53 protein-coding genes and 2 pseudogenes (1 of these 55 running past the window's edge) are annotated in these 56,549 nt (G+C 71.8%); 21 read left to right on the top strand and 34 right to left on the bottom strand.

The features are described from left to right. The 3 genes from F6W97_RS30380 to F6W97_RS30370 form a co-directional block, all read left to right on the top strand. Positions 1-1,448, top strand: the 3' portion of a protein-coding gene (locus F6W97_RS30380) for a SigE family RNA polymerase sigma factor (protein ID WP_155374009.1). It extends 298 nt beyond the left edge of the window; the window shows 1,448 of its 1,746 coding nt (coding positions 299-1,746); its start codon lies off the left edge, out of view; it ends in the stop codon at positions 1,446-1,448. A gap of 256 nt (positions 1,449-1,704) precedes the next feature. Then, on the top strand, positions 1,705-3,537 hold the full coding sequence (locus F6W97_RS30375; protein WP_155374254.1) for a 2-oxoacid:acceptor oxidoreductase subunit alpha: 1,833 nt from the start codon (positions 1,705-1,707) through the stop codon (positions 3,535-3,537). After that, a complete protein-coding gene (locus F6W97_RS30370) occupies positions 3,530-4,561 on the top strand; it encodes a 2-oxoacid:ferredoxin oxidoreductase subunit beta (RefSeq protein WP_155374008.1) in 1,032 nt (343 codons plus the stop codon). Before F6W97_RS30375 ends, F6W97_RS30370 begins: the two co-directional genes overlap by 8 nt. Before the next feature lie 69 nt (positions 4,562-4,630). Here the strand turns inward: F6W97_RS30370 and F6W97_RS30365 are convergent, their stop codons facing one another. Then, positions 4,631-5,308: a hypothetical protein gene (locus tag F6W97_RS30365; RefSeq protein WP_155374007.1), complete on the bottom strand. Its 678-nt coding sequence runs from the start codon at positions 5,306-5,308 to the stop codon at positions 4,631-4,633. Between F6W97_RS30365 and F6W97_RS30360 the strand changes: the two genes are divergently transcribed. Both F6W97_RS30360 and F6W97_RS30355 read left to right on the top strand, forming a co-directional pair. Further along, complete coding sequence (locus F6W97_RS30360; RefSeq protein ID WP_155374006.1) at positions 5,276-5,671, top strand: hypothetical protein; 396 nt, start codon at positions 5,276-5,278, stop codon at positions 5,669-5,671. The two genes, F6W97_RS30365 and F6W97_RS30360, sit on opposite strands and share 33 nt — an antisense overlap. Positions 5,672-6,117: 446 nt before the next feature. After that, positions 6,118-7,761 (top strand): glycoside hydrolase family 10-like protein, encoded by a 1,644-nt coding sequence (locus tag F6W97_RS30355; RefSeq protein ID WP_196279399.1) that lies wholly within the window; start codon positions 6,118-6,120, stop codon positions 7,759-7,761. 80 nt (positions 7,762-7,841) lie between these two features. Here the strand turns inward: F6W97_RS30355 and F6W97_RS30350 are convergent, their stop codons facing one another. Beyond that, positions 7,842-8,609: a hypothetical protein gene (locus tag F6W97_RS30350; RefSeq protein ID WP_155374004.1), complete on the bottom strand. Its 768-nt coding sequence runs from the start codon at positions 8,607-8,609 to the stop codon at positions 7,842-7,844. Continuing rightward, complete coding sequence (locus tag F6W97_RS30345; RefSeq protein ID WP_155374003.1) at positions 8,606-9,148, bottom strand: SigE family RNA polymerase sigma factor; 543 nt, start codon at positions 9,146-9,148, stop codon at positions 8,606-8,608. The genes F6W97_RS30350 and F6W97_RS30345 overlap by 4 nt, the downstream gene beginning before the upstream one ends. A gap of 155 nt (positions 9,149-9,303) precedes the next feature. Here F6W97_RS30345 and F6W97_RS30340 point away from each other — a divergent pair, with 155 nt between their 5' ends. Next, positions 9,304-9,837 (top strand): phospholipase, encoded by a 534-nt coding sequence (locus F6W97_RS30340; RefSeq protein ID WP_155374002.1) that lies wholly within the window; start codon positions 9,304-9,306, stop codon positions 9,835-9,837. 78 nt (positions 9,838-9,915) lie between these two features. On the opposite strand, the gene F6W97_RS30335 is transcribed toward F6W97_RS30340, so the two are convergent. Next, positions 9,916-12,606 (bottom strand): ATP-binding protein, encoded by a 2,691-nt coding sequence (locus F6W97_RS30335; protein ID WP_155374001.1) that lies wholly within the window; start codon positions 12,604-12,606, stop codon positions 9,916-9,918. Between the two features lie 272 nt (positions 12,607-12,878). Here F6W97_RS30335 and F6W97_RS30330 point away from each other — a divergent pair, with 272 nt between their 5' ends. From F6W97_RS30330 to F6W97_RS30320, 3 genes are all read left to right on the top strand, one after another. Further along, a complete protein-coding gene (locus F6W97_RS30330; protein WP_155374000.1) occupies positions 12,879-14,042 on the top strand; it encodes a lytic murein transglycosylase in 1,164 nt (387 codons plus the stop codon). A gap of 101 nt (positions 14,043-14,143) precedes the next feature. Then, entirely contained in the window at positions 14,144-15,220 is a 1,077-nt protein-coding gene (locus tag F6W97_RS30325) for a GNAT family N-acetyltransferase (RefSeq protein ID WP_155373999.1), read from the top strand. Between the two features lie 4 nt (positions 15,221-15,224). After that, on the top strand, positions 15,225-15,440 hold the full coding sequence (locus F6W97_RS30320) for an FmdB family zinc ribbon protein (protein ID WP_155373998.1): 216 nt from the start codon (positions 15,225-15,227) through the stop codon (positions 15,438-15,440). A 171-nt stretch (positions 15,441-15,611) separates the two neighbouring features. On the opposite strand, the gene hemB is transcribed toward F6W97_RS30320, so the two are convergent. The 8 genes from hemB to F6W97_RS30280 form a co-directional block, all read right to left on the bottom strand. Next, on the bottom strand, positions 15,612-16,595 hold the full coding sequence (gene hemB / locus F6W97_RS30315) for a porphobilinogen synthase (RefSeq protein ID WP_155373997.1): 984 nt from the start codon (positions 16,593-16,595) through the stop codon (positions 15,612-15,614). An 80-nt stretch (positions 16,596-16,675) separates the two neighbouring features. Further along, positions 16,676-18,256, bottom strand: a complete 1,581-nt coding sequence (locus F6W97_RS30310; protein ID WP_155373996.1) for a bifunctional uroporphyrinogen-III C-methyltransferase/uroporphyrinogen-III synthase — start codon at positions 18,254-18,256, stop codon at positions 16,676-16,678. Continuing rightward, positions 18,253-19,173, bottom strand: coding sequence for a hydroxymethylbilane synthase (gene hemC / locus F6W97_RS30305; RefSeq protein WP_155373995.1), 921 nt, complete (start codon positions 19,171-19,173; stop codon positions 18,253-18,255). The genes F6W97_RS30310 and hemC overlap by 4 nt, the downstream gene beginning before the upstream one ends. Continuing rightward, complete coding sequence (locus tag F6W97_RS30300; RefSeq protein WP_155373994.1) at positions 19,173-20,507, bottom strand: glutamyl-tRNA reductase; 1,335 nt, start codon at positions 20,505-20,507, stop codon at positions 19,173-19,175. The genes hemC and F6W97_RS30300 overlap by 1 nt, the downstream gene beginning before the upstream one ends. Next, on the bottom strand, positions 20,504-21,322 hold the full coding sequence (locus tag F6W97_RS30295; RefSeq protein WP_155373993.1) for a redox-sensing transcriptional repressor Rex: 819 nt from the start codon (positions 21,320-21,322) through the stop codon (positions 20,504-20,506). The genes F6W97_RS30300 and F6W97_RS30295 overlap by 4 nt, the downstream gene beginning before the upstream one ends. Positions 21,323-21,717: 395 nt before the next feature. Continuing rightward, complete coding sequence (locus F6W97_RS30290; protein ID WP_155373992.1) at positions 21,718-22,374, bottom strand: HAD family hydrolase; 657 nt, start codon at positions 22,372-22,374, stop codon at positions 21,718-21,720. 72 nt (positions 22,375-22,446) lie between these two features. Then, positions 22,447-22,677, bottom strand: a complete 231-nt coding sequence (locus tag F6W97_RS30285; RefSeq protein WP_155373991.1) for a glutaredoxin family protein — start codon at positions 22,675-22,677, stop codon at positions 22,447-22,449. A gap of 10 nt (positions 22,678-22,687) precedes the next feature. After that, positions 22,688-24,196: an AMP-binding protein gene (locus F6W97_RS30280; RefSeq protein WP_155373990.1), complete on the bottom strand. Its 1,509-nt coding sequence runs from the start codon at positions 24,194-24,196 to the stop codon at positions 22,688-22,690. Between the two features lie 558 nt (positions 24,197-24,754). Between F6W97_RS30280 and F6W97_RS30275 the strand changes: the two genes are divergently transcribed. The 4 genes and pseudogenes from F6W97_RS30275 (at position 24,755) to F6W97_RS30260 (ending at position 28,958) form a co-directional block, all read left to right on the top strand. Further along, positions 24,755-25,570, top strand: coding sequence for an ECF subfamily RNA polymerase sigma factor, BldN family (locus F6W97_RS30275; protein WP_407924626.1), 816 nt, complete (start codon positions 24,755-24,757; stop codon positions 25,568-25,570). A gap of 133 nt (positions 25,571-25,703) precedes the next feature. Continuing rightward, positions 25,704-26,561: pseudogene (locus F6W97_RS30270) on the top strand (DUF5667 domain-containing protein); the annotation flags it as partial. A 364-nt stretch (positions 26,562-26,925) separates the two neighbouring features. After that, entirely contained in the window at positions 26,926-27,816 is an 891-nt protein-coding gene (locus tag F6W97_RS30265) for an HAD family hydrolase (protein WP_407924621.1), read from the top strand. After that, entirely contained in the window at positions 27,813-28,958 is a 1,146-nt protein-coding gene (locus tag F6W97_RS30260; RefSeq protein WP_155373987.1) for a TolB-like translocation protein, read from the top strand. The genes F6W97_RS30265 and F6W97_RS30260 overlap by 4 nt, the downstream gene beginning before the upstream one ends. Before the next feature lie 117 nt (positions 28,959-29,075). Here the strand turns inward: F6W97_RS30260 and F6W97_RS30255 are convergent, their stop codons facing one another. The 6 genes from F6W97_RS30255 to F6W97_RS30230 form a co-directional block, all read right to left on the bottom strand. Continuing rightward, positions 29,076-29,936, bottom strand: coding sequence for a lysophospholipid acyltransferase family protein (locus F6W97_RS30255; protein ID WP_155373986.1), 861 nt, complete (start codon positions 29,934-29,936; stop codon positions 29,076-29,078). Further along, positions 29,933-31,021, bottom strand: a complete 1,089-nt coding sequence (locus F6W97_RS30250) for an NAD-dependent epimerase/dehydratase family protein (RefSeq protein WP_155373985.1) — start codon at positions 31,019-31,021, stop codon at positions 29,933-29,935. The genes F6W97_RS30255 and F6W97_RS30250 overlap by 4 nt, the downstream gene beginning before the upstream one ends. Before the next feature lie 180 nt (positions 31,022-31,201). Next, positions 31,202-31,303, bottom strand: coding sequence for a 30S ribosomal protein bS22 (locus F6W97_RS30245; protein WP_007465623.1), 102 nt, complete (start codon positions 31,301-31,303; stop codon positions 31,202-31,204). Positions 31,304-31,458: 155 nt separating this feature from the next. Further along, on the bottom strand, positions 31,459-31,668 hold the full coding sequence (locus F6W97_RS30240; RefSeq protein WP_120321539.1) for a helix-turn-helix domain-containing protein: 210 nt from the start codon (positions 31,666-31,668) through the stop codon (positions 31,459-31,461). A 158-nt stretch (positions 31,669-31,826) separates the two neighbouring features. Then, positions 31,827-33,731: a hypothetical protein gene (locus F6W97_RS30235; RefSeq protein ID WP_155373984.1), complete on the bottom strand. Its 1,905-nt coding sequence runs from the start codon at positions 33,729-33,731 to the stop codon at positions 31,827-31,829. Between the two features lie 147 nt (positions 33,732-33,878). After that, positions 33,879-34,832, bottom strand: coding sequence for a proline dehydrogenase family protein (locus tag F6W97_RS30230; protein WP_155373983.1), 954 nt, complete (start codon positions 34,830-34,832; stop codon positions 33,879-33,881). A 120-nt stretch (positions 34,833-34,952) separates the two neighbouring features. Here F6W97_RS30230 and F6W97_RS30225 point away from each other — a divergent pair, with 120 nt between their 5' ends. The 3 genes from F6W97_RS30225 to F6W97_RS30215 are packed head-to-tail and all read left to right on the top strand — an operon-like array spanning position 34,953 to position 36,980. Beyond that, complete coding sequence (locus F6W97_RS30225; RefSeq protein ID WP_230687110.1) at positions 34,953-35,192, top strand: hypothetical protein; 240 nt, start codon at positions 34,953-34,955, stop codon at positions 35,190-35,192. A 6-nt stretch (positions 35,193-35,198) separates the two neighbouring features. Next, complete coding sequence (locus F6W97_RS30220) at positions 35,199-36,365, top strand: glutathionylspermidine synthase family protein (protein ID WP_155373982.1); 1,167 nt, start codon at positions 35,199-35,201, stop codon at positions 36,363-36,365. A gap of 18 nt (positions 36,366-36,383) precedes the next feature. Continuing rightward, positions 36,384-36,980, top strand: coding sequence for a CGNR zinc finger domain-containing protein (locus F6W97_RS30215; protein WP_155373981.1), 597 nt, complete (start codon positions 36,384-36,386; stop codon positions 36,978-36,980). 127 nt (positions 36,981-37,107) lie between these two features. Here F6W97_RS30215 and F6W97_RS30210 read toward each other — a convergent pair whose 3' ends face one another. Both F6W97_RS30210 and F6W97_RS30205 read right to left on the bottom strand, forming a co-directional pair. After that, positions 37,108-37,911, bottom strand: coding sequence for a sugar phosphate isomerase/epimerase family protein (locus F6W97_RS30210; protein WP_230687109.1), 804 nt, complete (start codon positions 37,909-37,911; stop codon positions 37,108-37,110). 20 nt (positions 37,912-37,931) lie between these two features. Further along, positions 37,932-38,858: a Ppx/GppA phosphatase family protein gene (locus F6W97_RS30205; protein ID WP_155373979.1), complete on the bottom strand. Its 927-nt coding sequence runs from the start codon at positions 38,856-38,858 to the stop codon at positions 37,932-37,934. A gap of 43 nt (positions 38,859-38,901) precedes the next feature. Here F6W97_RS30205 and F6W97_RS30200 point away from each other — a divergent pair, with 43 nt between their 5' ends. Genes F6W97_RS30200 through F6W97_RS30190 form a run of 3 tightly spaced genes read left to right on the top strand, consistent with a single transcriptional unit; the run spans position 38,902 to position 40,308 of the window. Further along, positions 38,902-39,732 carry a hypothetical protein gene (locus tag F6W97_RS30200; protein WP_155373978.1) on the top strand — a complete coding sequence of 277 codons (831 nt, stop codon included), beginning with the start codon at positions 38,902-38,904 and terminating at the stop codon, positions 39,730-39,732. 16 nt (positions 39,733-39,748) lie between these two features. After that, positions 39,749-39,928, top strand: a complete 180-nt coding sequence (locus tag F6W97_RS30195; protein WP_155373977.1) for a hypothetical protein — start codon at positions 39,749-39,751, stop codon at positions 39,926-39,928. After that, positions 39,925-40,308 (top strand): type II toxin-antitoxin system death-on-curing family toxin, encoded by a 384-nt coding sequence (locus F6W97_RS30190; RefSeq protein ID WP_155373976.1) that lies wholly within the window; start codon positions 39,925-39,927, stop codon positions 40,306-40,308. Before F6W97_RS30195 ends, F6W97_RS30190 begins: the two co-directional genes overlap by 4 nt. 112 nt (positions 40,309-40,420) lie before the next feature. Here F6W97_RS30190 and F6W97_RS30185 read toward each other — a convergent pair whose 3' ends face one another. The 4 genes and pseudogenes from F6W97_RS30185 to F6W97_RS30170 all read right to left on the bottom strand — a co-directional run. Then, complete coding sequence (locus F6W97_RS30185) at positions 40,421-41,278, bottom strand: hypothetical protein (protein ID WP_155373975.1); 858 nt, start codon at positions 41,276-41,278, stop codon at positions 40,421-40,423. Next, positions 41,275-41,799, bottom strand: a complete 525-nt coding sequence (locus F6W97_RS30180; protein ID WP_230687108.1) for a SigE family RNA polymerase sigma factor — start codon at positions 41,797-41,799, stop codon at positions 41,275-41,277. Before F6W97_RS30180 ends, F6W97_RS30185 begins: the two co-directional genes overlap by 4 nt. Before the next feature lie 150 nt (positions 41,800-41,949). After that, complete coding sequence (locus tag F6W97_RS30175) at positions 41,950-42,633, bottom strand: response regulator transcription factor (protein ID WP_120317276.1); 684 nt, start codon at positions 42,631-42,633, stop codon at positions 41,950-41,952. A 184-nt stretch (positions 42,634-42,817) separates the two neighbouring features. After that, positions 42,818-44,077, bottom strand: a pseudogene (locus F6W97_RS30170) (sensor histidine kinase); the annotation flags it as partial. Positions 44,078-44,304: 227 nt separating this feature from the next. On the opposite strand from F6W97_RS30170, the gene phoU reads away from it, so the two are divergent. Beyond that, positions 44,305-44,943, top strand: a complete 639-nt coding sequence (phoU, locus tag F6W97_RS30165; protein ID WP_155373974.1) for a phosphate signaling complex protein PhoU — start codon at positions 44,305-44,307, stop codon at positions 44,941-44,943. A gap of 148 nt (positions 44,944-45,091) precedes the next feature. On the opposite strand, the gene F6W97_RS41030 is transcribed toward phoU, so the two are convergent. The 9 genes from F6W97_RS41030 to F6W97_RS30125 form a co-directional block, all read right to left on the bottom strand. After that, entirely contained in the window at positions 45,092-45,340 is a 249-nt protein-coding gene (locus F6W97_RS41030; protein WP_269059719.1) for an endonuclease domain-containing protein, read from the bottom strand. Further along, positions 45,333-45,500, bottom strand: a complete 168-nt coding sequence (locus tag F6W97_RS41025) for a hypothetical protein (RefSeq protein WP_230687147.1) — start codon at positions 45,498-45,500, stop codon at positions 45,333-45,335. The genes F6W97_RS41030 and F6W97_RS41025 overlap by 8 nt, the downstream gene beginning before the upstream one ends. A gap of 204 nt (positions 45,501-45,704) precedes the next feature. Beyond that, the gene (locus F6W97_RS30155) at positions 45,705-46,649 is read right to left on the bottom strand and encodes a carbohydrate ABC transporter permease (RefSeq protein WP_155373972.1); all 945 of its coding nucleotides are present in this window, start codon (positions 46,647-46,649) and stop codon (positions 45,705-45,707) included. Between the two features lie 11 nt (positions 46,650-46,660). Further along, complete coding sequence (locus F6W97_RS30150; protein ID WP_155373971.1) at positions 46,661-47,650, bottom strand: carbohydrate ABC transporter permease; 990 nt, start codon at positions 47,648-47,650, stop codon at positions 46,661-46,663. Positions 47,651-47,724: 74 nt separating this feature from the next. Next, positions 47,725-49,146 carry an N-acetylglucosamine/diacetylchitobiose ABC transporter substrate-binding protein gene (gene ngcE / locus F6W97_RS30145; RefSeq protein WP_196279396.1) on the bottom strand — a complete coding sequence of 474 codons (1,422 nt, stop codon included), beginning with the start codon at positions 49,144-49,146 and terminating at the stop codon, positions 47,725-47,727. A gap of 218 nt (positions 49,147-49,364) precedes the next feature. After that, entirely contained in the window at positions 49,365-50,267 is a 903-nt protein-coding gene (locus F6W97_RS30140) for a MurR/RpiR family transcriptional regulator (protein WP_155373969.1), read from the bottom strand. Positions 50,268-50,487: 220 nt separating this feature from the next. Beyond that, positions 50,488-51,825 carry an MFS transporter gene (locus F6W97_RS30135; RefSeq protein ID WP_230687107.1) on the bottom strand — a complete coding sequence of 446 codons (1,338 nt, stop codon included), beginning with the start codon at positions 51,823-51,825 and terminating at the stop codon, positions 50,488-50,490. Between the two features lie 8 nt (positions 51,826-51,833). Continuing rightward, entirely contained in the window at positions 51,834-53,048 is a 1,215-nt protein-coding gene (locus F6W97_RS30130; protein WP_155373967.1) for an MDR family MFS transporter, read from the bottom strand. Positions 53,049-53,187: 139 nt separating this feature from the next. Next, positions 53,188-54,456, bottom strand: coding sequence for an MDR family MFS transporter (locus F6W97_RS30125; RefSeq protein ID WP_155373966.1), 1,269 nt, complete (start codon positions 54,454-54,456; stop codon positions 53,188-53,190). Between the two features lie 136 nt (positions 54,457-54,592). Here F6W97_RS30125 and F6W97_RS30120 point away from each other — a divergent pair, with 136 nt between their 5' ends. Beyond that, on the top strand, positions 54,593-55,348 hold the full coding sequence (locus F6W97_RS30120) for a phosphoglyceromutase (protein ID WP_155373965.1): 756 nt from the start codon (positions 54,593-54,595) through the stop codon (positions 55,346-55,348). A gap of 388 nt (positions 55,349-55,736) precedes the next feature. On the opposite strand, the gene F6W97_RS30115 is transcribed toward F6W97_RS30120, so the two are convergent. Further along, positions 55,737-56,549 (bottom strand): helix-turn-helix transcriptional regulator (locus tag F6W97_RS30115; protein WP_196279395.1); only part of this gene is annotated, 813 nt, incomplete at its 5' end.

Raw genomic sequence — 56,549 nt, 5'->3', positions numbered from 1 at the left:
TGGCTGCGGCGCACCTGGTGCGCCAGCGCCCCGCTGACGTGCCCGCGGCCGGCCCGGAGCACGTGGCGCTGGTGACCGCGCTGCGCGCGCTGCCGATGGACCAGCGCCAGGCGATCGTGCTGCACCATCTCGTCGACCTGCCGGTGAGCGAGGTGGCGCGGGAGATGGGCGTGCCCGCCGGGACGGTCAAGTCCTGGCTGCACCGCGGCCGCACCGAGCTGGCGGCGCTGCTCGGCGAGCACGCCCACGGCGACGGCGGGCGCGTCGCGCCGCAGGACGTGCGCCGGCGGGGCGACCGGCGGCGGCAGCTGCGCCGCGGTGGGCTGGCCGCCGCGACCGCGGCGATCTGCGCGCTGGTGGCCGTGTTCGCGCTGCAGGCGGTCCGGGCGGACCGGACGCCGCCGCCCCCCGCGCAGTCCCCGAGCCCCAGCCCCGCCGCCCTGCCCAGCGCGCCGCCGCCGAGCCCCGCGCCGATCGCCGTCATCTCGGCGGACGACCCGATCCGCGGCGTCGACTGGCGGGGCGCCGTGATCACCGTGCCGCCCGCCCCTGGCTGCCCGGCCGGGCGGCTGACCTTCCGGACGGCCACCGACGAGGGGTCGCCATGGGTCACCAGCGGCAGCGGCTTCCCACAGCTGCGCTTCGACCCCGTCGACGTCACCCACGTCGACCTCACCGGGGACGGCCGGGCCGAGGCGGTGCTGCGGACCGGCTGCATGTCCGACAACGAGACCAGCGGCGACGGAGGGTCGCAACTGCTGGTGGTGACCCGCGAGGCGGACGGCACGCTGCGCGGGCTGGGCTGGGCCGGGGAGCGCGGCGCGTTCTACCCCGCCGTCTGGGCCGGGGACCAGGTCGTCTATCTCGAGATGCAGCCGTGGCACGGCGGCCCGCAGGACTACCGGATCGGCATGGTCTACGGCTACGGCTGGAACGGGCGGGCGATCGTGCCGGTGGACGTGTCGGCCGCGTACCCGCCGGTGGCGCCGACCGTGGAGGGGCGCCGCCTGGACCTGACCGGGCTGGCCGACGAGCTGGCCTGTGCCGGCCTGCCCGCGCCCGCGGGTCCGGTCCGGCCGGTGTTCGACGCCGACGGCGTGGCCGAGGATGGCGACCGCGAGTGGGCGCTGGTCCCGGGCGCTCCGTCGAACGGCCCGCACCTGGCGCGCCTCGACCCGGACCGGCGGCCCTACCTGGTGCTGCTGCTGGCGTGCGCCGCCGACGGCGCGCTCGACTCCACGAACCTGCGGGTCGGCCACAACCTGGTGGTCTTCGACCTGGCGCCGGACGGATGGTTCGCGGTCGCCCGCGTGCCCACGCCCGCGGAGCGCACCATCGGCTCCTGGTACCTGGCGCCCGGCGGGCTCATGGTGGGCACGTTCCCGGCGGGCGGAGGCGAGGGCGGCGACGTGATGTACCGCTGGAATGGCACATCGTTCGCCGAATAGCCGATGGAATGCCACTCTGTGGGACAGACCAGTGATATGCGCGACCCGTCCTCAGAATTGCTGTCGTGTTTATCACGTTACGCATGGTTTCGCTGGGGGGCCGTGTCAACGCTATTCCCTACCGCCGACGTAGGCTGACCTTAATCGAGACGTAACAGCACACCACCCCAGCAGGAGGTCGCGTCCAGTGGCCGAACATCGTGAGGGCGCCGGGCAGGCCGGTCAGCTCAGCGAGCACGGGCATCCCGCCAAGGAGATCCATCAGCTCGACCGGGTGGTGATCCGCTTCGCGGGTGACTCGGGCGACGGCATGCAGCTCACCGGCGACAGATTCACGTCGGAGACCGCCCAGCTCGGCAACGACATCTCGACGTTGCCGAACTTCCCGGCGGAGATCCGTGCTCCCGCAGGCACGCTGCCCGGCGTGTCGAGCTTCCAGGTCGCGTTCGCCGACTACGACATCCTCACGCCCGGCGACGCGCCGAACGTGCTGGTGGCGATGAATCCGGCGGCGCTCAAGGCGAACATCGCCGACCTGCCCAAGGGCGGCACGATCATCGTCAACACCGACGAGTTCACCAAGCGCAACCTGGCCAAGGTCGGCTACGAGGCCAACCCGCTGGAGGACGACTCGCTCGCGGGCTGGGACGTGCACAAGGTCGGGCTGACCAGCATGACCGTGGGTGCGCTGGCGGAGCTCCCGGTGAGCAAGAAGGACGCCGAGCGCGCCAAGAACATGTTCGCGCTGGGCCTGCTGAGCTGGCTCTACTCGCGGCCGCACGAGTCCACCATGGCATTCCTGGAGAAGAAGTTCGCGGCCCGCCCCGAGCTGGTCGCCGCGAACAAGGCCGCCTTCAACGCGGGCTGGAACTTCGGTGAGACCACCGAGGGCTTCGCGGTGCGCTACGAGGTGCCGCCGGCGCAGATGGCCCCGGGCAACTACCGCAACATCACCGGCAACACCGCGCTCGCCCTGGGCCTGGTCGCCGCCGGTGTGAAGGCGCAGCTGCCGGTGCTGCTGGGCGCGTACCCGATCACCCCGGCGTCGGACATCCTGCACGAGCTGAGCAAGCACAAGAAGCTCGGCGTGACCACGGTGCAGGCCGAGGACGAGATCGCCGCGATCGGCGTGGCGCTGGGCGCGGCGTACGGCGGCGCGCTGGGCATCACCACCACCAGCGGCCCCGGTGTCGCGCTCAAGGGCGAGACCATCTCGCTCGCGGTCGCGCTGGAGCTGCCCCTGGTGATCGTCGACGTGCAGCGGGCCGGGCCGTCGACGGGCCTGCCGACCAAGACCGAGCAGGCCGACCTGAACATGGCGCTGTTCGGCCGGCACGGCGAGGCGCCCGTCGCGGTGGTGGCGGCCCAGTCCCCGGTGGACTGCTTCCACGCCGCGATCGAGGCCTGCCGGATCGCGCTGAAGTACCGCACCCCGGTCATCCTGCTGTCGGACGGCTACGTCGCCAACGGCTCCGAGCCGTGGCTGCTGCCGGAGATCAGCGAGCTGCCCGACCTGCGGGTCGAGTATGCGACCGGTCCGAACGGCGACGACGGCAAGTTCTACCCGTACCTGCGCGACCCGGAGACGATGGCGCGGCCGTGGGCCGTGCCGGGCACGCCGGGGCTGGAGCACCGCATCGGCGGCCTGGAGAAGGCCGACAAGACCGGTGACATCTCCTACGACCCGGCCAACCACGACTTCATGGTGCGCACCCGGGCCGCCCGCATCGAGGCGATCGACGTGCCGGACATCGCGGTCGAGGACCCGTCGGGCGAGGCGAAGGTGCTGGTGCTGGGCTGGGGCTCGACGTACGGCCCGATCGGGGCGGCGTCGCGGGCGCTGCGCCAGCGCGGGGTGAACGTGGCGCAGGCTCACCTGCGGCACCTGAGCCCGCTGCCGAAGAACCTGGGCGAGGTGCTGGCGTCGTACGACAAGGTGGTCATCCCCGAGATGAACCTGGGCCAGCTGGCCCACGTGATCCGGGCGCGCTTCCTGATCGACGTCGTCGGCTACAACCAGGTGCGTGGGCTTCCCTTCACCTCCACCCAGCTGGAGACCATGCTCGAGGAAGTGATCAAGAATGTCTAACGCGCTGCCGGTCCAGCTGTCGGCGAAGGACTTCAAGTCCGACCAGGAGGTGCGCTGGTGCCCGGGTTGCGGTGACTACGCGATCCTGGCCGCGATGCAGACCTTCCTGCCCGAGCTGGGCATCCCTCGCGAGCGCACGGTCTTCGTCTCGGGCATCGGCTGCTCCTCGCGCTTCCCGTACTACCTGAACACGTACGGCATGCACTCGATCCACGGCCGGGCCCCGGCGATCGCCACCGGCCTGTCGGTGTCGCGCCCGGACCTGACCGTGTGGGTGGTGACCGGTGACGGCGACGCGCTGTCCATCGGCGGCAACCACCTGATCCACGCGCTGCGCCGCAACGTGAACATCAAGATCCTGCTGTTCAACAACAAGATCTACGGTCTGACCAAGGGCCAGTACTCGCCCACCAGCGAGATCGGCAAGGTCACCAAGTCCACGCCGACCGGCTCGTCGGACGCGCCGTTCAACCCGATCTCGCTGGCGCTGGGCGCGGAAGCCTCCTTCGTCGCCCGCACCATCGACTCCGACCGCAAGCACCTGCAGTCGGTGCTGCGCCAGGCGGCCGAGCACCAGGGTTCGGCGTTCGTGGAGATCTACCAGAACTGCAACATCTTCAACGACGGCGCGTTCGAGGTGCTCAAGGACCCGGAGACGCGCGACGCCTACCTGATCCGGCTGGAGCACGGGCAGCCGATCACGTTCGGCAAGGACGGCTCGCACGTGGTCACCCACCCGGCGGGCAGTTTCGGGCTGGCCGTGAGCGAGGCCGACCAGGTCGACGCGGGCGAGGTGCTCACGCACGACGCCCACGCCGAGGACCCGGCGTACGCGTTCGCGCTGTCCCGGCTGGCCGGGCCGGACCTCCGGCACACCCCGGTGGGCGTGTTCCGCTCGGTGCGCCGCCCGTCCTACGACGAGCTGGTGCGCAACCAGCTCGACGCGGCGAAGGCGAAGGCCGGCGAGCCCGAGGCGGATCTGGCCGCGCTGCTCAACTCCGGCGACACCTGGACGATCCTGTAGCCGTCGGCTGACACAGGAAAGCGCCGCCCGTGACCAGCCGGTCGCGGGCGGCGCTGCATGTGCCGGGGGTCAGGCCTTCGGCTCGGTCTTGGTCTCCAGTTGGCCGCGCTCGCCGGCGAACTTCGCCTTCACGTCGGCGACCTTCTTGTCGAAGTACATGATCGAACCGACGCTGCCGGCGTCGATCCACACGCAGACGGCCATCGGCGTGTTGTCCGACGTCATCCCGGCGCACTTGGCCAGGCCGCCGAGCGGCCCGGCGGGCACGTCCACCCACGGCTCGGTCACCTTGGAGTCGCCGACCACCGCCTTGGTGAACCCGTCCATCTCCTTCTCCTGGTTCAGCACCGGCACCGCCGCGGCGAACGCCATGACCATGTTCTTGGTCTTCACGTCCCCGTAGAAGGCCGAGACGGTGGCGGTCACCCCGAGCTCGTCGCTGGTCATCTGGGTGCCCAGCTCCTTGGCGGCTTTCACCAGATCGGGCGAGGTGTTCTTCAACCGCCCGCCGAGCTGGGTCGGCTCCTTCACCGTGATCGTCGCGGCGGTCTCGACCGTCTTCTCGACGTCGTCGACGACTCCGCTGAGGAAGTAGTACGCCCCGCCGGCGCCGCCGCCGCACAGCACCAGCAGCACCACCAGCGTGATCCACAGGCCCTTGCGGGACTTCTTGTACGGCGGGTCCGGGTCGTGGCGGCGCTTGCTGCGCGGTTCGTGCCCGGCGAACGGGTCGTCGTCGACGCTCACGTCGCCCAGGAAGCCGCCCTGCTGCGGGTAGCCGCCCTGGTAACCGCCCTGGCCGGCGGGCTGGCCGTACGCCGCGGGCTGGCCGTAGGCCTGCTGGGGGTACCCGCCCTGCTGCTGGCCGCCGTAGCCGCCCTGGGCGTGGCCGCCTTGCGAGCCGTAGCCGCCCTGGCCGGGCTGTGCACCGTACCCACCCTGCTGTGGATATCCGCCCTGGCCGTATCCACCCTGCTGTGGGTAACCATCACCATGCTGTGGGTAACCGCCGTCCTGGCGACCATGGCCACCCTGCTGTGGATAACCACCCTGAGCACCCGGCGCGTCCTGCTGCGAATAGCCCCCTGCCTGCGGATATCCACCCTGTGAGGGGTATCCGGCGCGTCCTTGCTGGGGGTGTCCGCCCGAGTTTCCACCGGGCCCGCCGTATCCGCCGTCCTGTGGATAACCTCCCGCCGGTGGATAACCCGGCTGCTGTGGATAACCACTGTTCTGCTGGGGATAGCCGTATTGCTGGGGATAAGTTCCATTGGCGCCGGAGGTCGGCGCAGCCGGCTGTCGGCCGCGCCCGTCGTCCTCCACCGGCCGCCGCCACGGTTCCGTCGGGTGGTCCTCCGGCTCGTCGCGGCGCGAACCGTAGTCGGAGTAGGACATTGTCAGCTCCCCACCTGTGGCCGGCGACACCGTGCCACCGTCCGCCAGATGGTAGCGGCAGATGAGAAGTGCTCGGGAACCGTACCTATAGAGACTCTTGCGTTCTTGGCTGGATGGTGAAAGTTTTCTTCGGACTGCACATTGCCAATGGAGGAATTCTCATGCGCATGAGACTGATCGCGGCCGCGGCCGCGACAGCGCTGCTCGGCGCGCTGCTGGTGCCCGGCGGCGCGCAGGCCGACCCGCTGTCCGCAGCGCAAGCGGCCTCGCCGGACACGACGGAGTGCACGCTCAACCCCGCACTGCCCAAGCGCGAGCTGCGGGCGATGTGGATCGCCAGCGTGGTGAACATCGACTGGCCGAGCGCTCCCGGCAAGGCCGAGGAGGAGCTCAAGGCCGAGTACCGCGGCTGGCTCGACCTCGCTGCGCGGCTCAACCACAACGCTGTCGTGGTGCAGATCCGGCCGACCGCGGACGCGTTCTGGCCCTCGCCCTACGAGCCCTGGTCGGAGTGGCTGACCGGCAAGCGCGACAACGTCGGGCCGGGCTGGGACCCGCTGGCCTTCCTGGTCGCCGAGTCGCACGCCCGCAACCTGGAGTTCCACGCCTGGTTCAACCCGTACCGCATCTCCATGCCGACCAGCGCCACCGGCATGGGCGCGGGCACCGACGTCAACAACCTCGCGCCCGGCCACCCGGCCCGCGAGCACCCCGAGTGGGCGGTCGCCTACCCGCTCAACGCGGCCGGCAGCCGGCTCTACTACAACCCGGGCATCCCGGAGGTACGCGAGTACGTGCAGGACGCGATGATGCACGCGGTCGAGAACTACGACATCGACGGCGTGCACTTCGACGACTACTTCTACCCGTACCCGGCGGCCGGGCAGGACTTCGGCGACCAGGCCACGTTCGAGCAGTACGGGGCCGGCTTCGCGAGCAAGGCCGACTGGCGGCGCAACAACATCGACCTGCTGGTGCACGAGATGAGCGGGCGCATCAAGGCCGCCAAGCCGTGGGTGAAGTTCGGCGTCAGCCCGTTCGGCATCTGGCGCAACAAGGCCGCCGACCCGCTGGGCTCGGAGACCAACGGCACCCAGTCCTACGACGCCAACTTCGCCGACACCCGCAAGTGGGTCAAGGAGGGGTGGCTGGACTACATCGTGCCGCAGATCTACTGGAACATCGGGCTGGCCGTGGCCGACTACGCCAAGCTCGTCCCGTGGTGGTCCGACGTGGTCGCCGGCACGAACACGCAGCTCTACATCGGGCAGGCCGACTACAAGATCGCTACCGCGGGCCAGCCCGCGGCATGGTTCGACCCGGCCGAGATGAGCAGGCACCTCACCTTCAACCGCGACTACAACGTGTCCGGCAACGTGCACTTCAGCGCGGTGCAGGTGCGGGCCAACCGGATCGGCGCCACCGACCTGTACGCGGCCGACCACTACAGCAAGCCGGCCCTGGTGCCGACCATGTCGCACCTGCCCAGCAAGCCGCTGCTGTTCCCGGTCGTCACCAAGGCCGAGCGCGGCGACGCCGGCGTGGCGCTGAAGTGGCAGCCGCTGGCCGACGGAGCCGGCCCGTTCGGCACGGCCACCTCGTACGCGGTCTACCGCCTCGACGGGCTGCGGATCCTGCCGAGCGGCTGCGACTTCGCCGACGCGACGAACCTGATCGCGACGACCCGCGGCACGACGTTCACCGACACGACGGCGGTGGCCGGGCAGCGCTACACCTACTTCGTCACCTCGCTGGACCGGCTCTACAACGAGAGCCTGCCCAGCCCGGCCCGCTACGTCCCCTGATCCGGGGGTGAGCACGCGCCCCCTCGCGTGCTCCGACGGGAAGGGCGCCCACCGTGATCCGGTGGGCGCCCTTCTCCCTGTCAGAGGTGCAGCTCCGGGTCCAGGCCGACGGCCTGCCACAGCTCGGCCAGGAGCAGCGGCTGCTTCTCCGGGTGCCCGACGAAGAAGTCGGTCCCGTCCGGCTTCACCACCTCCACCACCACATCGTTCGCCTGCACCATGACGCCCGGCGATGTCGCCGGCACCCCCTCGCCGCCGGGCGTTTTGCCGGCCAGCTCGGGCCGCTGCTCCGGTTGCTCGCCCGGCGGGTCGATGACGGGAACGCGGCCGACGTGGATGCGCACGGACGCGGTGACGTCCCCGACGGTGATCTGCCCCAGCCAGTCGAAGTTCTGCTCGCGCAGCTGGTGCAGCGGGGAGTCGGCGGGGCAGGCGGTGTCGAAGGTCGCGGCGTCGTAGGGCACGAGCCGTGCGGACGGCACCGCGTCCGGCTGGCACTGGTGCATCTGCCGCTGCAGCGTCTCCAGCCCGGTCGCCCCGGGGGCCTCCCGGGAGATCGCCGTCTTGAGGACCGCCAGCAGCCGCTGAGCCGTCTGGTCGGGCGTCTCCGCGGTCGTGGACGCCGCCACCGAAGCCACGGCGGGCACCTGCGGCCCTGCGCCCGGCGCGCCGAGCAGGCTCACCGCGGACAGCGCCGCGACCGCCGACAGCGCCAGCCCGCCCGTGGCCGCGGCGAGCCGGCGGCCCCGCTGCGCGCGCCGCCCCCGCACGACCAGATCGTCGACGTCGATGGCCGTACGCGGGGCGGTGCCCACGTACTCCTCCATGGTGTTGCGGTAATCGTTCATCGCCATTCCTCTGCATTCGCCTCGGTCGCCAGGCCACGCAGGGTCTCGAGCCCCCGAGCCGACTGGCTCTTCACGGTTCCCTCGGAGATGCCGAGCAGACCCGCGGTCTGCTCGACCGACAGGTCGCAGTAGAAGCGCAGCACCACCACCGCCCGCTGACGCGGACCCAGCCCGCGCAGCAGCCGGCCGATGGCACCGCGGTCACCGGGCTCCACCGGCGCGGCCACGGCCTCGGGCAGGTCCGCCTCCGGCCGTTCCCGGCGCCACGGCCGACGCCGCTCGTCCAGCCAGGCGTTGGTGAGCATGCCGCGCACGTAGGCGTCCACGTTGTCCGCCCGGCGGACCCGTGACCAGGACCGGTACAGCTTCAGCAGCACCGTCGACACCAGGTCGTCGGCGGCGTGCCAGTCGTGGCACAGCAGGAACGCGATGCGCCGCAGGCTCTCCAGCCGTGCCGCCACGTACTCCCGGTACTCCGGTTCGTCCTCGCGCTTCACGTAGTCCCTTCCCGTCGTCTCCGGCCAGGGGACGTAAGGCATGTGCAGCGGGGTTGCATGTCCTTGCAGCGCCGGAAAAATCAACACTTCCGAAACATGGCCGCAACGACTACATTCAGCTCCACCGATGCTCCATCCCCGCATCGGCCGACCGGCTCGTTGAACCCCTGACGAACCCTATTCGCCGAGGTGAAGCCATGTCACGCCTGCGCCTGCTGCTCGCCCCCGCGGCCGCGGTGATCGCCGTTCTCGCGATCGCCGCACCGGCTCAGGCGGTGACCCCCGCCGAGAAGCTGTCCGTCATGTCCAGCTGGTCGCAGACCAGCGTCGGCAGCTACAACGCCTGGAACAGCGGCCGGCAGAACCAGGGCGCGTGGGCGGCGTACGCCTTCGACTGGAGCACCGACTACTGCTCCACCAGCCCGGACAACCCGCTCGGCTTCGACTTCAAGCTGTCCTGCTACCGCCACGACTTCAACTACCGCAACTACAAGGCGATGGGCCAGTTCTCCGCGAACAAGGCCCGGCTGGACAGCGCGTTCTACGAGGACCTCAAGCGCAAGTGCGCGACGTACAACGCCGTCGTACGACCCGCCTGCACGAGCCTCGCCTGGACCTACTACCAGGCCGTCAAGGCCTTCGGCAGCGTCGGCGCCGTGAGCCAGGCCGACATCGCCAAGGCGCAGAAGCTGAAGGACGACGCTCTGCGCGCCGCCGCCGAGAACAACTGACGCCCGCCCCCGCGGTTCCTGCGCAGGCTTCCCGATCCGTCTCCGGGAAGGCTGCGCAGGACTGCGTTCGGGGCCGGCTCAGGAGCCGCTGGGCAGCTCGGCGAAGCGGCTGGAGTCCACCGCGAGATCCGGGTGCTCCACCGCCAGCGCCAGCGAGGCCGTCTCCCCCAGCGACAGCGCCGCCCCGCGGGCGTACGCCTCGTCGAAGACCGCATCCCCCAGCGCTACCCGGGCCGCCTCCTGCTGCGCCGTCCAGAACGGCGCGAAGATGCCCGGACCGCAGTGCAGCCGCACGGTCGTCGACTCGGCCGCGCCGAACAGCGTCGCCGCCGTCATCGCGTCCCCGCCCTGCACACACCGTGCCGCCATCGCCTTGACGGCCACACAGGCCCGCCCGTGGAAGCCGTACGCCATCCGCGAGCGCAGCGCCACGGTCAGGTGCTCGTGCGCGGCCACCAGGTCGCCCCGGCGCAGCGCCACCATGCCCAGCAGCAGGTCCAGGGTGCGCCGCCCGCGCTCGGCCGGGCGCAGCTGCTCCAGTTGGCGGGAGGCGGCCAGCAGCGTGGCGGCCTCGTCCAGCGCGCCGCGCAGCCACAGCAGCTCGGCCAGGTTGCACACCGCGAACAGCGCGTCCGGCGCGACCTCGTAGCGGGTCGCCCAGGCGAGCACCTCACGGCAGGCCTGCTCGGCGTCGTCGGGCTGGCCCGCGTCGCGCAGCGCGCCCGAGCGCCCGGCCAGCACGCGCGCCAGCAGGCCCGGGTCGCCCGCGCGGCGGCCCGCGGCCTCGGCGCGGCGGCTGAACCGCAGCTCCTCGACGAACTCGCCGTCGACGGCGGCGTGGCCCGAGTGCGCGTGATAGGCGCGGGCCAGTTCGGCGTCGGGCACCTGCTCACCGGTCTCGGACAGGCGCGCGTACAGCCGGAACAGCCACAGCCGGCCCTCCCGGGCCAGGCCCCGCTCGCGCCACCACTGATCCAGCCCGCAGGAGATCTGCAGCCCGGAGCGGGCGCTGCCGCCGGTGCCGCACCAGCGCAGCGCGGCGCGCAGCTCCGCGGCGAACGGGTCGATCGAGTACAGCGACAGGGTCACCGGCTGCCCGTCCGGGCCCCGCCCGACCGCCTGCAGCGCGCGCAGCGCCCAGGCCACGTGCCGGTCCCGGGCCGCCGCCTCCTCGCCGTGCGCGGCCAGGCGCCGGGCGGCGTACCCCCGGATCGGGTCGAGCATCCGGTAGGTCGTGCCGTGCGCGCCCGGCTCGGCCTGCACCAGCGACTTGTCCACCAGCACGGTGAGCGGGCCGAGCGGGTCGCCGTCCATCAGCCACTCCACCCCGGCCAGGCTGACCGGCCCGGCGAAGACCGACAGCCAGCGCAGCAGGCGTGCCGCGTCGTCCGGCAGGGTGCGGTAGGACCAGGTCACGGTGGCCTGCATGGTGGCGTGCCGGGCGTGCGCGCCCGAATGCGGCCCGCCCGCGTCCAGGGCCCGCAGCGGGTCGCTCTCCTCCGCGGTCAGTTCGGCGTGCAGCCGGGCCGCCAGCTCGCCGCCGGACAGCACCCGCAACCGGGCCGCGGCCAGCTCGATGGCCAGCGGCAGCCCGTCCAGGCGGGCCGCCACCCGGGCCAGGTCAGCCAGCTCCGCCGGCTCGACCGCGCGGCCGCCCCGGGCCGCCGCGGTGCGCTCGGCCAGCAGCGTCACCGCGTCGCTGACGGCGCCGCCCGCGGCGGGCGACAGCGACAGCGGCGGGATGCGCCAGACCAGCTCGCCCGCGATGCCCAGCGGCTCCCGGCTGGTGGCCAGCACGGTCACCTCACGCGCACCTGCCAGCAGCTGTGCCACCAGCGGCGCGACGACGCCCACCTGCGCCTCGCAGGTGTCCAGCAGCAGCATCAGCCGCCGGGTCGAGGTGTGCTCGACGAGCGTCTCGACGACCGGGCGGCCCGGCTCCGGGCGCAGGCCCAGCACCGTGGCGACGGTGAACGCCAGCAGGCCGGGGTCGGTGACACCGGCGACGTCGACGCTCCAGATGCCATCCGGATAGGACTCGACGAGGTCGTGCGCGACGGCCACGGCCAGCCGCGACTTGCCCGCGCCGCCCGCGCCGACCACGGTCACCAGCCGGTGCGCCGACAGCAGTTCGGCCAGTTCGGCGCGCTCCGGGTGCCGTCCCACGAACGAGGTCAGCGGGCTGGGCAGGTTGTGCGGCGCGGTGCGCTCGGTGCGCGGGCGCGGGAAGTGCTGCTCCAGTTCGGGCGCCACGAGCTGGAACAGGCGCTCGCGGCCGTCGAAGCCGCGCAGCCGGTGCAGCCCCAGGTCCAGCAGCCAGGCCTGGTCCGGCAGCGCGGCGGCCTCGGCGGTCGACGCCGACAGCAGGATCTGCCCGCCGTGCGCCGCCGCGGCGACCCGGGCGGCGCGGTGCACCTCGGGGCTGGCGTACTCGCCGCCGTGCGGCTGGGCGAGTCCGGTGTGGAGGCCCATCCGGACCTTGGGCTGCGCCTGCGGATCCGACCAGGTGTGCGCCTCCAGCGCCCGCTGCGCGCAGGCGCACGCCGCCACCGCGGTCGAGGCGTCGGCGAAGGCGAAGAAGTAGGAGTCGCCCTCGGTGAACAGCTCCACGCCACCGGCCGCCGCGAGCACGGCACGCAGCACCCGCCGGTGCTCGTGGAGCACCGGCCGGTAGCCGTCACCGAGCATCTGGGCCAGTCGGGTCGAGCCCTCGATGTCGGTGAACAAGAACGTCACCTGCCCACGAGGCAGATGTGTACGCTGCTGCACGCGCGGATAACCTCCGCCCCCCTGGAAGTCGCGGTTCATGCTGCCGTACCCCCACCTGCACAGGACATCGTGAGAACGGGTTGATCGAGCCATCCGAGGTGTCACCACCTACGACGATGAAGACGATCAGTGCCGTGTCGAGCTGCCAACCGTCGTAACGACGACACCGCAGGGCGGATGTGGGCCGTCAGGTCACAACCGGATCACCCATGCCGCCTCGACGGACAGCACGTGCGCACGACAACGCGGCGCGGGCGAGGCATACTCGACGCGTGCGGGACGGGGAGGACACCACGGAAGCGGCGGCACGGGCTGAGAAGCCGGCCGCCGACGATGCTGCGAGCGCGACGGCGTCGCGGGACGCGGAAACCGTTGCCGCGGCAGCGGCTGACGCCGACGGCGACACCGCGACCGGGCCGCAGACCGTTCCCGCGCCTGACGACGCGAGCAAGCCGGTGACGACGGACGAGCCGGAGACCAGGGCTGAGCCGGAAACGACGGACAAGCCGGAAACGACGGCCGTGCCGGGCGGCGATCCCGCACCGGCAGGCGACGCCACGGCTGCGGTCTCGGTCGGCGCGGCGATGGTGCGGCTGCGTTCCGCGGCGATGGACGCGGGCCGCGTGGTCTGGCGGCAGTCACGCCGACCGGTCGGCAGGCTCACCACCACCGGCGTCACCATCGTCATGCTGGTCGCCGCGGCAGGCGCGTCCGGCGCCCTGCTGATCCCGGCGCTGGTCGGCGCGAAGGCGGCACCCGCCCCCTCGCCGTCGGTGTCCGGCGCCCCGGCGCCCGAGAGCGCGCCGCCCAGCCCCACCGTCGAACCGGCGCCCACGGCCATCGCCTCGCCCAGCCCGGTGGCCCGGCCGGCCGCGGCGTTCCACCGCTGGGCCGAGGCCACCTCGCCCAAGGTGAGCGTGCCGGTGACGGCCCTGGAGGCGTATGCGTACGCCGAATGGGTGGTGACGTCGACGCGCCCGTCGTGCAAGCTGCGGTGGACCACCCTCGCCGCGATCGGCAAGATCGAGTCTGATCACGGCCGCACCAAGGGCGCGAAGCTGGGCGACGACGCGAAGGCGCTGCCGCCGATCGTCGGGCCCGCCCTGGACGGCACCAAGAACACCAAGAAGATCAACGACACCGACGCGGGTCGGCTCGACTTCGACAAGAAGTGGGACCACGCGGTCGGCCCCATGCAGTTCATCCCGGCGACGTGGACGACCTACGGAGTGGACGCCGACAACGACCAGCTGATCGACCCGCACGATCTCGACGACTCGGCGCTGGCGGCGGCGTACTACCTGTGCGCGCCGAACAAGGACCTGACCGTCGTGGCCAACTGGAAATCGGTGGTGCTGTCATACAACAACGTCGGGGTGTACCTGCAGAAGGTGTACGACACCGCGCAGGCGTACGGTCGTAGCAGTCAGGCCTGATCAACCGGACGTCTCGCACAGTTCAGCGAAACGGCCCATAACACTACCGTCCGCCACTACCTTCATCGTTGATCGCCACTCAGCGTAATGGTTTGCATACGATGACAGGTGGGACCCTTCCGTTTCGGGGGCGCAGTGTGCAAGCTGGACAAGTGAAGGTGCGCGAATGGGATCCCCGTACCGCCGCCGCCACTGAGATCACCTCTCTGGTCGCACTCCTCAACGAGGTTTCCGCGGTCGACCTACCTGATGATCCGCTGTGGCAAGACGGCAGGATGCGCGACTACCTGGCGGTCACCATGCCCGGTGAACGCAAGATGATGTGGCTGGTCGAAGAGAACGAGGGCGACGCCGCGCGGGGCGTGGCGCCGCTGGGCGCCGGGAGCATCATCCTGCTGGGCGACATCGGCGTCGTCGAGATCCTGGTCCACCCCAAGGCGCGCCGCCAGAACATCGGCCGTGCGCTGCTGACCGAGCAGGTGCGGGTGGCCATGCGCAAAGGCTTCACCACCCTGGGCGTCGAAGTGGCCGGCGCGACCACCGCCGTCGACTTCTACCAGGCGCACGGCTTCACCCTGGCGTTCACCGAGATCCGCAGCGTGCTGCGGCTCGACACGGTCGACTGGTTCTCCCTCGGCGACCTGGCCGCCGGCGTGGGCGCCGGATACCAGATCGAGTTCTACGCCGACGGCCCTCCCGAGCACCTCATCGAGCCGTACGCGGCCGCCAAGGCCGAGGTGCGCGACGACTACGACCTCGGCGACCTGGACCTGCGCCCGAGCTCCTACGAGCCGGAGCGGCTGCTGGCCAGCCTGCGCACGCTGGCCGCCCGCGGCCTGCAGCTCTACATCGTGGTCGCCGTGCAGGAGAAGACGGGCGACGTCGCCGGGCTCACCGAGGTCGTGGTGCCGGCCCAGCGCCCCGGCCGGGCGGACCAGTACGACACCGTCGTCGTGCCCCGCCACCGCGGCTACGGCGTCGGCCGCGCCATCAAGGCCCGGATGCTGTTCGAGCTGCGCTCGGCCGAGCCGAACCTGACCGAGGTGCAGACCTGGAACGCCGCGGTCAACGAACCCCTCATCAAGGTCAACCAGGAGCTCGGCTTCGTCGCCGACCGCCAGTGGCTGGAATACGAGGGCGACGTCATGGAACTGGCCGCCATGCTCGGCATAAGCTGACCCGATGCCACGCTACGACTTCCGCTGCCGCGCCTGCGGCGACACGTTCGAGGTGAACCGGCCGATGGCGGCCGCGGGTGACCCCGCGCCCTGCCCGGCCGGCCACGGCGACACCGTGAAGCTGCTGACCACCGTGGGCCTCGCCGGCCGCGGCGACGCCATCCCCGCGCCCTCCGGCGGCGGTGGCGGCGGTTGCTGCGGCGGCGGCTGCTGCAGCTGACCTGGCGACGCCGCGCGCCCGCTCCGCCCCGCACCGCGGCGCCCCGTGCCGCAACGCGAAAGATCGCTGTTTCGTGTCACAAGCTGAGGTTCAGCCGCACTTTTTGACACGGAACAGCGATCTTGCCAACGTCTCCACAGCCCGGAGGCCTGCGGCGCGGTCCCGGCGCGGCTAGTAGTCGGCGCGGAGGTGGCGGGCGGCGTCCATGGCCCAGTAGGACAGGATCAGCTGGGCGCCGGCGCGGCGGATGGAGTGCAGCGTCTCCATCATCACCCGGTCGCGGTCGATCCAGCCGTTGGCCGCGGCCGCCTCGACCATCGCGTACTCGCCGCTGACCTGGTAGGCGGCCACGGGCACGTCGACCATGTCGCGGACCGCGGCGATCACGTCGAGGTACGCCAGGGCCGGCTTGACCATGACGATGTCGGCGCCCTCGGCGACGTCGAGCGCCACCTCGCGCAGCGACTCCCGCAGGTTCGCCGGGTCCTGCTGGTAGGTACGCCGGTCGCCGTCCAGCGAGGACTCGACCGCGTCACGGAACGGGCCGTAGAAGGCCGAGGCGTACTTGGCCGCGTACGCCAGGATCGTGGTGTCGCGGTAGCCGGCCTCGTCCAGCGCCCGGCGGACCACGGCGACCTGGCCGTCCATCATCCCGGACGGGCCGACCACGTGCACGCCGGCCGCGGCCTGGGCCACCGCCATGCGGGCGTACGCCGCCAGCGTCGCGTCGTTGTCCACCGAGCCGTCAGGGCGCACCAGGCCGCAGTGGCCGTGCGAGGTGAACTCGTCCAGGCACAGGTCGCTCATCACCACGACGCTGTCGCCGACCTCGGACACGACGTCGCGGATCGCCACGTTGAGGATGCCGGACGGGTCGATGCCGCCGGAGCCGACGGCGTCCTTCTCGGTCGGGATGCCGAACAGCATGACCCCGCCGATGCCGGCCTGGGCCGCCTCGGCGACCGCCTTGCGCAGCGACTCGCGCGAGTGCTGGAGCACGCCGGGCAGGGACTTCACGGGGCGGGGCTCGGCGAGGCCCTCCTTCACGAACAGCGGCAGGATCAGCTCGGCCGGGTGCAGCCGGGTCTCGCTGACCATCCGCCGCATCGCCGCGGTGGTGCGCAGCCGTCGCGGCCGCACGTTCGGGAAGGACATCACGCACTCCCTTGGATCTAAAATCGGCACGTCCTCGCAGATCAACGAAGCATCCGCGAGGACGTGCCGAATCAGCTGTCCTAGCGGAACCGCAGCGCGGTCGGCCCCTGGACCTTCGAGCCGCGGCGCTGCTTGGCCGGCATCGCCGCGAGCCGCTCGCGCAGCTCGACGGCGTACATGGCCAGCGCCTCGACCAGGTCGGGGACGGACGCGTGTTCGGGCTGCACGTCGACACGCAGACCGAACTCCAGCGCGGTCTCGGCCGTCTTCGGGCCGATCACCGATACGACCGTACGCTGGTGCGGCTTGCCGGCGATACCTACCAGATTGCGCACTGTGGAGCTTGACGTGAACAGGACCGCGTCGAATCCACCCGACTTGATGGCGTTGCGGATCTCCTCCGGCGGCGGGGCAGCCCGCACGGTCCGGTACGCCGTGACGTCGTCGACCTCCCAGCCGCGCTCGGTGAGCCCGGCGGCGAGCGTCTCGGTCGCGATGTCGGCGCGGGGCAGCAGCACCCGGCCCACCGGGTCGAAGATCTCGTCGTACGGCGCGAACTCGGCGAGCAGGCCCTCGCTGGACTGGTCGCCCGCGGGCACCAGCTCGGGCTGGATGCCGAACGCGCGGACCGCCTCGGCGGTCGCCTCGCCGATGCAAGCGATCTTGACGCCGCCGAAGTGGCGGGCGTCGAGGCCGTGCTCGGCGAACTTCTCCCACACCGCGCGGACGGCGTTGGCGCTGGTGAAGATGACCCACGCGTACCGGCCGTCGACCAGGCCCTTGATCGCCCGCTCCATCTGGGCCGGGGTCCGGGGCGGCTCGACCGCGATCGTCGGCACCTCGCACGGGATGGCCCCGTACGCCCGCAGCCGCGCGCTCATCACGCCCGCCTGCTCCTTGGTACGCGGCACCAGCACCCGCCAGCCGTACAGCGGCCGCCGCTCCCACCAGCCGAGCTTGTCCAGGTTCTGCACGCCGCCGCCGACGGTCACCACGACGCGGCCGGAGAAGCCCAGCGCCGCGGCGACGAAGCTGTCCACCGACGAGGTCGTCGTGTACTGCGTGTCCCCGGTGCCGTCACCGGTGATCGCCACCGGCGAGGTGCCGTCGACGCCCGCGGCCAGCAGGCCGTCGCGCACCGAGGCGAGGTCGCCCGCGTCCACGGCCAGCGCGACCGAGCCGTGCCGCACCGCGGCGGCCAGCCCGTCGAAGTCGAGCGTGGTGACGTCGTCGACGTCGGCGGCGGTGCGCACGCCGGTCAGCGGCACGCCCGCGTAGGTCGCCACCCCGGCGGCCTGGGGCACGCCGGGCACGACCGCGAAGCGCACGTTGGTCCGGGCGACGGCCTGGACCTCCTTGACCACAGCATCGTGGCCGAAGGGGTCACCGGTCACCAGGTGCACCGCGTTGCGTCCGGACCGCGCCTCGGACAGCAGCACCTTGGCCACGTCCCCGGGCACGCCCTCGGCGGGGCTGTATTCGGTCAGTTCGCCGGTCTCGGCCCGCAGCGTGTCGAGCAGCGCGTCGGGCACGCTGCGGTCGTACACGATGTGGTCGGCTTCGAGCAGCGTGTCGTACGCGCGGCGGGTGAGCAGTCCCGGGTCACCGGGTCCAGCCCCGACGAACGCGACGTGCCCGGCGGGCTTACGGGTGCGGGTCATTCTGCACTCCCAAGTACATTCTCGGCACCGTCTTCGAGCAGGTCGGCGGCCAGAGCCCGCCCGATCTGCTCGGCCTCGGCGAGCGTTCCGGTGCGCGACAGTCGGAGGGCGAACCGCCCGTCCACGCTGATCACCGCACCGCGCAGGTAGATCTCGTCGTCTTCGGTTGTCTCGGCCAGCGCGGCGACGGGTGCGCTGCACCCTGCCTCCAGCGCGGCCAACAGCGCCCGCTCGGCGGTGACCGCCGCGCGGGTCGCCCGGTGGTCGAGCGCGGCGAGCGCCTCGACCAGGTCGGCATCTGCGGACCGGCACTCGATGGCCAGCGCGCCCTGGGCGGGGGCCGGCAGCATCAGCATCGGGTCCAGGATCTCGGTGACCTCGGCGGCGCGGCCCAGCCGGGCCAGGCCCGCGCGGGCCAGCACGACCGCGTCCAGCTCGCCGTCGGCGACCTTGCGCAGCCGGGTGTCGACGTTGCCGCGGATCGGCACGGTCGTCACGGGCAGGCCCAGCGCGTTGATCTGCGCGATGCGGCGCAGCGCGCCGGTGCCGATGACGGCGCCGGAGGGCAGCTCGGCCAGGGTCAGCCCGTCCCGGGCGATCAGGGCGTCGCGCGGGTCGGCCCGCTCGGGCACGGCCGCGATGGACAGGCCGTCGGCGGGCGCGGTGGGCAGGTCCTTGTACGAGTGCACCGCGAAGTCGATCTCTTTGGCGGTGAGCGCGTCCCGCAGCGCGGAGACGAACACGCCCACGCCGAGCTGCTGGACCGGAGCCGACGAGCGGTCCCCCGCCGTCGTGATCTCCACGAGCTCGACCCGCAGGCCGGTCGCCGCGGTCACCATGTCCGCCACGGTCTGCGACTGCGCCATCGCGAGGGCGCTGCCTCTCGTACCGAGGCGGAGCACGCCTGTGCTGTTCATCAGGCACCCCCCTTCAAATCTGGCACATCTGCCACCGTGGTGTGGTCCGGCGATCCGGGGATCACCGACAGGTCGAACAGGTCGCGCAGCAGGCTGGCGTACGCCTCTCCGCCGGGCTCGGCGGCCAGCTGGCGCACCCGCACCGTGGGCTGATGCAGCAGGCGCTGCACGATCCGGTGCACGGTGTGCGCCACGTCGGCGCGCTGCTCCTCGGTCAGGTCGGCGCGGCGCTGGGCGAGACGGCGCAGCTCGGCGCTGACCACGTCATCGGCGCGGGCCCGCAGCGCGGCGACCGTGGGCGCCACCTCGGCGCCGCGCAGCCAGCTCGCGTACGAGTCGACCTCGCCCGCCACGATCTCCTCCACGGCCGCGACCTCGCGGTCGGCGGACGAGCGGGGGCAGACCGGGGCGCCGGCGGTGGCCGGGTCCAGCACGGTGCCCAGGCGTGCGACGTCGACCAGCCGCACTCCGGGAAGCTCGGCGACGGCCGGTTCGACGTCGCGCGGCATCGCCAGATCGATGATAGTCAGGATCTTGTGCGATCCCGTGCGCGCCGCACCGACGTTCTCGGTCGTGAGCACGTGGCCGGTGGACGCGGTCGCGGTGATCACGACGTCGGCCTCGGCCAGCAGCTCGGGCAGTCGCTCGATCGGGGCGGCGGCGGCGCCGTACGCGTCGGCCAGCCGCTGCGCCCGGTCCAGCCCGCGGTTGACCACGGTGACCGTGCCCGCGCCGCGGCGGGTCAGCTCGGCGACGCTCAGCGCGCCCATCGCCCCGGCGCCGATCACGAGCCAGTGGTGGCAGTCGGCGGAGTTGGCCACGGCGTGGTCCAGGGCCGCGCTGACCATGCTGCGCGGCGCGTGGTCGATGCCGGTCTCGGCGTGCGCCCGCTTGCCGACCCGCAGCGCCTGCTGGAGCAGCTCGTGCAGCACCTTGCCGGCCGCGTCGGCCTCGACAGCCTGCTGGTACGCCTCGCGGAGCTGGCCGAGGATCTGCGCCTCGCCGGCGACCATCGAGTCGAGCCCGGCGGCGACCCGGAAGACGTGACGCACCGCGTCCTGCCCGTGGTGCACGTAGAGGGTGTTCGCCAGCTGCTCGGCGGGCACCCCGGACAGCTCGGACAGCACCTCGCCGAGGTGGCTCAGGCCGAGGTGGAACGCGGGCACGGCGGCGTAGACCTCGACCCGGTTGCAGGTGGAGACCACGACCGCCTCGGCCAGCTCGCCGCCGGACAGCAGCCGGGGCAGTGCCTGCGGGCCTTCGACCAGCGACAGCTTCTCCAGCAGTTCCACCGGCGCGGTCCGGTAGGACGCGCCGACCACGATGAGGTTCACGCGGCCACCTCTCCTCGCGCGGCGACGGGGCTGCCGTTGCGGGCCACCGTCTTGGCAAGTTCGGCCCCGCGGGCCAGGGCTTTGGCCTGCTCGGCCCCGCGGGCGGATTTGCGGTGCTCATGGAACGAGAGGATCTGCAGCTCGACGGCGAGATCCACCTTGCGGACATCGACCTGCTCCGGGAGGTTGAGCACCACCGGGGCGAAGTTCAGGATGCTGGTGACGCCGGCCGCGACGAGCTGGTCGGCGACGGCCTGGGCGGCTCCGGCGGGGGTGGCCAGCACGGCGATGGAGATCGCCTCGGACTTGACCACCTCGGGGATGTCGCCGATGTGCCGCACCGCGATGCCGTTGATCAGCTCGCCGACCCGGGTGAGATCCGCGTCGAACAGGGCTGCGATGCGGAAGCCGCGGCTGGCGAAACCGGCGTAGCCGGCCAGCGCGTGGCCGAGGTTGCCGACGCCGACCAGGGCGACCGCCCGGCGCTTGTTCAGGCCGAGGATGTACTCGATCTGGCCGACCAGGGGCTCGATGTCGTACCCGACGCCGCGGGTGCCGTACGAGCCGAGGTGGGACAGGTCCTTGCGGAGCTTGGCCGAGTTGACCCCCGCGGCGAGCGCGAGGCCCTCGCTGGAGACCGTGTCGTGGCCGGTCTCTGCGAGGTGATGCAGGGCACGCAGATACTCGGGCAGGCGGGCCACCGTCGCCTCGGGCAGATCCGGGAAATCCGGCTGGCTACCCAGAACTGCGGAGGGCGTGACCGCGCCGACACGGCCGGTGATCCCGGCTTCGTGACCGGTGCGCTGCTGACTCATGAGACTCCGTGCCGAACAAGGCTTAGACCCCAGATCACATGGCCGAACGGCTCTGTGCTAGCGGGGAACGTCGAGGTAACAGACTAAGCGCTTGTGAACAGGTGCACAAATCGCGATCTTGAAAGCGCGCCCATCCGGGATCGCGAATCGGCCAGAATGCCCCCGCGGCATGTGTGCCCCCACTCTGGCCGAACCCCATGCCACCCGTCACGGAGAGTCGCCGGAAAGGCGGTTCGCGACGGGCGTCCGGATGGGCGCTGCTCCGCGATTATGTCGCAACCCTGACAATCGCTACCAAAACACGCCCACTTGATCCGGTGTATAACCGGCTGAAAGCCGCTATTCGCCCAAAGCGCTTACAGCCGTCGGCGGCGAGGTGCTTCCAGAGACGAACGTCACGCCGCGAGCGCGACCGCCTCCAGCAGCGAGTCCGCCACCGGTACGCCGTACGCGCGCAGCTTGGCGGGGTCGGTGAAGCCGCCGGTGTAGAGCACGCAGCGCGCCCCCACCGCCGCGGCCGCGTCGGCGTCGTCGATGGAGTCGCCGATCAGCACCACGTCGGCGCCCTCCAGGCGCAGCTCGGCCAGGTGCCGCTTCAGGTGGCCGGCCTTGTGCGCCTGCTCCCCGCCCAGCCGCTCCCGCAGCCCGTCCACCCGGATGAAGTGCGACGTCAGCTCGTACCGGGTGACGGTCGGCACCAGCTCCTCGTGGAACCACATGGACAGCAGCGACTGCGTCCCGGTCCAGCCGCGCAGCGCGTCCAGCGCGCCGGCGGCCAGGGCCAGCTCGGCCAGGCCGGTACGGTACGCGTCGTGGAAGATCCGGTCCAGCTCGGCGAACTCGGCCTCGGTGATCGGGCGGCCCAGCACCGAGCCGTAGTACTCGCTGATCGGGCGGCGGAAGTCACGGCGGTGCTCGTCGGCGGTCACCTTGATCGACAGACCGGGCGCGGCCACCTCGAACGCGACGTTGGTGGCGTTCACGACCAGGTGCAGGTCGTCGACGAGGGTGCCGTTCCAGTCCCAGACAAGGTGCTTCGCGCCGCGCTTCATCGCGCCAGATTACCCGTGCCGCCCCTGCTCAGGGTGCCCGGCCCGGCCGTGGCGGCGAGTCGGCGCGGGCGGTCAGACAGCCTTGGCGAGGTCGCGGCGCAGCCGCTGTTCCTCCACCCGCCAGTAGCCGTGCTCACGGCCATCGAGCATGATCACCGGGATGCGGTCGCCGTACTCGGCCTCCAGCTCCCGGTCGCCGGAGATGTCGATCTCGGCGTACGGCTCGCCGATGCGCTCCAGCGCCGCCACCGCGTCCTCGCACAGGTGGCAGCCGGGCCGGGTGTAGAGAGTCAGTCGGGTCACGGCTTCATTCTCACAGCAGGCCTTTGCGAACCTTGCCGATGACCGAGTACGGCAGGCTGTCGGCGAACTCGATCGCGCTCGGGCACTTGAACCGGGCCAGGTTGCGTGCACAGTGCGCGGCCAGCTCCGCCGCGGTGACCTCGCCGCGCTGCACCGGCACCACCACCGCGCGCACCTGCTGCCCGGTCATCGGGTGCGGCGCGGCCAGCACGGCCGCCTGGGCCACGCCCGGGTGCGCCAGCAGCACCTGCTCCACCTCGGCCGGGTACACGTTGAAGCCGCTGACCAGGATCAGCTCGCCGAGCCGGTCGACCAGGAACAGGTCGCCGTCGCCGTCGGCGTAGGCCACGTCGCGGGTGGGCCACCAGCCGTCGGCGTCCGGGCCGCCCCGGCCGTCGGGCCAGTACCCGGCGAACAGGTTCTCCCCACGGGCCAGGATCTCGCCCGGATCGGTGCCCGGCGAATCCGGCACGTCGAGGTCGAGGTCGTCCTCGTCGGCGGCGCCGAGCGGCTCCCCGCCCCGCCACACGTCCTCGCCGGCCCGGTTCACCAGGCGCAGCTCGACCCCGGGCAGCGGCCGCCCGATGGAGCCCGGCTTGGCCGCCGGGGCGGTGACGGTCGAGGCCAGCACCGGCGCGGTCTCGGTCAGCCCGTAGCCGACCTGCACGGTGTGCCCGGTCAGCGCGGTGAACCGGGCCGCCGCGGCGGGTTCCAGCGCGGCCGCGCCGCACACCGCCAGCCGCACCGAGCGCAGCCGCTCGGCGATGTCCGGCACCGCGCTCCAGGCCAGGAACATCGGCGGCACGCCGACCAGCACGCTCACCTGATGCTCGGCGATCAGCGCGGCGGAGCCGACGGGGTCGAAGTCGGCGACCAGCACGCCCGCCGCGCCGTGGCACAGCACCGAGCCCAGGCCGGTGTTGAGCCCGTACGCGTGGAACAGCGGCAGCGCCAGCAGCACCGTGTCGCCCGCGCCGACCAGCGGCGGCTCGACGGCGGCCAGCTGCCGGTGGTTGGCCAGCAGTGCCGCGTGCGGCAACATGGCGCCCTTGGGCACGCCTTCCGTGCCGGAGGTGTAGAGCAGCAGCGCCAGCCCGTCGCCCGCGTCCTCGGCGGGTGCTGTGCCCGCGGCGAGCGGCAGCGCGGTCAGCGGGTGCGCCACCGCGTCGGCGACCCCGGCCAGCAGCTCCTGCGGCGCGACCAGCACCTGCGCCCCACTGTCGGCCAGCACGTGGCCCAGCTCGCGCGGGGTGAGCCCGGGGTTGCAGGGCACGGCCACCAGCCCGGCGCGTAGCACGGCCAGCAGGGCGACGGGGAAGTCGAGGCCGTTGGGCAGGGCGATCGCGACACGCGCGGGAAACCCGTTCGAGGCGGGCAATGCCAGCCCGTGCAGGCCGCGCGCCGCGGCGTCGACCTGCGCGTCCCACTCCGCCCAGGTCAGGCTGTCCTCACCCGCGCGCAGCGCGATGCGGTCCGGGGTCGCGGCGGCGTGCTGGCGCAGCAGTGTGGCGAGGTTCACGGAGGCTGAGTTTTCCACAGCGCGGCTCGCGAGCCCACCCCTCGCGTTCACCGTCCTGACACGACGCCGTCACAGCCGCCGCTGTCACGGGGACTACGAGGGCATCACCCGGCCGGGTGAGCCGCCTCGAAACTTTCGGTTAGTACGCGGACCAGCGCACAACGTGTGCGACGACACCTACGGGGGTCGGTGCAACATTTCGGTCCGGCGTGTAACTGACTCCACACCGCTGGGTGAGTTGGGGCCTTTATAGTCCTCAGGGTCGGCTCACCCTTTTTGCCCATGAGTCGACACCCCTCAGCCAGAGGAGGCCTTTGTGCCGTTTATCGCACCGAACGAGTACCTCATGGGTGTTCAGCGGCTTATGGTGGAGATTGCCCGGTACGCCGGAGAGCGCACGCGTCCTCCTCAGTACCGGGGCGGATCGGTCTGGGGGCACGCGGAGGTGGCGGGATGAGTTCTCTGTTGTTCGGCGACGAGCTGGTCACCAGCGAAGTGGCGGCGGCCCGTCGGGCCCTGGTCGACGGCCTGACGCTGCTCCGTACTTCGCTCAACGAAATGCTGGCCACGGCGGTACGAGGCGACGGCGGCACCCAGCGCATTCGCACCCGGCAGACCAACGACGCCACTGCCCGGCACCAGCCTCCGGGCACCAAGCCGGTGGGCGGGCGGGTCAACGGGCGCAGCGCCCCCACCCAGGCCAGCGGCTCCGCGGTGGAGAGCGGCGAGACGCAGGTCCTGCCGGCCGTCGAGGAGGGCGGCACCGGCACCGGGGGCACCGGCTACCCGGACCGGCCCGATCCCAGCGATGCCGCGCACGAGGTGTGGACGCTGGTCGAGCGGGCCCAGCAGGGCGACTCGGCGGCGTTCGGGCTCATCTACGACCGGTACGTCGACACGGTCTTCCGGTTCATCTACTTCCGGGTCGGCAACCGGCCGCTGGCCGAGGACCTGACCTCGGACACCTTCCTGCGCGCGCTCAAGCGCATCAGCAGCTTCACCTGGCAGGGCCGCGACCTGGGCGCGTGGCTGGTCACCATCGCCCGCAACCTGGTCGCCGACCACTTCAAGTCCGGCCGGTACCGGCTGGAGGTCACCACGGGCGACGTCCTGGACGCCGACCGGGAGGACCGCGGCCCCGAGGGCAGCCCCGAGACCGCGGTGGTCGACCACATCACGAACGTGGCGCTGCTGACCGCGGTCAAGCAGCTCAACCCTGAGCAGCAGGAGTGCATCGTGCTGCGGTTCCTCCAGGGCTTCTCTGTCGCGGAGACCGCGCAGGCGATGGGCAAGAACGAGGGCGCGATCAAGGCCCTCCAGTACCGCGCCGTACGCGCGCTCGCCCGCCTGCTGCCCGAGGGGTTCCAACCGTGAATGTGACTCACATCACTATGGGTGACCCGTCACCCCTGGCGGCCGTAACTGATCGTGCCCTGGTCCCGTTTGACCGAGTGCGAGCGGCATTCTCAGCGTTCGCCGTAACCATCACCGCGATCAGCGAAGGGGGGTGCCCGCGGTGAACAACATCTCCTTGTTCGATCGTGGGCGTGCCGAGCGCTTCGCCCAGCTAGTCGACGAGGCCAACGGCGGCCGCCGTCACCACACCCGGTCCCGCCTCGACAGCCAGCTCGCCGAGCTGGTCACCGTCGGCCAGCAGCTGCGTACCGTGGCCCTGCCCGGCGTGCCCGAGGCCAACTTCAAACGGGATCTGCGCGCTCAGCTGATCGCCACCGCGGAACGCGAGGGCATCGGCGTGACCGCCCGGACCGACGTCGAGGACCAGCGCGCCACGGCGCCGTGGTCGGCTCGCACACCCGGCCGGGTCCGCGCCCGCGGCGCCATCGTCATCGGTATCGCGGCCGGCACCCTGGCGCTGTCCGGTGTCTCGGTGGCCAGCGGTGAGGCGATCCCCGGCGACGCCCTCTACGGCGTCAAGCGGCAGACCGAGAAGGCCCAGCTCGCGCTGGCCGGCTCGGACCTGTCCCGCGGCCGGCTCTACCTCGAGTTCGCCCGCACCCGCCTGTCGGAGGCGCACGCCGTGCGCACCGACGCCACCGGGTTCGGGGCCGCGCTCACCGACATGGACGCCGACACCACGCAGGGCATCCGGATGCTGATCACGTCCGCCATGGCGCGACGCGACACCTCCGCCCTGGACGCGGTCGACCGGTTCGTCGCCGACCAGCGGATGCTCGTCGGGCAGCTGCTCGACGGCAGCACCGACCGGGAGAAGGTCACCGGCTCGCTGTCCCTGCTGGACCGGATCGAGAAGCGCTCCGCTGCGGCTCGTACGGCGCTGGCCTGCGGGGCGGGTGCGAACGGCAGCGACCGGCTCGGCTCCGTGCCCGGCGCCTGCGCCAACACGGTCAACCAGGCCCCGCGGCCGGAGCAGCAGCCGCAGCCGGCCGAGACGACCAAGGAGAACGCCAAGCCGGGCAGCAACGGCAACCCCGCCGCCCCGCAGGCGTCGGCGAGCCCGAACGCCTCGGCGTCGCCCGCGGCACCGGACAGCGAGCCGACCGAGCAGGCACAGGACGACGGCCTGCTCGACGAGCTGGGACGGATCCTCGGCGGCCTGCTCGGCTAGCCCGGACGCCAAGCACCACGGGGGCGCGATGCCGGCAACGGCGTCGCGCCCCTACTGTGTGCGGCGGCCTGAGCCGCATACGCTCTAGCGGTCCGGCCCCGCGCACCCGGCACCCCGCGTTCCCCGCAGAAGGAGGGCCCCGATGGCAAGCCGTCGCAGTCCCGCGCAGCCGACCGCCGCCGTCGGCGCGGCCGTGCCACCGATGCCCCCGCTCGTCATGCCGATGCCGCTGGCCGAGCCGCCCGTCCCGGTCGCCGACCGCACCGGGGCCGCGTTCTTCGACGTCGACAACACGATGATGCAGGGCGCCTCGCTGTACTACTTCGCCCGCGGCCTGGCCTCGCGGCGTTACTTCACCACCATCGACCTGGCCAAGTTCGCCATCCGCCAGGCCCGGTTCCGGCTGCTGGCCGCCGAGCACTCCGGCGACATCGCGCAGGCCCGCGAGGCGGCGCTCGCCTTCATCAACGGCTGGAAGGTCGACGACGTCCAGCGGCTCAGCGAGGAGATCTTCGACGAGCTGATGGCCGACCGCATCTGGTCCGGCACCCGTGCGCTCGCCGACCAGCACCTCGCCGCGGGCCAGCGGGTCTGGCTGGTCACCGCCGCCCCCGTGGAGCTGGGCCGGGTCATCGCGGCGCGGCTCGGCCTCACCGGCGCGCTGGGCACGGTCGCCGAGATCCGCGACGGGGCGTACACCGGCCGCCTGGTCGGCGAGATGATGCACGGCCCGGCCAAGGCGCACGCCATCGAGGCGCTGTCCGCCGCCGAAGGGCTGGACCTGTCCCGCTGCACCGCGTACAGCGACTCCATCAACGACGTTCCGATGCTGACCAGCGTCGGCCGCGCGGTCGCCGTCAACCCCGACAGCGCGCTGCGCCGGATGGCCCGCACCCAGGGCTGGGACATCCGCGACTTCCGCTCCGCGCGCAAGGCCGCCAAGGTCGCCGTGCCCATGGCGCTAGGCGCGGGCGTGCTGGCCGGCGCGGTCGCGGGCGGCCTGGCGCTGAACCGCCGCCGGAAGAAGACGTGACCCTGCCCGGACGGCGCACCACCCCACCGCCGACGGACCTGTCACCACCCGGACTGCACCGGCACCCGGCCACCCTGCCGGTGACCCGTGCCGTGGCCCTACTGGCGGCCCTCGGCGCGGCGGGTCTCATGCTCGCGCTGAGCCCGCGGCAGCCTGCCCCGCCCCGTTCGGCCGAACCCGCGCTCACCGAGGCGTACCCGGGCGCGACCGCGCAGGACACCCCCGGCACGCTGGCCGACGGGTCGGTGTACAGCCCGCTCTACTTCGTCAGCGCGACCGCATCCGTCGGCACCGCGCTGTCCGGCGACGACCTTCGCCTGCTGCTGCGCGACCGGGGCGGCGAGCGCGAGCTGCGCCGCATGCCCAAGGACAGCGCCGCCGAGTTCGCCGGGTTCACCAGCGACGGCACGATCCTGGCCTGGATGGAGCTGAGCAGCGACACCGACGGCGCGGCCCGCAGCGGCGTCTGGACGGTCCGGCTCGACGGCGGCGCGCCGCGCCTGGTCACCGAGGACACCGGCCCCGTGATGCTCTTCGACAAGCAGGGCGACCTGGCCCTGCACGACGGAATGCTGAGCTGGATGGCCGACACCGGCAGACCCGGCTTCTCCGCGATCCGTACGGTGCCGCTGGCGGGCGGCAAGCCCGTCGTGCAGGAGCTGGCCGGCGGGTACGCCATCAGCGCCTGGCCCTGGCTGGTCGGCGAACCGGTCGCCGACGGCGGCTCGATCGAGCTGGCCAACCCCCAGACGGCCGAGCGCATCCTCGTCGGCGTGCAGGCCGGCGAGCTGATGAGCTGCTCGGCGACCTGGTGCCGGTCGCTGATCATCGGCAGCACCGAGGCGTCCACCGTCATCGAGCTGCTGCGCCCGGACGGCTCCGAGCGCCTGCGCACGGTCACCGGCGCGGTCTCCTCCGCCATCACCGACGTCGCGGTGCTGGACCGGTTCGAGGTCTACACCCGCTCCACCCAGGGCCTGACCACGACCCGCGTCATGCTCTACGACCTGAAGACCCGCAGCCTCACCCTGGTCACCGCGAACGCGGGCCGGGTCGCCTCCCGCGGCGGCGTCCTCTGGTGGTCCACCGGCGACAACGAAACCCTCACCTACCACGCCCTCGACCTGCGCACCCTCCCCTGACCACCCACCCACCCGCCCGCCGCCCCGCAAGATCGCCTGCGGTTTCGGGGAAACTGCGCCCACCGGCCTCCGCTTTCGTGCGCTTTCCCGGAAACTGCACGGAGCGCGCGGCGGGTGTCAGGCGGCGAAGGGGTCCGGGCGGAGTTCGAGGGTTTCGTGGAGCATCGTCTGGATGGTCTCGCGGACCTGGTCGGCGAGGTTGAAGACGACCGCGGGGTCGTCCGCGCCGTCGGCGTACGGCGTGGTGTGGATGGGCTCGCCGAAGCGGATCAGCCACTTGCTCGGCAGCGGGACCAGGCCCAGCGGCCCGAGCCACGGGAAGGTCGGGGTGACCGGGAAGTACGGTGTGCCGATCAGCCGGGCCAGCGGCTTGATGTTGCCGAGCAGCGGGTAGATCTCCTCCGCGCCGACGATGGCCACCGGCACGATGGGCTTGCCGGTGCGCAGCGCCGCCGACACGAAACCGCCCCGGCCGAAGCGCTGCAGCTTGTACCGGTCGGCGAAACGCTTGCCGACGCCCTTGAAGCCTTCCGGGAACACCCCGACCAGCTCCTCGGCGTTCAGCAGCCGCTCCACGTCGGGGTTGCAGGCCAGCGTGGCGCCCGACTTGCGGGCCAGTTCCGACACGAACGGCATACGGAACACGAAGTCGGCCCCGAGCAGCCGCAGGTACCGGTGGGCCGGGTGCTCGTCGTGGCAGGCGACCGACAGCATCAGCGCGTCCAGCGCGACGGTGCCCGAATGGTTGCCGACGACCAGCGCTCCGCCCTCGGCGGGCAGGTTCTTGACGTCGATCACCTCGGTGCGGAACCAGCGCCGGTAGAGCTGGCGCAGCACCGGCTGGAAAACCTGCTCGGTCAGCTCGGGGTCGAACCCGAACTCGTCGATCTGGTACTGCCCGGACAGGCGGCGGCGCAGGAACGCCAGGCCCGCGGCGACCCGCTCGTCGAACTCGTCGTCGACCTCGGGGACCGTCACCTGCCCGCCCTCCCCTGCTTCTCGCGCACCGATCTGATCATGTCGAGCATCCGCTGCTCGGCCGCGGCCACCAGCGCGGGCGTGATGACCGCGCCCGGCTTCTGCGCGTGGACGAAGTCGTCGAAGGCGTCGGCCGTCGAGCGGGGCGTGAAGCCATACTCTCGGACCAGCCGCGCGGTGTCGACCACCCGCCCGTGCACGAAGAGGTCCACCTGGTCCAGGCTCAGCCCGGCCACCCCGCGGCCGAACGAGGCGGCGGCGTGCATGGCGGGCTCCAGCACCGGCAGCGCGATGCGCCCGGACCGGCGCACCGCCTGGGACAGGGTCAGCGTGCCCGGACCGGCCACGTTGAAGGTGCCCTGGTGGTCCTCCAGCACCGAGCGGCGCAGGATCTCCAGCGCGTCGTCGACATGGATGAACTGCAGTCGCGGGTCCCGCCCGAGCACCGTCGGCACCGCCGGGCGGGCCAGGAACTTCAGCAGCGCCGTGTCGGCCTGCGGGCCGATGAACGGGGCGAAGCGCAGCACGGTGGTGGTGACGCCGGGCCGCCGGCGGCGGAAGCCCCGCACGTACGACTCGATGTCGAGGATGTCGCGCCCGTAGCCGCCGCGCGGCACGTCCCGAGGCTCGGTGTCCTCGGTGAACACGGCCGGGTCGCGGAACGAGACACCGTACGCCGCCGTCGACGAGCGCACCACGAGCCGGCGCAGCGACGGCATCTGCTGGCAGGCGGCCAGCAACTGGAGCGTGCCGATGACGTTCTGGTCCTTCATCGCGGCCCGCCCACCGCCCTCAGGATCGGGCGAGGACATCACCGCGAGGTGCACGAGAGCCTCGGCGCCCAGCTTGACCAGCGACGAAGCGCCGTCGGTCAGATCGACCCGGCGCACCGCGACGTCGCGCAGCAGCGGCGCGAGCTCGGCGGGCGGATCCGCCCGGTCCACCCCGACCACCTTGTGGACCCGGGGGTCCGCGGCGATCCGGGCGGCGATGGTCGCGCCGAGGAACCGGCTGACGCCGGTGACGATGACGACCCGGGGAGCGCGTGCGCGATCGGCGGCGGAGCCGTTGGCGACCGCGATCATGACGCGCCTCCCCGGGGCGGCGAAGAATGAAGAGGAGCACCGCGAACCCCGCGAGCCGTACGGCCCGCAGCGGGTTTCGCGGGACTACGCCCGGGCCTGAGACCGTCGCAACGAATTCGCCGGTGGCGCGCGATCACGCGCCGCGAATCGGCCGGTCAGCTCCAGCGCCGGGCGCGGGCCTCACTTGCCGAGACGGCGACGCTGGACGCGGGTCTTGCGCAGCAGCTTGCGGTGCTTCTTCTTCGCCATACGCTTGCGGCGCTTCTTGACCACGGAGCCCATACGGCATCCCCTCGAAGTTGACGGTGGTGGAACCCGTTCAGGGTAGCCGAGCAGCCGCGAGCCCACTGCCAGGGGTCACCGTCAGGGTGAGCCGGGATACGGCGACGCTGTCAGCTAACGCTGCGGGGCTCGCAAGCTCACTCCTCGCGGTCGCCCTACTGCTCCGAGAACGCGCCCCGCAGGTACTCCTGAACCGCCTGCTCAGGGACCCGGAACGAGCGCCCCACCCGGACGGCGGACAACTCCCCCGAGTGGACCAGGCGGTAGACCGTCATTTTCGACACCCGCATCAGGGTCGCCACCTCGGCGACGGTGAGGAATCTGACCTCCGCCAGCCGCGCGTCCTGTCGTGTCGATCCGATCATGAGCAGGCCCACCTCCTCCGGTACAGGCCGCGCCGCCGGGCGGCGCGTCGCGGTCGCGGCAGGTGTCGCGAGCACGGATTCCTGTGTATTGAGTACGGTACCGGGACGGTTGTGACCGATGCGAGCCTTTCCCCAAGATCGGGCAGATCGCGTCTTGATCAGGCGACGCTGTGCCGGATGAAATCGGCGCATTCGCGCTCCAGCGCCGCCCACTCCACGCCCAGCACCTCCTGCGCCGCCGCCTCGACCGTCAGGTTGTCGTGGACCACCCGGTGGAAGAACTCGACCAGTAGCGGCTCGCCGAACCGCTCGGCCACATGTGCCATGGCGAGCGCGGACATGCCGTACCGGGCGGAGACCATCCAGCCGTCGGTCGACTCCGGCGGCTCGGCGGACTCCACGTCGCCGTCCCAGCCGGTCTCCACGAGCCGCCGGATGGCGGGCAGCCGGATGTACTCGCGCACCGGCGCGCCGTCCATCAGCGCGTAATCGGCCAGGCCCTCGTGCAGCCACCACTGGGTATCGGGGTTCTTGAACGGCCCGACCAGCGAGGACGCATGGGTCAGCTCGTGCCGCAGCACCCCGCCGAGCACCTCCGGCGTGATGTTGACGTCGTACAGCATCAGCTCCCAGCGCTCGGTGCTCACCTGCACCGCGATGCCGGAGACGGTGTTGCCGGGGTTCCAGGTGAACCAGCGCTGCCACTCGGCCCGGCCCGCGTAGTAGACGACGTACCGCGAGGGGGCCGCACCGGCGCGGGCGAACCGGTCGGCGACCAGGGCGGCCTTTTCGGCCTCGGCCAGCAGCGTCGGCAGCTCGCCCGCGAACTGCGGCGTGGTGGCGACCACGGTGCGCTCGCCGGCGTCGGCCACCAGCTCCGACACCTGCCACGGGTGCGGGGACGGCCGGGTGGCGACCGGCAGCCACTCGACCAGCCAGGCCCGCCCGGCCCGGATCCGCCACCGGGTCTGCGCCTGCGCGCCGGCCGTCGCGCAGGTCGGCGTCACGAAGCAGGGAGTGCCGTGCAGCTCGGTCGACCACAGATCGCCGTCCTCGGCGCCCACCGGCACCGGGTTGCTCGGCGCGTCGGACCACCCGGCCACCCGCATCGCGCGCAGCGAGCGGAACTGCCTGCGCATCCCGTCCAGCACCGGCTTGGCCTCGGGGTCGATCACCGAAAGGTAGGCCGCCTCATCGCCGGCCAGCAGCGCCCGGTGCTGCTCGGTCAGCGCCGCCCCGATCCGGTCCTTGACCTTGTCCTTGAACCACGGGAACGTCACCACGGCCAGGCCGCCCGCCACGAGGCAGACCACCACCAGCACGACGGCGACCAGCACGACCAGCCGCCAGCGCCGCCGGGGCCGCGGCGGCGGCCCGACCTGCGGCCAGGCCACCTGGTAGCCGCCCGGCACGCCGGACGCGGGATACGCCGGATACCCGCCGGGTACTCCGGACACCGGATAGCCGGGCTGCGCGGCGGCCGGATAACCGCCGGGCACGGCGGAGGCCGGGTAGCCCGCCGGGGCTGCCGACACCGGGTGGCCGCCGGGCAGCGCGGACGTGGGCCAGGGACCGGGTGCGGCGGAGACAGGGTGCCCGCCGGGTGCGCCGGCGGGCAGCGCGGACGTGGGCCAGGGGCCGGGTGCAGCGGAGACGGGGTGCCCGGCGGGCGGGGGTCCGGCGGGTGGCGGTCCGCTCGGCGGCATCGGCGTGGGCGGTGGCACGAAGGTGGTGTCCGCCGCCTGCCGCGCGTAGCCCGCCGGAGGCAGGGTGGGCGGCTCGGTCCGAGTGCCCGGCAGCCCCGCCAGCGGGGCCGTGGGCGGCTCGACCGGCGACGGCGCGTACCCGGCCAAGGGTGCCGTGGGCTGCTCGTCGTCGGGCGGGGCTGCGGAGTACGCGGCGGCGATCACCGCGGCCGGGGTGGGGTCCTCATCGTCGAGCGGCAGGAGGTCGGGGGCGCTCTGCGCCCAGGGGTCCACGGCCCCCGTGCCGGTCTCGTCGGGCGAGCGTCGATCGGCAGGCGGGGGCCAACCGGCGGAAGGGGTCTCGTCCTCGGGGGGCACGGACGTGGAGGCTACCAACGGGTTGCGGCCACGGGTAGGGCTCGCGGCCGTCGAATCCGGTATGAGCGGCATGGGCGATACAGGCGCTCCGCCCGTTTCACTGCTGTTCGACGGCCCGTCCGCCCAGCCGCGCCCGCGGCCGGACGGTCACTTCTTCGAGATCAGCGCCCGGCCGAAGAAGGCGAGGTTGGCGGGGCGCTCGGCGAGGCGGCGCATCAGGTAGCCGTACCACTCGGTGCCGTAGGGCACGTAGACGCGTACGGTGTGCCCGGCCCTGGCCAGGCGGGTCTGCTCCTCGGGGCGGATGCCGTAGAGCATCTGGAACTCGAACTCGTCGGGCGCGCGGTCGAACCAGCGGGCCCGGTCCTGCGCGATCGCGATCAGGCGCGGGTCGTGGGTGGCCAGCATCGGGTAGCCCTCGCCCGCCATCAGGATGTTCATGCATCGCACGTACGACTTGTCCACCTCGAGCGGGGCCTGGTAGGCCACGTGCTCGGGCTCCTTGTACGCCCCCTTGCACAGCCGCACCCGGGACCCGGCGGTGGCCAGCTCCCGGCAGTCGCCCTCGGTCCGGCGCAGGTACGCCTGCAGCACCGCCCCGGTGTCCGGGTGGTCGCGGCGCAGCCGGGACAGGATGTCCAAAGTCGAGTCGGTGGTGGTGTGGTCCTCCATGTCCAGGGTGACCGTGGTGCCCAGGGCCGCGGCGGCCTCGCAGATCTCGCGGGCGTTCTTCTCCGCGAGCTGCTCGTCGAAGGCCTGGCCGAGCGCGGACAGCTTCAGGCTGACCTCGGCGGTGGCCACGGTGACCTGGCCGCCGCCTTCCTTCGGCGCGGTCAGCCCGGCCTGGCCGAGGGCGGCCAGCAGCTCCAGGTACGCCTCCTTGGTGGCGTTGGCCTGGTCCGCGGTGAGGGTGTCCTCGCCCAGGTTGTCCAGGGTGATGCAGAGTCCGGCGTCCGCGAGCTGCCTGGTGGTGGCGAGCGCCTCACCGGTTCCGGAGCCGGCGACGAAGCGCCTGACGACGTCGCGGCTGATCGGGGCGGTCTCTACGAGCCGTTCCACCTTCTGGGATCGGGCGGCGGCGAGGATCACGGAGCGAAGCATGAGGGCAGCGTAACCCGCCTGTGCCGGAGTACTCACGGGACTCCTGCCCGCTGTATACAAGAACACGCCTCGATATCTCGGTGAACGGAGGGTTGTATGCGTCGGCTACAAACTTCAGCTGTGAACTCCAACCCGCTCCGCTCCCCCGCCGTGATCATCGGTGGGGTCGTGCTGCTCGTCGCCGGCCTGGCCTGTGCCCTGGACGACGATGACGACGACTGCTGGGGTCAGCCCGACCCGCAGCAGACCGTCTTCGCGGCCGGAAGCTCCGGCATCCGGCTGGCTGAACCCCCGGCCCCGACCGAGGCCCTGCCCGACTCGGGCGGCTTCGGCACCCACCTCGCCTCCTGCGGCGGCTGATCGCACGTGCAGCGGCATCAGGTCGAACCCCGCCCGGACTGGCGCGAGACGGTCCGGGCGCAGGGCATGCTCTACGCCGACACCAAGCTCGACGACGGCGCCACCACCCCGTACTGGGACGAGTCGGCCTGCTACTCGTTCAGCCTGGACGAGGTGCTGCGCCTGGAGGACGCGACCGAGGAGCTGCACCGGATGTCGCTGGCGGCCGCAAAGCACGTCGTCGAGCAGGACCGGTGGGCCGAGTTCGGCATCCCGGCCTGGGCCGTGCCCGAGGTGCGCCGGGTGTGGCGGGAGCAGCCGCCGACCCTGTACGGCCGCTTCGACCTCTGGTACGACGGCAGCGGCCCGCCGAAGATGCTGGAGTACAACGCCGACACGCCGACCTCGCTGTTCGAGGCGTCGATCATCCAGTGGTTCTGGCTCACCGACACCCGGCCGGACCTGGACCAGTGGAACAGCCTGCACGAGCGCCTGATCGCCACCTGGCGCAAGCTGGGCCCGCAGTTCGCCGCGGGCCCGGTGCACTTCGCGTGGTCGAACCTGGAAGAGACGTTCGAGGACCTGATGACGGTCGGCTACCTGGCCGACACCGCGCACCAGGCGGGGCTGGACGTGCGGGTCACCCCGATGCTCGACATCGCCTGGGACGGGCGGCGCTTCCGGGACAGCGGCGGCGACCCGATCAACACGATCTTCAAGCTGTACCCGTGGGAGTGGATGGTCGCCGAGCCGTACGGGCGGCTCGCGCTGGAGCCGGGCACCCCGACCACCTGGATCGAGCCGGCGTGGAAGCTGCTGCTGTCGAACAAGGCGCTGCTGGCCGTGCTCTGGGAGCTGTACCCCGATCACGAGCTGCTGCTGCCGGCATACCTGGACGGCCCGCGGGACCTGGCCGAGTACGTGGCCAAGCCGCTGCTGGGCCGCGAGGGCGCCAATGTGCGGATCGTCACTGCGGCGGGTGAGCAGGTCACCGACGGTATCTACGACACCGGTGGCACGTGTTTCCAGGAGTTCCGTGCGCTGCCGTCGTTCGAGGGCAACCACGTGGTGCTGGGGTCCTGGATCCTCGACGGCGAGTCGGCGGGTCTGGGACTACGCGAGAGCACCAGCCTGATCACCGACGGTCACGCGCGCTTCATACCCCACTATGTTGACACCCCACGCACGCCGTAGTTGCACTACCTTTGTCGGGTGAACTTCGATGCGTACGCCCGAACGGCTGTTGATCTTGTCAACGCGCCGCTGGACGACCTGAGCCAGCTCCGCGCTGTCCTGCCGGGGCCGGACTGGATGTGCGAGGACGCCACCGAACGCGACCTGCAGGTGTTCCGCAAGGCACAACGGCGGTTGCGCGAGGTGTTCGAGCACGGTGCCCACGGCCGCGAACGCGAGGCCGTCGAAGAGCTCAACTCGCTGCTCGAAGCGCATCCCGTGCATCCCCGCATCTCCGGCCACGAGTCCGGGAACTGGCACATCCACGTCACCAGCCGCGGCTCCGCGGTCAGCGCCGAGTACCTCGCCGGCGCCGTCTGGGGCCTGTCGGTGTGGCTCTGCGAGTACGGCAGCGCCCGCTTCGGCGTCTGCGCCGACGACCGCTGCGGCAACGTCTACCTCGACACCTCGTCCAACAACTGCCGCCGCTTCTGCTCCGAGCGCTGTGCCACCCGCTCGCACGTGGCGGCCCACCGCGCCCGCAAGAAGGCCGCGGTCACGGAGCTCGCCGCCCATTCAAAAGCCCAGCTCAAGCCGGCTGTCCCGCAGCAGGGGAGCTTGACTTCGGTCGGCTGAACCGCGCGAACCACCGCGGGCCGCTCCCCTTCGGGAGCGGCCCGCGCCACATCAAAAGCAAGGAAGGGCAGCTTCTTATCGGTTTTCGTAGAGGAAGGGCACCTTCCAAACCGCCGGAGGCGGATGGCTAGGAGCGCGTGTTGGCGACGCCTGCTGCCAGGTGCGTGCGCGCGAACGCCAGCGCCTCGGCGAGGTCGGCCTCCCGGGCCGCGCGGCTGCCGGCCTTGCGGGTCGCCACCTCCATCGCCACCGAGCCGGTGAACCCGCGCTGCTCCAGCCCCGCCAGCAGGCTCGCGCACGGCTGCGTGCCGCGACCGGGCACCAGGTGCTCGTCCCGGCCCTCGCCGGTGCCGTCGCCCAGGTGCACGTGCGCCAGCCCGGCGCCCATCGTGTCGGCCATCTCCAGGGCGTCGGAGCGCGACGCCGCGCAGTGCGACAGGTCCAGGGTGTAGGAGTCGTAGCCGGCCTCGGTCGGATCCCAGCCCGGGTGGTACGGCACGACCTGGCGCTTACCCATCCGCACCGGGTACATGTTCTCCACCGCGATGCGCACCCCGGTGTGCCGGTGCGCCAGCTTGCCCACCGTGTCGGCGAACCCGCGGGCGTAGTCGCGCTGCCAGCTGAACGGCGGGTGCACCACGACCGTGGGCGCGCTCAGCGTGTCGGCGAGGATCACCGCACGGCGCAGCCGCTCCTTCGGGTCGCTGCTCCACACCCGCTGGGTGACCAGCAGGCAGGGCGCGTGGATCGACAGCACGGGTACGCCGTAGTGCTGGGACAGCCCGCGCAGCGCGCCGGCGTCCTGGCTCACCGCATCGGTCCACACCATGACCTCGACACCGTCGTAGCCCAGGGACGCCGCCAGCTCGAAAGCTGCGGCGGTGGGCTCGGGAAAAACGGACGAGCTGGACAGGAGCACGGGAACGGACACGTTGTCCAGAGTAGCCCCGGTCAACCCGCCGAGAGCTGATCCAGGCGCGTCAGGATGACGCCTTCGCGCAGTGCCCAGGGGCAGATGCGCAGCTCGTCGACGCCCAGCCGGCGCATTGCGGCCTCCGCCACAACCGCCCCGGCGAGCAGCTGGTGGGCCCGGCTGGCGCTGACTCCGTCCAGTTCGGCCAGACCCGCCGAGGGGATCCGCTGGATGAAGCCGCGCACCTGGTGCAGTCCCTGCAGGGTGAGCGCGCGCGGCGCCCACAGGCCGTCGCCGCTGGGGGCTGCGCCGGCCAGCCGGGCCAGCGACCGGAACGTCTTGGAGGTCGCCGCCGCGATCTCCCAGCCCTTCAGCCCGTCCAGCTCCCGGTGCATGAGCTGCTCATCCACGTAGGACTGGAGCGCGGCCAGCTCGACCGAGCCGGGCGGGTCGGCCTTGAGCCAGCGCCGGGTCAGCCGGCCCGCGCCCAGCGGCAGCGACACCGCCACCGTGGGCTCCTCGTCGATGCCCGCCGCGATCTCCAGCGAGCCGCCGCCGATGTCGAGCACCAGCAGCCGGCCCGCCGACCAGCCGAACCACCGGCGTACCGCGAGGAAGGTCATCCGGGCCTCGTCCTCGCCGGAGAGCACCCGCAGCTCGACGCCGGTCTCCTCGTACACCCGGCGCAGCACCTGGGCCGAGTTGGTGGCGTCGCGGACCGCCGAGGTCGCGAACGCCATCAGCTCCTCCGCGCCCTGCTGCTCGGCCGCGGTCTTGGCCTGCTCGCACGCCTTCACCAGTGCGTCCGCCCCGGCGATGGTCAGCTCACCGGCCTCGCCGAGCTGCTCAGCCAGGCGCAGCCGCTCCTTCTGGGAATGGGCCGGCCACGGATGGGCACCACGGTGCGCATCGACCACCAGGAGATGAACTGTATTGGATCCGACATCGAGGACACCAAGCCGCATGCGCCTACGTTATCGGTGCCCGACACCGCCGTAGGCTGGGATCGTGGACCATGAGGGCGAGACTTCGCTGGACTTCCCGCGGGAGTGGATCGAGTTCGCCGACCCGGCGGATCCGGCCCACCTCATCCGCGCCGACCTGACCTGGCTGCTGTCGCGCTGGACCTGCGTGTTCGGCAGCGCCTGCCGGGGCATCATCGCCGGCCGCGAGGAGGAGGGCTGCTGCTCGCACGGCGCCTTCTTCACCGACGCCGACGACGTCAAACGGGTCAAGGCCGCGGTCAAACGCCTGGACAAGACCACCTGGCAGCACCACGTGCGCGGCTTCGACAAGTGGACCGAGCTGGACGAGCTGCACGACGAGAAGCCCGCCCGGCGCACCGCGATCCAGCACGGCCCGGACGGTGAGGAGGGCCCGTGCGTCTTCCTCAACGACGCGGACTTCCCCGGCGGGGGCGGCTGCGCGCTGCACGCCCAGGCACTGCGCGACGGCGTGCACCCGCTGACCTACAAGCCCGACGTGTGCTGGCAGCTGCCGATCCGCCGGGACCAGCAGTGGGTCAAGCGCCCCGACGACACCAAGATCCTGGTATCGGTCATCGGCGAGTTCGACCGGCGCGGCTGGGGCGCCGGCGGCCACGAGCTGCACTGGTGGTGCACCTCGTCGCCGGACGCGCACGTCGGCGCGGAGCCGATGTACGTCAGCTACGGCCCGGAACTCACCGCGCTGGTCGGCGAGCCGGCGTACGCCCGGCTGGCCGAGATGTGCGCCGAGCGTGACAAGCGCGGCCTGGTCGCCGAGCACCCCGCCACGGTCGAGGCGCGCCGGCGCACGCCGCTCAAACTCATTGCCCGCCCGGCTAACCTCGACTCATAGGACTTCGGAGGTACCCATGAGCGACGAGCAGCTCCGCGGGCGGCAGGCCCCCGCCCAGCCCGCGGTCGACGACGAGGAGCGCCTCGCCGCGCTCGACGACCTCGACGAGATCGAGCCCGGCCCGGCCGGCTTCGCCGCCGCCGTCGACGAGATCATCGGCGCGCACACCGACCTGCTCGCCCGGCTCGCCCGGTGAGCGAGGTCTACGTCCCGACGTACGCCGACGTGCTGGCGATCGCCGACCGGCTCGGGGTCGCCGTACGCGACCCGGGGCTGGTCGAGTCGGCGGTGGCCCGCCCGCGCAGCACCGCGTTCGGCGCGGACGCCTACCCGGACCTGTGGACGAAGGCGGCGGCCCTGCTCCAGTCGCTGACCCGCAACCATGCGTTCGTGGACGGCAACAAGCGCATCGGCTGGATCACGGCCACCGCCTTCCTGACCGTCAACGGCGCGGTGAGCCGTCGCCGCCTCGCCGTTCTCGACCAGAACACCGCATACGACCTGGTCATCGCCGTCTGCACCGGCGAACTCCGCGACATCGAAGAAATCGCCCAAGCCCTACGCGCCCTCTTCTGACCCCCGCTCCCCCGCCGCACACCACCCGCCACCGGCGGCCCGTTCGTGCACTTTCGGGGAAACTGCGGTTACCGAGCACCGGATTCCCGCAGTTTCCCCGAAAGTGCGGGACCTACATCGGGCCGTCGACCGGGGGGAGAACGCGCTGGGTGTATCCGCTGGGAACGGTCACCGTCAGGGGGGCGAGCGACTCGGGGGTGCGGGACAGCCAGGTGAAGTCGAGGCGGTTGCGCGCGTCGCCGTCGGGGGTGTGCTTGACCGTCTCGCGGCGGACCGCGCGGTAGCTCGACGCGTCCACCCACAGGTCATCCGAACCGTCCTCGAACACCAGGCGCAGGTGCAGCACGGCCTGGCCGTCGAGCTCCTCGGGGCCGACCAGGGTGTAGCCGTCGCCGCGCTCCAGCGCCGCGCGCAGCTCGTCGGGGGTGCCGCCGGACGGGCCGGTGGGCCGCTTGCCCTCCAGCGGCCGCTCCAGGCGAAGGAAGCTCCGGTCGTGGTGGAACACGTCCGTCATAGTGAGCGTGTCGCCGCGTACCACCTGCCAGAGGTCCCGGTCGACGGCCCCGCCGGGAGCCGCCAGGTAGGTGATGCGCGAGTCGCGTGTCTCCTGGTCGAACCACCACTCGCCGTGCTCGGTAGCGCCCCGGTAGGTGACCGCCGAGATGACGTGCTGCACGTCGTCGGCCGCCAGTGCCGCGACGGCCCGCTCCGACACCATCGCCACGGTCAGCAGCTCCGGCGCGGGCCGCGTGCCCGGGTCGGCCGGCGGCGCGGCCGGTGTGCCGCCCAGCGCCGTCATGGCCACCGCCACCACGGCCGCCAGGCCGAACACGCCCGTGCCGGTCGCCATGCCCGCGGTGCGGCGGCGGTTGCGGCGAGCCGCCCGGTCCAGCAGGTCCGCGCTCGGCGCCAGGTCGGCGGTGTGCTCCCGCATCCCTGCCGCCAGCTCGTCTTCCAGGTTGATGCTCATGATGGTGCTCCGATCCGCAGTGGGGATTCGTCGAGGGCCCAGGCGGCCGTGATCTCGCGCAGCCGGGCCAGGCCGCGCGAGGCGCTGGATTTGACCGTGCCGACCGAGCAGCCGAGCACCGCCGCGGCCTCGGCTTCACTGAGCTGCTCCCAGTAGCGCAGCACCAGCACCGCCCGCTGCCGGGGCGGCAGCTGCGCCAGCGCCTGCACCAGCGCGTGGCGCAGGGCGAGCCGATCCGTGCCGTCCGGGTGGGCCGGCGGCTCGACCGTCGCGACGACCTCGCGCCGCCGCAGCCGTAGCCGCCAGCTGTCCACGGCCAGGTGGTACATGGTCCGGCGCAGGTAGCCCTCGGGGTCGCCGTCGATGCGGCGCCAGGCCCGCATCATCCGCTCCAGGGCCGCCTGGAGCAGGTCCTCTCCGGCGGTGCGCCCGCCGCTGAGCAGTGTCGCCGTGGCCAGCAGGGCCGGGCCGCGTGCCGCGACCAGGTCCGCCAGCCCGGCGTACGCGTCTCGTGACCGCACAGGCTCTCCTCTCGTCGCCCACCAAGGACGACGCAACCCTGCGGAAGGTTGACCCGCCGACACGAAAAACTCCGCCCACGAAAAGCTCCGCCCGTGCCGCGGGACCCGGCACGGGCGGAGCTTCGAGAACACCGCGTGAACGGTCTGGGCCTACGGCTCGAACTTGTAGCCCAGGCCGCGGACGGTGACCAGGTACCGGGGCGTGGACGGCTCCGGCTCGATCTTCGAGCGCAGCCGCTTCACGTGTACGTCCAGGGTCTTGGTGTCGCCGACGTAGTCGGCCCCCCACACCCGGTCGATCAACTGGCCGCGGGTCAGCACCCGGCCCGCGTTGCGCAGCAGCAGCTCCAGCAGCTCGAACTCCTTCAGCGGCAGCTGCACCGGCGCGCCATCGACGGTCACCACGTGCCGCTCCACGTCCATGCGCACCGGCCCGGCGGCCAGCGTGCCGCCCGCCACCTCGACCACGTCGGTGGTCTGCCGGCGCAGCACCGCCCGGATGCGGGCGACCAGCTCGCGCGGGGAGTACGGCTTGGTCACGTAGTCGTCGGCCCCGATCTCCAGGCCGACCACCTTGTCGATCTCGCTGTCCCGCGCGGTGACCATGATGATCGGCACGTGCGAGCGCTGACGCAGCTGGCGGCAGACCTCCGTGCCGGACATCTCCGGCAGCATGAGGTCGAGCAGCACGATGTCCGCGCCGGTGCGGTCGAACTCGGTGAGCGCGGCGGTGCCGGTGGCCGCGACGGACACCTCGAAACCTTCCTTGCGCAGCATGTACGACAGCGCGTCCGAGAACGACTCCTCGTCCTCGACGACCAGTACGCGGGACATCACGCCCACCTTTCGCAGTTGCCAGTCAGCCGGTCTGTGCCGGTCGTGCGGGGTTCGCAGCCGCCGCGGGGGTCGCGTCCTCGGCTGCGAGATTCACGGCGTCGGCCGCTTGGTTCAAGTCTGCCGGGGCGGAGCCGTCGGCCGGGGTCGGGCGCACAGGCGCAGGGGTCTCGACGCCGGGCAGCGGCGACGCATCGATCTCAAAGGAGGCAGGTAGCGGAAGCATCGCCTCCGGGGGGCGGGCAGGTAACCGAAGGGTGAACGTCGAGCCTCCACCCAGTCGGCTGCGCACGTCGACCCGGCCCCCGTGGTTGGTCGCGATGTGCTTGACGATGGCCAGGCCCAGCCCGGTGCCGCCGGTCGCGCGCGAACGCGCCTGGTCGGCCCGGTAGAACCGCTCGAACACCCGATCAAGATCACCCGGACTGATGCCGATGCCCTGGTCGGACACGCTGATGTCGACCCGGTCGCCCTCGGCCAGCGCACTGACCACGACCGCCGAATGCTCGTGTGAGTACGCCACCGCGTTCTCGACCAGGTTGCCCAGCGCCGTGGCGAACTGGTTGTCGTTGCCGTACACGGTCAGCCCGCGGGTGCCGACCACCACCAGCTCGATCTGCTTGGCGGCGGCGTTGGTGCGGGCGCGGTCCAGCGCCTCGGCCACCACCCCGTCGACCATGACCGGCTCGGGGTCGGGCAACCGCTCAGCCCCCTGCAGCCGGGACAGCTCCAGCAGCTCCGACACCAGCCGGCCGAGCCGCGTGCTCTCCCGCTGGATCCGCTCCGCGAACCGCCGGCTCGCCGCCACGTCCTCGGCCGCCTGCGCCGCCGCGGCCTCCGGGTCGGCCGACTCCTCCGAGGCCGGCTCGGTGGCGTCCAGCAGCGCCTCCGACAGCAGTTGCAGCGCGCCGATCGGGGTCTTCAGCTCGTGGCTCACGTTCGCCACGAAGTCCCGGCGCACCCGCTCCACCCGGTGCGCGTCGGTGACGTCGGCCGCCTCCACGCACACCAGGCCGCCGCCCACCGCCACCGCGCGCAGGTGCACGCCCAGCGGCTGCGACTCGCCCAGCTCGCGGCCCCGCGGCAGGTCCAGCTCCACCTCGCGCGGCACGCCCGTGTGGCGCACCTGCCCGGCGAGCGTACGCAGGATCGGGTGGGCGGCGATCGTGCCCGGCACGGCGCTGGCCCGCAGCATGCCCATGGCCCGCGCCGACCGGTTGACCAGCACGACCTGGTCGGTGCCGTCGAGCAGCACCACCCCGACCCGCAGCGCGTCCATGCTCTTGCGGCCCAGCCCGGCCAGCGGATCACCGACCGGCGGCGCACCCAGCCCCGAGGGCCCCAGCGTGTTCACGGCGCCCGCCGCGCGCCGGTGCGCCAGCCAGCGGGCCAGCAGCAGGCCCGCGGTGAGGCCCAGCACGATGCCGACCGCGATGGCCAGCATGAGCGTGCCGCCGTCCAAGGGCGCTGCCAGTACCTTCACGTTGCGATCGTAGGTCAGATCATTCGAACAACGTTCTCGTACAAACCATCTGTAACCTGGCCATATACGGCATTGGTTGCACAGTGTTCACCGTCGCGCCCATTGCCGTTCACCGGCGTTCACCTTCCGGCCGTGCACGCCGCCTAACCTGGGGCGGACTTGACCCCCATCGTTACTGGAAGTGATCAATGCGCGAGGAGTTCCGTGCCGACCTGCTCGAGGTCGGCCGCCTGCTGGTCTCCATGGCCGAGGCGGTCCGCACCGCGATGAGCGCGGCAACCACCGCCCTGCTCAGCGCCGACAAGGAGGGCGCCGAGCGCGTCGTCGCCCGCGACGAGGAGATCAACGCCCTGTTCCGCGCCGTCGAGGAGAAGGTGCTCCGGCTGCTCGCGCAGCAGGCCCCCGTCGCCTCCGACCTGCGCATGGTGATCACGTCCCTGCACATCGGCACCGACCTGGAGCGCATGGGCGACCTGGCCGAGCACGTGGCCAAGTCGGCGCTGCGGCGCCACCCGGCGGTCTGCGTGCCCGCCGAGCTCGCCGGGGTCTTCGGCCAGATGGCCAACATCGCGGACCGCATCGCCGGGAAGATCACGCTGGTGCTCGCGTCCCGCGACATCGAACGCGCCGCCGAACTGGAGCGCGACGACGACGCCATGGACGAGCTGGAGAAGGCGCTGTTCGAGAAGCTGCTCAACTCCGAGTGGACCCACGGCGTCGAAGCCGCTGTGGACGCCGCCCTGCTGGCCCGCTTCTACGAGCGCTACGCCGACCACGCCGTCAACGCCGGCCGCCACGTCATCTACCTGGTAACCGGCGAATCCTGACCCACCGGTGCGGTGCCGCGCACGGCCCGACGCCCCGTTCTTTCATAGACGTTGGCCTATCTGAATGACTTCGATCGCGAAAATGTCATCCAGATAGGCCGACGTTTATGTCTGGGAGTGGGCCGGACCACCCCGGACGCGGTCACGTTCAGGGCCGTCGATGGCGGGCGCGTGTCGCGAGCATGCGCGCCACCTCCGAGCGGACCGCGTCGGGCTCGCGCATGAGCCGCGCACCGGTGTACCGCACCACGGTGTAACCGAGGGCCGTCAACGCCGCATCCCTGCGCAGGTCTCGTTCGCGGTCCTGCCGTGACGAGTGGTACGCGACCCCGTCCAGCTCTATGTTCAGCCCCGTGTCCTCGTCGAGGAGATCAAGAGCGACCGTCCGCTCACCCAGCCGCGGGCAGCATGAACGTGCGAGGCAGCGGACGGACCACCTGCCCGTTCCGGACGGCGTACTCGACGCCGTTGCGGTCGAGCCGTCCGCCTGACTCGACCTGGGACCTACTGGCCACGCCGTCGCCCGCCGCCAGCACCTCACGAAGCGCCGCACGCATCCCGGCAGGCTCCACGACAACCGGCCCGACCTCCACCGGCACGTCACACCCTGTGGACGACACGCCGACCCATCCACAGGGACCGTCGCGCGATACATAAACGTCGGCCTATCTGGATGACATTTTCGCGATCGAAGTCATCCAGATAGGCCGACGTTTATGTCAAGACGGGGCGGGCAACGCGCGCCCCGCCCCCGAAGGCTGCTACTTCAGCGTGGCGCCGGTCAGGCCGGATTGGACCTGGCGGTGGAAGATGAGGTAGACGGCGAGGATGGGGAGCATGGCCAGGGTCATGCCGGCGAACAGGCGGGCGAAGTCCGTCTCGTACCGAGCGTTCGTAGCCAGTTCCAGCAGCCCCTGGGTCAGCAGCCGCTTGTCCTCGTCCTTCATGATCACCGTGGGCAGGATGAACTGGTTCCACTGCCCGATCACGTTGAAGATCCCGATGCCGATCAACCCAGGCTTCGCCATAGGCATCATCACCTGGAAGAACAACCGCACATGCCCGGCCCCGTCCACCGAAGCCGCTTCGGCGATCGACGTCGGCAGCGTACGGAAGAACGCGTGCAGGAAGAACACGGTGAACGGCAGCGAGTAAGCCACATACACCAGGATCAACCCGAGGTGGGTGCTCAGCCCGATGACCTCGCCGAGCCCGAGCGCGTTCGCGACGTTGTCGACGGTCAGGTAGAGCGGCAGGATGCCCAGGTAGATCGGCATCGTGAGCCCGGCGACGAACATCCAGTACACGGCCCGGTTGCCCCGGAACGGGTAGCGGGCCAGCACGTACGCCGCCATGGAGCCGAGCAGCATCGTCAGCCCGACGCCGCCGATGAGCACGAGCACGGTGTTGAAGAAGAACTCGCCGATGTGGCCCTTGGTCCAGGCGCGGCCGAAGGCTCCCCAGAGCCACTGGTCGGGCAGGCCCAGCGGGTCGTTGATGATCTCGGTGTCGGTCTTGAACGACTGGATGACGGCCCAGAGCAGCGGGATGGTGACCAGGGCGCCCCAGATGAACAGGAAGCCGTGGGAGAAGGCGTTGAAGACGCGGCCGGTGTCGGCGGTCATCTTCGGGGCGGGCTTGGCGGGCGCCGGGGCCGGTGCGGGCTCGGGCGTCGCGGGCGCTGTGGTGGTCGCGAGGTTGGACATGGCGTTGCCCCTCAGAACTCGATCTTGTCGCGGCTGCGGGTGAGCCGCAGCTGCGCCGCGGCGAAGAGCAGCGTCAGGATGGCGATGGAGACGCCCATGGCACAGGCGAACGCGAACGAGTCGAACCGGGCGGGCCGGAACGCGTTCGACATCATGTACGAGCTCATGACCTGGCTGGCGTCGTTGGGTCCGCCGCCGCCGGGGCCGGGCGTCATGCCGACGACCAGGGCGTAGAAGTCGAGGGCGGCAATGCCGAGGTAGACCCAGGCGACCGAGACGTGCTCCCGCAGCAGCGGCAGGGTGACCCGGAAGAACGTCTGCACGCGGGTGGCGCCGTCGAGCGTCGCGGCCTCGAAGATGTCCTTGGGGATCGACTGCATCGCGGCCGAGAAGAGGATGAGGTAGAAGCCGACGCCGCCCCAGATCGCGATGAGGATCAGGCAGACCAGGACGACGGGCGCCTCGAAGGTGAAGTCGCCGATGTGGATCGGCGGGAAGACGGAGTCGGACTCGGCGAGGAACAGCAGCGGCTTGTCTTTTTCGACGAGGCCGAGCTTCATCAGCAGCGAGTTGATCATGCCGCCGTCGTTGCTCTGGAACACCCGGCGCCAGATGACGGCGACGATGGCGATGGAGAGCACCTGCGGGAAGAAGAAGATGAACTTGTACACCGACGAGCCGCGCACGCCGCGCACTCCGGCCTTGTCGCCGCGTCCGCCGACGTTGAGCATGAAGGCGAAGAACAGCGCGAGCAGGATGGTGACGACCGGGTAGACCGTCAGCACCACGACGTTGTGGCCGAGCGCCCGCAGGAACACCTCGTCGGAGAAGAGCTCCACGTAGTTGCCGAATCCGACGTACGCGTAGTCCGGGCTGAAGCCGGAGAAGTCGGTGACGGAGTAGTACGCCGTCTGCCCGTACGGGTAGAGGACGTACACCGCGTACAGAACGATCGGGGCGAAGAGGAACCCTGTGATGAAACGGGCTCTGCCGAACGACATGGTCGGAAGTCCTTTGCTGGCCACGACAGGAGGGGATTGGGCGGGGCCGGTGGTCCGGCCCCGCCCGTTCGCGATCAGGAAGCCTTCTGCTTCACGATCTTGTCGTCCTTGGCCACCTCGTCGGCGGCCTTCTGCACGGCGGCCTGGAAGGCGGCGGCGCTGCTCTTGCCGGCGGCCAGGTCGGTCGCGGCCGCGAAGACCGCGTTCTGCAGCGGGACGTACCAGCCGGCGTAGCGCCAGTTGATGACCTCGGGCGCCGCGGCGGCGACCTTGGAGGCCGACGACAGGGCGCTGGAGATGGTGAGGCCGTCGGCCGCACCCTTCACCACGGGCAGCGACTTGGTCAGCTCGGCGAACTTGCGAGCCTGCTCCTTGCCCAGCATCATGCGCAGGAACTCCTGGCCACCGGCCGGGTTCTTGGCCTTGGTGGGGACGATGAAGCCCTCACCGGGAGCCGCGTGCACGGTGCCGTACTTGGTCTTGTCCGAGGCGGACAGGTCCCACGGCGGCGCGACGGCCAGCTTGACCGACGCCGGCAGGGTCTTGGCCATCTCGCCCTCGAGCCAGGAGCCGCACCAGATGAACAGCGCCTTGCCGTCGAGCACGGCCTGCTGCGTGGTGGTGTGGTCCAGGCCGGACGCGCCTGCCTGGATCCAGCCCTTGCTGGCCATCTCGGCGATGCGCTCGGCGGCGACCTTGACCGCGTCCTGCTTCCACGCGTCGGGCTCGAGGTTGTCGATCTTGAGGATCGCCTCCTTGCCGCCGACCTTGTAGATCCACTCAGTGATCACGTTGTGGATGTACCAGGGGTGGATGCCCTGGAAGGTGTAGGCGGCGATGCCCTTCTTCTTGGCAGCCTCGGCCAGGGTGGCGAACTCGTCCCAGGTCTTGGGGACAGTCCAGCCCTCCTTGGCGAACAGCGCCTCGTCGTACCAGTGGCCGTAGATCGAGTAGGCGTAGTTCAGCGTGTACATCTTGCCGTTGAACGTGCCCTCCTCGACCACGCCGGCGACCAGGGTGTCGCGCACCTTGACGGCCGGGTCGTCGTAGCTCGGCGCGTCCAGCAGCGCGGTCAGGTCGACCAGCTGGCCGCCCTGCACGACCGGGCCCACCGGGATGGTCTCCGGCGAGGAGTTGTTCAGCACGTCCGGCGGGTTGCCGCCGTAGAAGCGCGGCTGGTAGTCGGTGAGGATGGTCTTCGAGAACTTCAGCTCGACCTTGCTGCCCGGCCACTTGGCCTCGTAGGCCGCCACGTCGAACTTGGCGTAGTCCTCGCCGAAGCCGCCGTTGAAGAACGCGACCTCCAGCGGCTGCTTGTCACCGACGCCGAACGGGTTGGCCGTGGTCTTCTCGGCGGTGGTGCCACCCTCGCCGTCCTCGCTGGCGCACGCGGCCAGGGCGCTGATGGCGGGGGCGGCGAGCAGACCGACGGCAGCGGCCCGGCGCAACACGGTGCGGCGGTTCAGCTCCGACGGGCTGTCGGGGGTTACGGTCATGACAATCTCCTCGTACGAGATATCGCGGCGCGTCGGGCCCATCCGGCGCGTCGCTGCACTTCGATCTGGTGTTGCGCTTCCCCGGGGGGACCGGGAAACGTCACGCCGCGGGGCGTGACCAGATGCCGCAGCGGTGCGTCGCTTGACGTCGCCGCGTCTACCGGCACTAATGCGCCGGAGTCTGTGGAACGGCCGAGGGCCGTGAGGGTGGACATCGCTCACACCACCTCCCGGAGGCGGTGGCCGGCGACCGCTTGCGCGGTGCGCTGGAACGCCGCGTGCGCACGCTCGTGGGTGCGCTGCGCGACGGCGATGTACAGCAGGTCGAGCACGACCAGCTGCGGGTGGCGGGCCGATAGCGAATCCGGCCGGAACGTGGTGGCCTGCGTCGCCGTGGTGAGCACGACATCGGCGACGTCGGCCAGCGGCGAGCGAGGGAAGCTGGTGAGCGCGACCGTGGTCGCGCCGCGGCTGCCGGCCTCGGCGACCATCTCGATGGTCTCCCGGGTCTGGCCGGAGTGCGAGATGCCCAGAGCCACGTCGCCGGCGCTGAGCAGCGCCGCGCTGGCGAGTCCGTTGTGCACGTCGGGCCAGGACCAGGCGGCGATGCCGATGCGGTGCAGCGAGAACTGCATCTCGGCGCCGACCAGGGCGGAGCCGGAGGCCCCGTAGATGTCGACGCGCTCGGCCGCGGCGATGGCGTCGGCGGCGCGCTCGACCTCGACCAGGTCGGTCATCGCGGCGGTGTCCTGCATGGCCCGGGTGTCGGCGGCCATGATCTGGCCGAGCACGCGCTCCAGCGGGTCGCCCGGCTCGATCTCGCGGCCGATGTCGGCGAGCCAGCCCGCCGAGCGGGCGGCCCGGCCGGTCTCCCCGGCGATCGCGAGCCGGAGGTCGGCGTACCCCTCGAAGCCGACCGCCCGGCAGAACCGGGTGATGGTGGCGGGCGAGGTGTGCGAGCGCTCGGCGAGCTCGACGATGGTGGCCCGGGAGGCGCCCGAGGGATCGGTGAGCACCTGCTCGGCGACGCGGCGCAGGGCTCCGGTGAACTCCGGGAGTTTGGCGCGCAAACGGGCGAGCACGCTGTCCGTGCCTGCCGTCGGGTACGCGCCTCGTTCCACGTTCGTCAACCTCTTTTAGGAAGGAGTGTTAACTGTATGTGGAAAGAATTCTTACTTAATTTGGCGCTGTGTCAACAGTCACGTCGGCCGTTTTCAAACCGTTACTTTGCGACATCCTTCGATGGGATGAGGCACCCATCAGCTATTCGGTGGAGTCGATGTCACCCGATTATCATGACACTGCGGCTCACGCCGACGGCGCGCCGCGTTCCCTTGCCGATCAGGCGAAAGCGGGCTCGACCGTCGCTTGTGGGGTGATTTCCGCAGCGCGGATCGACGCGGCCCGTGCCTCGCGCCGGCGGGCCGTCCACAGGTGGCCCGCCGCGCCCAGCAGACCCAGCGCGCCGCACGCGAGCCAGTGCCACGGGCCCAGGTGCTGCAGGCTCCAGCCGCCCACCGACGGCGCGACGAACCCGGCCGCCGGGAACACCAGGAAGAAGACGCCCTGGTAGCGACCGCGCAATGCGGTCGGGGCAAGCTCCGCGATGATCGAGGCGTTCGGCGGCGCGGCCAGCATCTGGCCCACCGTCCACACCGCCGCCGCGGCCACGTACACCCACAGCCGGTCGGCCAGGAACACCGTGCTGTACCCGACCGCGAGCAGCGCGAACGCCGCCGCCAGCACGACCGCGTGCCGGCGTGCGCCGATCAGCCGCGGCACGAAGAGCTGCCCCACCACGATCATCGCCCCGCCCAGCGAGACGACCAGCCCGTACGCGGACGGGCGCAGCCCGTCGCCCTCCATCGCCAGCTGCAGGATCGACTGCCCCTGCACGGTTAGCAGGGCCAGCACGAAGGTCAGCCCGACGAAGGTCAGGAACACCCGGTCCCGCAGCACGACGGCCAGCCCGACCCGGTCCCCGGAGCGGTCCGCAGCCCGCATCCGGCGCAGCGCGAACCACCGCGTCACGCCGCCCGCCGGCTCCGTGACCGCCGAGCCGTCCGCGGCGGCCACCGGATTCGCGATCGCGGGCCCTCGCCGCTGCAAGGTCTCCGGCACCAGCCGCCAGACCAGCAGCGCGGTCACCGCGGTCATGCCCGCGTCGATGAGGAACAGAGCGAGGAAGCTGAACTCGGCGATCACACCGGCCAGTGCGGCGGCGATCGCGCTGCCCATGTTGAACGCCCAGAACTGCAGGTTGAAGGCGCGCGAGCGGTCGGCCTCGGGCAGCACGTCGACGATGGCGGCGACGACGGCCGGGCCGGGCAGCGAGTGCGCCAGGCCGACGGCGGCGGCCAGCACCGCGATGAGCCAGACCGGCCGGGCCAGGCCGAGCCCGACCATCAGCGCCGCGGCCGTGCTGGTGCCCGCGAGGTACGTCGCCTTGCGCCCCCAGCGGTCGGCCAGCACCCCGCCGAGCAGGGTGCCGCCGGCCCCACCGGCCCCGTACGCGCCGACGACCAGCCCCGCGATCGCGACCGAAGCCCCGCGCGCCGTGGTCAGGTAGATCGGCAGCAGCAGCATGCCGAACGCGCCCACCCGGTTGACGAGCATCGCCGAGAAGAGCATCCAGAAGGTACGCGGCAGCCCCGCCACCGACTCCCTGACGAACCGCATACCCGTCCTCACACCGCTTGCAGTGCCTGTGCCCGCCGCTCGCGGGCCGGGCCCGACCAGAGCTGACCGGCCGCCGCGACGATAGCGATCACGCCGCAGCCCAGCCACAGCGCCTCGTCCCCGAGGTGCTGCTGCACGTACCCGCCCAGCACGGGTGCGGCGAATCCGGCCACCGACCAGGACAGCGACATCACTCCCTGGTAACGACCGCGCATGGCGGCCGGGGACAGCGCCGCGGTCAGCGTCGAGTTCGACGGGGAGTTCAGCATCTCGCCGACCGTCCAGATCAGCACGGTCAGCGCGTAGAACCCGGCCGAGTCGGCGAACGCGGTCAGCCCGAAGCCCAGCCCGATGATCAGCGCCGCCACGGCCAGCACCCGCGAGCGGTCGTACGACTTGATCAGTTTGGGGATGAACAGCTGCCCGGCCACGATGAGCACCCCGTTGAGCGCGATGACCAGGCCGTACTGCTGCGCCGGGATGCCGTCGCCGGTCATCGCGATGGGCAGCGTGGACAGGTGCTGCATGAAGACGAACGAGATCAGCACGTTCACCCCGACGAAGGTCAGGAAGACCCGGTCGCGCAGCACCACGCCGATGCCGGTCCGCTCCAGCGGCGCATGCGGCGCGGCGGCGGGCCGCTCCCGGTGCGGCTCGCGCACCTTGAGCAGGATGAACAGGAACGGCGCGAGTGCCGTCGCGGCGTCCACCAGGAAGATCAGCTTCGGATCGGCCGCGGCGGCCAGCCCGGCCAGTGCGGCGGCGACGGCGAAGCCCACGTTGACGGCCCAGTAGTTGAGCGTGAAGGCGCGCAACCGGTCCTTCGCCGGCACCACGTCCACCATCAGCGCCTGGAACGCGGGCCGCGAGGCCTCGCCGACCAGCCCGAACAGGAACGTCAGCGGCGCGATCATCCAGAAGCCCTGGGCGAAGGCCAGCGACACCAGCAGCACCACGCCGCCCAAGTGCGCGACGAGCAGGGTGATCCGGCGGCCCACCCGGTCGGCGGCCACGCCGCCCGCCATGGTGCCGATCGCGCCGCCCGCCGCCCACAGGCCCAGCACCAGCCCGGCCTGCGTCGGGGTGAAGCCCTGCACCCGGGTCAGGTAGATCGTCAGGTAGACGATGACGAAGCCGCCGGCCCGGTTGATCAGCGACCCGGTCCACAGGTACCAGTACGTCGCGGGCAGCCCGCCCACGGTCTCGGCGAACCAGCGCCGCACCCTGCCACCCGGCGCAGGGTCGGCGGCGTCGGCTCCGCCAGCGGACCCCGCCGAGTCGGGTCCGGCAGCGGACCCGACCAGGACTGTCTCGGCTCGGCTTGCCGCCACCGGCCCGGTCCCGGCCGGGCGCGGTGTCGTGTCACGCGGCGACGGGGGCAAGGTCAGCTCCTTCCCCGACGGCCGGCTTGGGCTCGGCCAGCAGGCGGGCGCGGCGCTCGCGGACCGGGCCGCTGAACAGCTGGCCCGCCGCGACGGCGACGCCCAGCAGCGCCAGCACCAGCCACAGCGTCATCGGCGGCGCGTGGTCGAGCAGCATCCCGCCGAACACCGGCGCGAAGAAGTTCGCCGCGGTGAAGCCCATCGAGGCGACGCCCTGGTAGCGGCCGCGCATGGCGGGCTGGGACAGGTCGGCGATGAGGGTGCCGTTGACGGGTGCGTTGAGCATCTCGCCCGCGGTCCACACCACGACGGTCAGCATCAGCATGGGCACCGTGCCCGCGATCGCGGTCGCGCCCATGCCGAGCCCGACCAGCAGCGCCGACACCGCCAGCACCCGGCTGCGGTTGCGCCCCGCCAGCAGCTTCGGCACGAACAGCTGGAACGCCACGATCATGACGCCGTTGACCGCGATCACGGTGCCGTAGTCGGCGGCGTCGAGGCCGCGCTGATGCATCGCGATCGGGATCAGCTTGCAGGACTCGATGATGATCCACAGACCGAGGTTGAGCAGCACGAACGTCATGAACACCCGGTCGCGCAGCACGGTGCGGATGCTGCCCTCGACCGGCGCCCGGTGCGGGACGGCCGCGCCCGGCGTCACGGCCCGGACCGGCTGGGTCTCCGGCACCCGCCAGAACACGATCGCCGCCATGGTCAGCTGGGCGGCCGCGTTGAGCAGGAACACGGTCAGGTGCGGGGTGCGCGAGAGCACGCCGGCCAGCACCGCGGCGAACGAGAAGCCCAGGTTGATGGCCCAGTAGTTGAGGTTCATGCCGCGCATGCGCTTGGTCGGCCCGAGCACGTCGACCATGGTCGCGGAGAAGGCCGGGCGGCCCAGCCCGTTCCAGAAGCCGTACACGGCGGCGAGCAGCGCGACCGCGACCGGCTGGAACACGAAGCCGAGCACCACCGCGGTCGCGGCGAGCGCGAGGTTGGACACCAGCAGCGTCGAGCGCCGCCCCCAGCGGTCGGCCAGCACACCGCCGACCAGCGAGCCGAGTGCCATGCCACCGCCGAACAGCCCGAGCACGAGCCCGGCGAACGTGGCGGAGAAGCCGTACTCGACCACCATGTGGATCTCGAGGTACAGCATGACGAAGGCGCCGGTGCGGTTGATCAACGTGCCGGTCCACAGATACCAGAAGATCTTCGGCAGTCCGCCCGCCGTCTGCGCCAACCAGCCCCGCAACACGCACCCCTGTAATGCTCGTAAACCATCTGGTGCCTTACAACCTAGGGTGCGGGCACGACGGAAGTCACCTCGAATTTCACGTGGTGGTCGTCACGTGGGGCTGGTCACAGGCACTTGACGGCCATCGGGAAAGATGGGCCGCATGGTTGGAACACTGGTGCTGCTGCGGCACGGCTACAGCGAATGGAACGCCAAGAACCTCTTCACCGGCTGGGTCGACGTCGACCTGAACGCCCAGGGCGAGGCGGAGGCGCGCCGCGGCGGCGAGCTGCTCAAGGAAAACGCACTGCTGCCCGACGTGGTGCACACCAGCGTGCTGCGGCGCGCGATCCGCACGTCCGAGATCGCGCTCGGCGCCGCGGACCGGTCCTGGATCCCGGTGGCGCGCAGCTGGCGGCTCAACGAGCGCCACTACGGCGCGCTGCAGGGCAAGGACAAGAAGCAGACCCTCGACACGTACGGCGAGGAGCAGTTCATGCTCTGGCGCCGCTCGTACGACACCCCGCCCCCGCCGATCGCCGACGACGACGAGTTCTCGCAGGTGGGCGACGCGCGTTACGCACTGCTGCCGGACGAGCTGAAGCCGCGCACGGAGTGCCTGAAGGACGTCGTGGCCCGGATGCTGCCGTACTGGTACGACGCGATCATCCCGGACCTGCGCACGGGCCGCACGGTGCTCGTGGTCGCCCACGGCAACTCCCTGCGCGCCCTGGTCAAGCACCTGGACGGCATCTCCGACGAGGCGATCGCCGCCCTGAACATCCCGACGGGCATCCCGCTGCGCTACGACCTCGACGAGAACCTGCGTCCGATCACCCCCGGCGGCACCTACCTCGACCCCGCCGCGGCCGCCGAAGCCGCCGCCGCCGTCGCCAACCAGGGCCGCTGACCCCGTCCCACCCACCCCACCCTGCGGCAACTCTTAAAGACTCGCGCTCTCAGGACACGGCTGAAGGCGCGACTCTTCAAGAGTCGCGCCAGGTGGGTGGGGCGGTCGGGCGGGTGGGCGGGGCTGGATATGCCGGTGGCCGGCGGCGACGCTCACCCCCGTTAGCGTCGCCGGCCGGCCGACCGGTCTCAGGTGGCGGCCGTCCCCCAACGGCGTGGTGCCACCCATCCCCCGGCGCATCCGCTCGGCGCCACAACCGATAAATGATCGGCTGGGCCATCCCCCGGGTTTCATCGAGCGATGCGCTTGAGAGAGACGCTACGCCGCTGGTCAAGTGGCCGTCCAGTCATTTGCGAATCTCATTCGTCACAGTTGGTGACCACAATCTCTACGGTACGCTACCGTCTCCCAGCTTCTTGATCAACTCGATCCGGGTGCGCACCCCGAGCTTGCGATAGATGCTGGCCAGGTGGGTTTCCACGGTGCGCTCGCCGAGCACCAGAGCGGTCGCGATCTCCTTGGCGGGTGCGCCGCGCAGGGCCCACGCCAGCACCTCCCGCTCGCGCGCGGTCAGCCCGCCCGGCCCCGCGTCCGGGCCGGACCAGCCCCGCAGCGCCCGGTCGGCCGCCTCAGCCGCGGCCGGGTCGACGAGCTGCCCGGCAGCCAGCGACCGATCCGCCGCCACCGGATCCGGTCGGCCGCGCAGGGCTGCCAGCTCGGCCGCGGCCCGCAACGCGTACCAGCGCACCAGCGCCGTGGGGCGGCCCTCGCCGAGCGCCGCCGTCTGGGCCAGCAGCGCCGCGGCACGGGCCCGGTCGCCGCGCCGGACCGCGTCGGCCGCCGCCAGGTCGTAGGCCCTGGCCTGCAGCTCGGCGTCGCCCAGCGCGGCGGCTTCGCGTACCACCTGGTCCAGCGGGCCGTCCACGGCCAGCAGCGCCTCCGCCACCGCGCGCGGGTCTCCACCGGCGCGGGCCAGATCCAGCGCCCGCTCGGCCAGCTCGGCCCGGCCCAGCTCGTCGGCCAGGCGGGCCATGAGCCGCGCCGCCGCGGAGTACTGCTCCGGCGGCAGACCCGCGTCAGGCAGCGCCGCGCACGCGTCCCGCAGCGCGGCCGCCCCGGCCAGCGCGCCTGCGCTCGGGCGCGGCCCCAGCCCCAGCGCCGCCACAGCGATCAGGCCGATGTCGCCGGCGCGCAGGCCCAG

Origin of the sequence: Catellatospora vulcania (assembly GCF_009720385.1) — a bacterium.
Taxonomy (GTDB): Bacteria; Actinomycetota; Actinomycetes; order Mycobacteriales; family Micromonosporaceae; genus Catellatospora; species Catellatospora vulcania.
This window is presented reverse-complemented; position numbering and strand designations above follow the sequence as displayed.

What these genes read in the sequence shown, in the direction of transcription:
- F6W97_RS30290 (WP_155373992.1), bottom strand. Translation starts at nt 22,374, where the DNA reads ATGAAGCGCGGCGCGAAGCACCTTGTCTGGGACTGGAACGGCACCCTC.
- ngcE (WP_196279396.1), bottom strand. Translation starts at nt 49,146, where the DNA reads ATGACCGTAACCCCCGACAGCCCGTCGGAGCTGAACCGCCGCACCGTG.
- F6W97_RS30205 (WP_155373979.1), bottom strand. Translation starts at nt 38,858, where the DNA reads ATGCGGCTTGGTGTCCTCGATGTCGGATCCAATACAGTTCATCTCCTG.
- F6W97_RS30370 (WP_155374008.1), top strand. Translation starts at nt 3,530, where the DNA reads ATGTCTAACGCGCTGCCGGTCCAGCTGTCGGCGAAGGACTTCAAGTCC.
- F6W97_RS30195 (WP_155373977.1), top strand. Translation starts at nt 39,749, where the DNA reads ATGAGCGACGAGCAGCTCCGCGGGCGGCAGGCCCCCGCCCAGCCCGCG.
- F6W97_RS30155 (WP_155373972.1), bottom strand. Translation starts at nt 46,649, where the DNA reads ATGTCCAACCTCGCGACCACCACAGCGCCCGCGACGCCCGAGCCCGCA.
- F6W97_RS30295 (WP_155373993.1), bottom strand. Translation starts at nt 21,322, where the DNA reads ATGAGTCAGCAGCGCACCGGTCACGAAGCCGGGATCACCGGCCGTGTC.
- hemC (WP_155373995.1), bottom strand. Translation starts at nt 19,173, where the DNA reads ATGAACAGCACAGGCGTGCTCCGCCTCGGTACGAGAGGCAGCGCCCTC.
- phoU (WP_155373974.1), top strand. Translation starts at nt 44,305, where the DNA reads ATGCGCGAGGAGTTCCGTGCCGACCTGCTCGAGGTCGGCCGCCTGCTG.
- F6W97_RS30150 (WP_155373971.1), bottom strand. Translation starts at nt 47,650, where the DNA reads ATGTCGTTCGGCAGAGCCCGTTTCATCACAGGGTTCCTCTTCGCCCCG.
- F6W97_RS30350 (WP_155374004.1), bottom strand. Translation starts at nt 8,609, where the DNA reads ATGAACGATTACCGCAACACCATGGAGGAGTACGTGGGCACCGCCCCG.
- hemB (WP_155373997.1), bottom strand. Translation starts at nt 16,595, where the DNA reads ATGTCCTTCCCGAACGTGCGGCCGCGACGGCTGCGCACCACCGCGGCG.
- F6W97_RS30185 (WP_155373975.1), bottom strand. Translation starts at nt 41,278, where the DNA reads ATGAGCATCAACCTGGAAGACGAGCTGGCGGCAGGGATGCGGGAGCAC.
- F6W97_RS30320 (WP_155373998.1), top strand. Translation starts at nt 15,225, where the DNA reads ATGCCACGCTACGACTTCCGCTGCCGCGCCTGCGGCGACACGTTCGAG.
- F6W97_RS30230 (WP_155373983.1), bottom strand. Translation starts at nt 34,832, where the DNA reads ATGCTTCGCTCCGTGATCCTCGCCGCCGCCCGATCCCAGAAGGTGGAA.
- F6W97_RS30240 (WP_120321539.1), bottom strand. Translation starts at nt 31,668, where the DNA reads ATGATCGGATCGACACGACAGGACGCGCGGCTGGCGGAGGTCAGATTC.
- F6W97_RS30245 (WP_007465623.1), bottom strand. Translation starts at nt 31,303, where the DNA reads ATGGGCTCCGTGGTCAAGAAGCGCCGCAAGCGTATGGCGAAGAAGAAG.
- F6W97_RS30175 (WP_120317276.1), bottom strand. Translation starts at nt 42,633, where the DNA reads ATGTCCCGCGTACTGGTCGTCGAGGACGAGGAGTCGTTCTCGGACGCG.
- F6W97_RS30120 (WP_155373965.1), top strand. Translation starts at nt 54,593, where the DNA reads ATGGGCCGCATGGTTGGAACACTGGTGCTGCTGCGGCACGGCTACAGC.
- F6W97_RS30345 (WP_155374003.1), bottom strand. Translation starts at nt 9,148, where the DNA reads ATGCCTTACGTCCCCTGGCCGGAGACGACGGGAAGGGACTACGTGAAG.
- F6W97_RS30275 (WP_407924626.1), top strand. Translation starts at nt 24,755, where the DNA reads ATGCTGGCCACGGCGGTACGAGGCGACGGCGGCACCCAGCGCATTCGC.
- F6W97_RS30325 (WP_155373999.1), top strand. Translation starts at nt 14,144, where the DNA reads ATGACAGGTGGGACCCTTCCGTTTCGGGGGCGCAGTGTGCAAGCTGGA.
- F6W97_RS30310 (WP_155373996.1), bottom strand. Translation starts at nt 18,256, where the DNA reads ATGACCCGCACCCGTAAGCCCGCCGGGCACGTCGCGTTCGTCGGGGCT.
- F6W97_RS30250 (WP_155373985.1), bottom strand. Translation starts at nt 31,021, where the DNA reads ATGATCGCGGTCGCCAACGGCTCCGCCGCCGATCGCGCACGCGCTCCC.
- F6W97_RS30135 (WP_230687107.1), bottom strand. Translation starts at nt 51,825, where the DNA reads ATGCGGTTCGTCAGGGAGTCGGTGGCGGGGCTGCCGCGTACCTTCTGG.
- F6W97_RS41025 (WP_230687147.1), bottom strand. Translation starts at nt 45,500, where the DNA reads ATGCGTGCGGCGCTTCGTGAGGTGCTGGCGGCGGGCGACGGCGTGGCC.
- F6W97_RS30355 (WP_196279399.1), top strand. Translation starts at nt 6,118, where the DNA reads ATGCGCATGAGACTGATCGCGGCCGCGGCCGCGACAGCGCTGCTCGGC.
- F6W97_RS30265 (WP_407924621.1), top strand. Translation starts at nt 26,926, where the DNA reads ATGGCAAGCCGTCGCAGTCCCGCGCAGCCGACCGCCGCCGTCGGCGCG.
- F6W97_RS30340 (WP_155374002.1), top strand. Translation starts at nt 9,304, where the DNA reads ATGTCACGCCTGCGCCTGCTGCTCGCCCCCGCGGCCGCGGTGATCGCC.